The sequence below is a fragment of the Rhizobium sp. 32-5/1 genome, assembly GCF_029537235.1.
Lineage (GTDB): Bacteria > Pseudomonadota > Alphaproteobacteria > Rhizobiales > Rhizobiaceae > Pararhizobium.
In genome coordinates, this window is record NZ_CP120638.1 from 3,937,766 (window position 1) to 3,995,436 (window position 57,671).

The following is a 57,671-nucleotide window of genomic DNA, read 5'->3' on the forward strand; positions in this document are numbered from 1 at the left end:
GCAATACCATCGGCCTTGTCCCGACCATGGGGTATCTGCATGTCGGCCATATGCAGCTGGTGGCGCGGGCGCGGGCGGAAAACGACATCGTCGTCGCGACCATCTTCGTCAATCCGCTGCAGTTCGGCGCCAATGAGGATCTCAGCAAATATCCCCGCGACCTGCCGCGCGATCAGTCGATGCTGGAGGAGGGCGGCGTCGATTTCCTCTTTGCGCCTTCGGTCTCCGAAATGTATCCGCGGCCGATGGAAACCGTTGTCGATGTGCCGACGTTGGGTGCCGAACTCGAAGGTTCGGTGCGCCCCGGCCATTTCGCCGGCGTCGCGACGGTCGTCACCAAGCTGTTCAACATCGCCCAGCCGGATCGCGCCTATTTCGGCGAGAAGGATTTCCAGCAGTTGCAGATCATCAAACGAATGGTCGAGGATCTGGCCCAGCCGGTCGAGGTCATCGGCGTGGCAACCGTGCGCGAGGCGGACGGGCTCGCCTGTTCGTCGCGCAATGTATATCTGACCGCCGAAGAGCGGCGCGCGGCATCGATCGTGCCGAAGGCGCTGGATGAGGCCGAACGGCTGATCGCCGGTGGATTTACGGATGTCGCCGAGCTTGAAAAGGCGGTTACGGATTTTATCGCCTCCGAGCCACTGGCGCGGTCGGAAGTGATCGCGCTGCGCGATCCGGAAACCCTGCATGTTTTGACGGAAATTGGCGAAAAACCGGTTCTTCTGTTGCTTTTTGTTCGCTTCGGGAGCACGAAGCTGCTCGATAACCGGGTTTTCAGCCCGAAAACTGCAAAATTTGCGAAGGTGGCGTGAGCATGAGTGTACAGGCAGTGAAGCGGCGCCTGAGCCCCGGCAATATTGAAGCATTGAAGGGCGAGCGCCCGATCGTCAGCCTGACGGCCTATACGACGCCGATCGCCCGGTTGCTCGATCCGCATGTCGATTTCATGTTGGTCGGCGATCTCGCTCGGCATGGTGCTCTACGGTCTGGATTCGACCGTTGGCGTGACGCTCGACATGATGATCGCCCATGGCCAGGCCGTCATGCGCGGCTCTGAAAAGGCCTGCGTCGTCGTCGATCTGCCGTTCGGCTCCTATCAGGAATCCAAGGAGCAGGCGTTCAACAGCGCCGCCCGTATCCTGAAAGAAACCGGTTGCAGCGCGGTCAAGCTCGAGGGCGGGGCCGAGATGGCCGAGACCGTCGATTTCCTGTCCCAGCGCGGCATTCCGGTGCTTGGCCATGTTGGCCTGATGCCGCAGTTGGTCAATACACTGGGCGGCTATCGTTCGCTCGGCCGCAGCGAAAGGAAGCGGCCAAGATCCGGCGCGACGCCAAGGCGATCGATGATGCCGGCGCCTTTGCCATCGTCATCGAGGGCACGATCGAGCCGCTCGCACGCGAAATTTCCGAAACGCTGCGCGCCCCGACCATCGGCATCGGCGCATCACCGGCCTGCGACGGCCAGATCCTCGTTTCCGACGATATTCTGGGCCTGTTCAGCGATTTCAAGCCGCGCTTCGTCAAGCATTTCGCCGAACTCGCACCGCAAATCTCGGCTGCTTTCGAAGCTTACGCCACCGAGGTCAAGGCCCGGACCTTTCCCGGCATCGAGCACACGTTTCAGGTCAAGCCCAAGGCTTGACGCCAGATTTCGCTGCGATCCGGCGTTCGATCAGAATTTCGGATCGCAGCATCAATCTTATTGAATTGTTCGCGCGCCCGCCGCGCCCTATCTGTCCATTTCATATTTCGCACATCTCGGGATGTGGGTTCGGCGATTGGCCGCCCCTCCGGAAAGTTTTTCATGACTAAAGACGATTTCTGGCAGGGTGTTCGCGGCGGCTTTCCGATCGTGGTCTCGGCGTCACCCTTTGGTGCGCTGTTTGGTGCGCTGGCGGTCGACAATGGCTTTTCAGTGTTCGACGCAGTGTTCATGAGCATGACGGTCTATGCCGGCGCCAGCCAGATGGTCGGCATCGAGCTGTTCGGCAACAAGGTCCAGCCATGGCTGATCGTGCTGTCGATCTTCGCGGTCAACTTCCGCCACATCCTTTATTCGGCGTCGATCACCCGCCATATCGGCCACTTCACGGCAGTGCAGAAAATTTTCACCTTCTTCCTGCTGGTCGATCCCCAATATGCCGAAACCGAGAAGCGGGCCGAGCGCGGCGATCCGGTGACCTTTGCTTGGTATCTCGGTTTTGCGATGATCATCTACATCCCGTGGCAATTCATGACGTTTCTCGGCGCATTCTTCGGCCAGATGATCGGCGATCCGAAGGCGATTGGCCTCGACGTTCTGCTGCCGATCTACTTCATGAGTCTCGTGCTCGGCTTCCGAAAGCGCGATAACTGGCTTCCGGTCGTAGCGGTCAGTTCGCTGGCCTCGGTCGCTGCCATGCACTTTGTCGGCTCGCCCTGGCATGTCAGCATCGGCGCGATGGCCGGCATTCTGCTTGCCGCCTGCCTGCCGCCGCCCAAACAGCAGCCGGAGCCCGTCACGCTTGAGAACGAGGCCTGATCATGGACAGCACGGAACATATGCACCTGATCCTGATCATTCTCGCGGCCGCGCTTGCGACCTTTCTGACGCGCATCGGCGGCTATGTGATGATCATGCAGATGAAGCGGATTCCGCCGCGCATGGAAGCGGCGCTCAACGCCGTGCCTGCCGCCGTGCTTTCGACGCTGGTTGCCCCTGCCTTCGTCTATGGCGGCTGGGATGTCGCGGCCTCGATGCTGGTCGCATTTGTTGTCGGCCTGCGCTTTTCGTCGCTCTGGATGCTTTGGGCCGGATGGCTGGTGGTCATGGCCGTCCGGCATTTTGCCGGGCTCTAGCGAAGGAGCGGCTCCGTTGCCGCAACGAGCCATTCGCGGACCGCATCCCCCTCGATCAGCGGCATTAGTTTCGCCCGCGTCTCGGCGTGATAGGCATTCACCCAGTGCCGTTCCTCGTCCGTCAAAAGCGCGGTCACGATCAGCCGACGGTCGATCGGGCAGAAGGTCAGCGTCGTGAAGCCGAGCATCGGCAGGTCGCCGCCCTCGATATTTGTCGCCTCGAAAATATGGACGAGATTTTCGATGCGGATGCCGAAGGCGCCGGGGCGGTAATAGCCGGGCTCGTTCGACAGGATCATGCCGGGCAGCAATTCCTGCATGGCGGCGCGGGAAATCCGCTGCGGCCCCTCATGTACCGAGAGGTAGGAGCCGACGCCATGGCCGGTGCCATGGGCAAAATCCGCCCCGGCCTTCCAGAGCGCGATGCGCGCAAGCGGATCGAGATCGACGCCGCGCGAGCCTTTCGGGAAACGCGCCGTGCTGATGGCGATCATGCCCTTCAGCACCAGCGTGAAGAAACGCCGCTGTTCGTCCGGCACGGTACCGATGGCGACGGTGCGGGTGATATCCGTGGTACCGTTGACATATTGCCCGCCGGAATCGATCAGGAACATCGTGCCGTCGGCAATCGCCTGGTCGCTGTCTGTCGTGACGCGGTAGTGCATGATGGCGGCATGGGCGCCGGCGCCGGAGATCGTGTCGAAGGAAATATCCTTCAGCGGGTTCTGCATGCGCTCGCCGACGCTGCGGCGGCAGATTTCCAGCTGCTTGACGGCGGCGATCTCGGTGATCGAGCCGGGCGTCGTTGCGTCAAGCCAGGCGAGAAACTCGACCATGGCGGCGCCGTCCTGCAGATGTGCCTTTTCCGATCCTTCGATTTCAGCGCCATTCTTGCGGGCGCGGGGAGGCGGGCAGGGTCGATCGCCTCGACCACCGTGCCGCCGCCGGTGCGGATGATTTCAGCCAGCGCGAAGGGCGCATGATCCGGATCGATCATCATCTTGCCAACACCCTGAGAAATCGCGGCAATGCGCTCCTCGAAGGTCGAAGGCGGCAGCATGTCGCAAAGCTGGGTCAGATAGGCCTCTTCCTCGATGCCGGTCTTGCGCTTGTCGAGGAACAGTTCGGCGCGGCCGTCGGCATGGACGATGGCGCGGGCCAGCGGATGCGGGGTGTGCGGCACGTCGCTGCCGCGAATGTTGAAGGTCCAGGCGATCGAGGAAGGGTCCGTCAGCACCACGGCAGCCGCACCCGTCTCGGCAAGATCGGCGGACATTTTGGCGAGTTTGTCCTTGGCCAGAATGCCGGAATGGTCGATTGGTTGGATTTTGACCCGACCAAGCGGGGCTGCCGGCCGGTCCGCCCAGATCTGGTCGAGCGGGTTGTGGTCGAGAAAGACCAGCGAGCCATCAAGGCTGGAGAGCGCCTTTTCGAGTTTCCGGACCTCGGCGCCGGTATGCAGCCAGGGATCGATGCCGAGACGAAAACCCTTCGGTGCATTCTTCTCCAGCCAGACGGATGGCGGCGCACCGATCAGGTCGCCACCTTCGAAAACGCTGCCATCGACCTGTTCGGCAAGCTGCGTCACGTAGCGGCCGTCGACGAAGACGATGGCTTGCGTGCGGGTGATGAGCGCGATGCCGGCCGAGCCGGTAAAGCCTGTCAGCCACGACAGCCGTTCGGCGCTGGCCGGCACATATTCGCCCTGGAACTCGTCGGCGCGCGGCACCAGGAACCCATCGACGCCAAGGCCTGCAAGAGCAGTGCGGAGTGCGTCCGTGCGCTCCCTGCCGAATTGCGGGGTGGAGGTGACGTCGAAGGACTGGAACATCGGATTTTCCTGAAGAAGGGCTGCGGTCGTTTCCGGGCAGGGATCGGAACGAATCCGACCGGTGAGGTGATCAGTCTAGCGGAAAGGCAGGGGGCGGGGAAAGCCTGTCGTTCGGTCGTCAGCCATTGAGGAAACGGTCGATGGCGGATCGCGTTAGCCGCTGGTTGTTGCGGTACCAGTCGTCGCTGGTAAAGAAGACCGGCTCGTTTTCGTCCCAACCGCTGCAGCTGAAATCGGATTGGCGGGAGAAGAAGGCGACGAACTCCGCCTCGCTGGTCCACCGCGCGATCGGCTCTCCGGTGGAGTGGCCTCCATCATAGATATCGGCGAGCATCACGCCGTTGCCCATGTGGATCAGGCCGTGGCCGCAGAACTCCTTGTGGAACTCGTGGACGAGGCCGTCGCGCGGCTTCTGCGCCATCAGTCTGAGCCAGAGCCTGCGCGCAAGCTCATCACCATAAGGCAAGGTACTGAGCTGGTTGCGGAGCATGATGCTGCGCGGGCTCGGGCCGTCATCGGTCATATCGGGAATTTGCCTCTCTTCTGCAGGCAGTCCCTTTGACGGCGCGCGCATGGAGCGGATAACGGTCGCCAGCGCCCAGACGATCAGAAACAGCGCAATCAGGGGAATAATCGTTGCGAGCATGCGGCCCTCCGCTGCAGGTCGGATTTTTAATTATCATACTTATGCGCCCTGCGCATGGCACCCATGCTGCAAAGGCTCTATCTCATTTTCTGCATCGGTTTATAAGCGCCGCCAACGAACACAGACGACAATCTGTTGTTCACGCGCTGCATGGTCTGGTTATGATTGGTCGCCTTTCTCCTCCTCCCTCCGGGTGGCCAATTTCGGATCATGAAGGGTCCGCTTGAGCACTCCTCCTCCTCAAGCTCGCGGACATGGTCGGCTTGCCGACCAGCGGGCGGTGCCACTGGCATCGCCTTTGTTTCGAAAGGCCGTCTGTCATGATCGACAGGCGGCCTTTTCATTTTCCAAGCTTGCAGATGTACCTGATGTCAGGCGCGGTCGAGATGGATCGTCACCCAGCCATTGCGCCAGATCGTGCGAACATGGCGCAGATGCGCGCCATTATAGGCCGACAGTACCTTCCAGCGCTGCGAAGCGAGGATTCCGGAGAGGATGACGGAGCCGCCGGGCGCAAGATGCGACGCCAGTTGCGGCGCCATCCGGATCAGCGGACGGGCCAGGATATTGGCGATGATCAGGTCGAATGGCCCGTGGGTCGCAAAGGCCGGCGAATGAAAACCAGGCGCAGTGATCATCCGGACACCGGTCGAAATCCCGTTGCGGCGAACGTTTTCTGCGGCAACACGGGTTGCGATCGGGTCGATGTCGGTTGCGAGCACCGGCACGGCCTTCAGCTTGCGGGCGGCAATGGCAAGCACGCCGCTGCCGGTGCCGAGATCGAGAACATTGGTGACCTTGCGCGAGCGCATCACCGTCTCGATCACTTCCAGGCAACCGGCGGTCGTTCCGTGGTGGCCGGTACCGAAGGCCTGACCCGCGTCGATCTCGATGCTGACATCGCCCGGACGGACCTTGTCGCGGTCGTGGGAGCCGTGAACGACGAAACGCCCGGCGTGAACCGGCGACAGGCCCTCGAGCGATTTGGCGATCCAGTCTTCGTCCGGAATGACTTCTCGCTCGATCGTCATTCCCGGAAAATGCGGCTCCAGCACCTCGGCGAAACGGACGCCCATGGCGTCTTCTTCGTGCAGGTCGAGATAGAGCGACGCTTCCCAGATATCCTTCTTCTCGTCCATCTCCATGGTCGCGATGGCATAGCCATCTTCCTCGAAGGCAGCGCTCATCAGGTCGAGAATGATCTCAGACTGGATTTCCGTGGTGGTGACGAACAGGCGGATATCGGCCAAGGTCTCTTATCCTTTGAAAGGGCTTTGCGTCGCGCTATCACGAGCGACAGGCGCAGGTAAAGCGCCAAGCGCGATTTCGCTATTCCACACTACATGCGGAAGCGCTGCTGTTGCGGGTAAAAGGCGTTCAGATCCGCACTAGCCCTTCGACAGGTTTTCGAGCTTTTTCACGGCGACATCAGGGTTTTCGCCATAGGCGATGGTGCCGGTGAAATCGCCTTTCGCGTCCAGCAGAAAGACGGATGCCGTATGGTCCATCGTATAATCGCCATCCGGCTTGGCTTCGTCGAGCGGGATCTTCTTGGAATAGACGCGGTAACCCTTGACCATTTCCATGACCTCATCGACAGGGCCGGAAATGCCGGTGATGCGCTTGGAGACGTTGGCGACGTATTGACCGAGAATTTCGGGCGTGTCGCGCTCCGGATCGACGGTGACGAAATAGGCCTGCAGCTTCGTTCCGTCAGGATCGACCTTCTCCAGCCAGCCGTTCAATTCGAACAGGGTGGTCGGGCAGACTTCCGGGCAATGGGTAAAGCCGAAGAACAGCGCCGTCGGCTTGCCGGCAAATGCCGCCTGCGTAATTGGCTTGCCATCCTGCGCGACAAGGGTGAACGGTACGCCGAACGGGCCGGATGTCGCCGTGTCCCTCGGTCTGGTCATCTCATAGGAGAGCCAGCCGAGCACGGCTGCAACCACGAGCACGACGGCCCAGAGAACGATGCGAACTGTTTTCATGATGGTATCCGGTCCCAAGGCAAATCTTGCCCTCAGATAGCCGTTCGCCGGACAGGGTGCAAATGCTGCATCCATGCAGCGTCAAAATGTGGCAACTGTTTTCCGTGCAACGTGCCTAAAGGCACCAGGCCATTCCATTCTGGGCAAGGGCCAGGAAGATGTCGGCGCCATGGTCGATCCAGCCGCGGAACGCATAGAGCGATACAAGCAGGAAGGCACCGCTGAACAGGGCGATGACAAGCGAGGTCGGCACGCGTCTGGCTTCTTTTTCCATGTTCGCAATCTAGCACATCCCCGCGGATTTGGAAGCTGATGCAACGTGAAGCAAACTTGGTGACGGAAGCACTGTTCTGACAATGGGGTTAATATTTTAGCAAAAGTTTAATCTGTCTTTGTAATCGTGTGCGGGCGTCGGAAGGAGAGTCGTCCTTCTGAATGACATGACGTCAGCCGGTTTTATCGAGTCCGGATATCGCATCCATCGTCAATTCAGCCCGTTTCTTGTTGAGCGGCCTGTCAACCGGATCGATATCTGATGAACTCGACAACAAAACTCGACAAGAAACTGACCGTCAATCAGCGGCTGACTACGCTCGGCATTGCTGGTTTTCTCGGTTTTGGCTCGATGCTGGCCATCGGCTGGTATCAGAATTCCCATGTGGATGCGGCGCTGGAAAAGGCCGTCGAGGCGCAAGCGGCGATCAAGAATGCAAGCGAACTGCGCCTGGCCAATCTGGAACTGGTCCTCGTGGCCATGGATACCATTATCGACCGTGAAGAGCGGGCCGTGCAGCCCGAACGTTTGCTCACGATCGAGCAATCTTTGAAGACCATCAACGACGGAAAGGCCGGATTGGTTTCCTTGGCGACCGAACTTGGCAAGCCCGAGATCATGGCAACGTTCGATGCTGACCTGACGGAACTGACCAGGGCCATCCAGGTCGATTTGAAGAAAATGGTTGAAGACGGTGCCCCGGCTGAAGCCTATGCCGCGCTTGACGATGCCATCGATGGGGGCGGGGAGCGCCTGAATGGGATGATGAGCACGCTGACGGAAGAAGCGGGCGCACTTCTTGCTGCGCGCGTCAAGGACGCAACAAGCCTCTCGGCCAATTCCATCTTCTTCCAGTTTGTCGCTGGCCTTGTTGCGATGTCCTCGCTTCTGGCCATGCTCTATTTTCATGGCAATGTCCTGCGCCGCGGCATCTTTGCCGTTCGCGACAATATGAAAAGCATTCTGTCTGGTGACTACGGCGTCACGATAGGTTCGGTGAACCGCAGCGACGAGATCGGCGAGATGGCCCGCTCCGTCGAGATGTTCCGCAGCGCTGCCGTCGAAAAGCAGGCGCTCGAAACCGAGACAGCCGCCAGCCGTCACCAGAACGAGGCCGAGCGCCAGGCCAATGAAAGCGCCCGCTCCGAGGAGAACCAGCAGGTCAAGGCTGCGGTCGCCGAGCTTGGCCGGGGCCTCAACCGTCTTGCCGAGGGCAATCTGATGGCGTCGATCGAGGTTTCCTTCCGGGCCGACCTCGAACCGCTGCGCCTCGATTTCAACCAGACGGTCGAACGCCTCCAGAACGTGCTTGGCAATGTTCAGGACAACACCGTTTCCATCCAGTCGAACAGCCAGCAGATGCGCGGCGCAGCCGACGACCTGGCCAAGCGCACGGAACAGCAGGCCGCTTCGCTTGAGCAGACGTCCGCAGCGCTCGACGAGATTACAGTGACGGTGCGAACGGCGACCCTGCGGGCCGAGGAAGCCAGCAAGATGGTCGGTGAAACCCGCAGCAATGCCGAGGAATCAGGGCGTATCGTCAGCGAGGCGATTGCCGCCATGGCGCGCATCGAGGATGCATCGACCGAAATCGGAAAGATTATCAACGTTATCGATGAAATCGCCTTCCAGACCAATTTGCTCGCGCTGAACGCCGGCGTCGAGGCCGCAAGGGCTGGTGAGGCAGGCAAAGGTTTTGCCGTCGTCGCCCAGGAAGTTCGCGAACTGGCGCAGCGCGCCGCTGGCGCCGCCAAGGATATCAAGGCGCTGGTCAGCCGCTCGAGCAACGAGGTCGGCACCGGCGTGCGGCTCGTTCAGGCGACTGGCGAGGCGCTCGGCATGATCGAGACAAGCGTGGTGCGTATCAACGAGCACATGACCTCAATCGTCAACGCCGCGCGCGAACAATCGACAGGCCTGCAGGAAATCAACACAGCCGTCGGTCGGCTCGACCAGATGACCCAGCAGAATGCGGCCATGGTCGAGGAAACCAATGCCGTCAGCCACACGCTGGCGCAGGATGCGGAGAGCCTGACATCGCTCGTCGGACAATTCCAGCTACGCGGCGGGCGGCCGCAGCAGGCCCGTCCGCAACCGGTTCGCGCCGTGACATCCTCTGCCACTGTCCGTCCTACACCATCGCCCGCGAAGGCCCTGATGGGCAAGCTCTCGGGTGCATTCAACAGCAGCCATGCGGCGCCGGTGGCAAAAGCCTCCGGTTCCGCCGAAAACTGGGAAGAGTTCTGATCATGAACAACAATGCCATCAAACAATCCGGCGCCTATCTCGAGATCGTTTCCTTTCATCTCGGGGACCAGGAATTCTGCATCGACATCATGGCGATCCGCGAAATCCGCGGCTGGGCCCCGGTGACGCCGATGCCGCATACGCCGCCCTACGTGCTCGGTCTCATCAACCTGCGCGGTGCCGTGATCCCTGTTATCGACATGGCCTGCCGCCTCGGCATGAAGATGACGGAACCGTCGGAACGCTCGGCGATCATCGTCACGGATATCGCCGGCAAGCTGGTCGGCCTTCTAGTCGAGCAAGTCTCCGACATGATGACGATCAAGAGCGAAGCCCTGCAGCCGGCCCCGGAAATCATCCCGGAAGCCCAGCGCGCCTTCTGCCGCGGCATCGTCGCGCTGGAGAAGACCATGGTCTGCTTCCTCAATCTCGATACGGTCATCGCCGACGAGCTTGCCCAGGCTGCCTGATAAAGGGCCTGCCAGTCTTCGGTTCGAACCGCCGGACTTTTCCGGCGGTTTTGCCGTTTTCTGTTCCCGGCCAGCAATTTCATGCCTATGCTTGTCCCTGCGCCAAATCCATACAGGGAGACTGCTGCCTTGAAATGCCTTTTGCTCGTCGATATCCAGGTCGGGTTCTGCACCGGCGGCCATCTTGCCGTTCCGGGTGGTGAAGAGATCGTATCGGTTGCCAACCGGCTGATCGCGTCTGGTGGCTACGACCTCATCGTCGCCTCGCAGGACTGGCATCCGGCGGATCACGGTAGTTTTGCTTCACAGCATCCGGGCGCCCAGCCGTTCGAGATGGGTACGCTTGGCGGCAAGCCCCAGATGCTCTGGCCCGATCACTGCGTTCAGGGAACGCCGGATGCGGAGTTTCATCCCGACCTCAATGTGTCCGCAATCGATCACGTCCAGCGCAAGGGGCTTGACCGCACAGTCGACAGCTATTCTGCCTTCCGTGACAATGATCAGGCAGCGCTGACGGGTCTGTCCGACTATCTTTCCGCAAAAGCTGTGACCACGCTCGATATTTGCGGCCTGGCGACGGACTATTGCGTCAAGGCTTCGGCGATCGATGCGCGTGCGATGCTGGACGGCGTTGCGATCCGCTTCATTTCCGACGCAAGCCGCGGTATCGATCCGGCTGGTGTGGCGCAAGCCCATCGCGAAATGCAGGCCGCAGGTATCGAAATCGTGACGGCTGCGGACTGCATCGACAACTGATTTCCCGTTGATGCCCGTCGGTTTTCGGCGGTTTATTTCGGCTCGCCATTCTTCCAGGTGACAGACTGGTTAAACAGGGGGATCGTCGAGATCGACATTTTCGCCGAACCATCCGTCAGTTCGCGCGAATGGGCGAGATAGATCAGCGTATTGTTCTTGTTGTCGTAGATTCTGTTGACGACCAGCTTTTTCCAGATCAGCGAAAGGCCTTCGCGAAACACTTCCTCACCTTCTTCCGACAGTTCGATGTCGCCGATCTCGATCGGTCCGGTCTGCCGGCAGGCAATCGAATTGTTGGACGGGTCCTCGAACCAGTTGCCGTTCTTCAGGCGGTCGATGACGCTGCGGTCGAAATAGGTGACGTGGCAGGTGACGCCGCTGATTTCCGGATCGCTGACCGCATCGATCGTAATGTCATTGCCGAGCCAATCGACCCCGACCTGCCCGACGGTCTCCGCGCGGGCGGGCAAGGCTACCGCAGCAAGACCGGCCAGGGCACAGGCGGTCAGGAAAAGGCGATGCAGCGACATGGGATATCTCCGGTGAGCGATGCCAGCAGAGATAGGTATAGTCCGGCGTTATACAAGGTCGTAAAGGGCGACGCTCGATAGCGGCGGGCATCAACCAACGGTAATCTGGGCTGGCGCCAACTGCGCTTCTGCATCGGCGATGCGCATCTGAGCTGCGGCGGCATTGAGGGCGCGGGTGCTTGCAGCGATATCGCCATGCGCCCTGTCGGCAAGAACGTGGCAATCCCGGCCGCCTGCCTTGGCCTCATAGAGCGCCGTATCCGCACGGATCATGGTTTCGGCCGCGGTGCCGTTCTGCTCGGCCATGGCAATGCCCGTGCTGACCGTCAGCCATATCGTCGCGCCCTGTTGCGTGACGATTGGCGCCATGCGAACGATGGCACAAAGCGTCTCGGCAAATTGGACTGCCTCGGCATCGCTGACTCCGGGCAGGACGATGCCGAATTCTTCGCCGCCCAGGCGTCCCATATAACCGTGACCGTCGAGATGCTTGCCGACCACGTCGGCGAAGTGCTTCAGCGCCGCATCTCCGCCGGCATGGCCGTATCGGTCGTTGATTTGCTTGAATCGGTCGAGATCGAGCAGCAGGAAGGCCATCGGCCTGTTGAAGCGCATCGTTGCTTCAAACGTCCGCTGGAGCCTTGCCATGAAGGCCGGGCGTGAAAGCACGCCCGTCAGATCGTCGTGAGCCACCGTGTGGCGCAGAACGGCGATCATCCGGCCTTGAACCATCAGGATGATCGACAGGAAGAACAGTGGCAGGAACAGGATGCGCACGGCGGGCAGGGCGATCGTCCACAGCCTCGGATCGGCAAACCCCGGCAGGGTTTCGACACCGGTGACCAGGATGAACACCCGCAGCATATGAAACAGAGCGATGCCACAGGCTGCGCCAAAGCACACGATCATATAGGTCGAGATGTTCTTGTCCTTCGGCCCATGGGCAAGGATCGTCGCGGCGATGAGCACGAAGATGAGCGCAATCGTGGCGCCGCTGATGAGACCACGTCCAGCCGGCATGTCGACCCCGTAGCTGAAAAAGGCAAGCCCGAGGACGGGCAGGACGGCGGCCGCCAGCATGATCCGGATATCAGGGTCGGGGCGGCCGAAGAACTGGCGAAAGCCGGAGAGCGTCATCAAGCTTGCACCGATCATCAGGCCGACGCTGACAATGCCGGACAGCCATCGTGGCGCAAGCCCGTCGAACATGGCGATACAGATGGATGCGGCGGCCAGACCGCAGGCGAGCGAAAAGCGGGAGACACCGGCCACGCCTGATGTGCGCAACGATAAAAGGACCGGAAACATGATCGCTATGGCCATGGCAGAAATGGCGAAGAGAAAGCTCATGGGCGCATTGTCCTGTCGTCTTTGCCTGGCTGAGACATGTGAGTCCGGGTGGCGGGCAGGCGCAAAGTGGTAGTCAGGGCCACTTAATTTTATCGGTCGAAATTCGCAGCAATTTTAATCAATCCAGCCATTACCCGTAGATTTCCACGGGTTTGAAACGTCGCGCGGCAGCTTTGAATCGGCATGCGTGAATACGGAATATTCTCTCGCAATGATTGCATTGACTGGATGCAATTCGACCATCGACAGGCTTCGGCAACAACGCTTTTCAAAGTCCCTGAAAGGTCTCCATATCCCTAGTTCTAGGAGGGGGCGGGCGCTTGTCCTTATTGTTGCCTGAAATTCAGGGTCTGAGGCAGGACATAGGCGCGTTGCGGACGAGGCGGCTCAGGCCGGCGGCGTTGCCCTTACACATGCGCAGTTTCGATTTCCCTATGGTCCTGCTCCTTGAAAATCACGGAGCCAGCGTAAAGGAATTGGTTACCATACTTTGTCATTCTTCTGATCAACCGGCATGTACGGGCAAGGGACGCCTTTCGCACCCTGCTGACATCGGACCGGCTTCGTCGGCGGCGCGTGGTGTTGCCATGAGATCGAGTAATGCGTTTCGGGTAACCAGTATCATGGCGTCAGCGGTTCAAAAGTTCAGCCCCCTTGTCTCCGGAAACGGGGCATCCAGAGACGGGGTCTCCACGAGTGGAGCAATCCGAAGGAAATCGGCGACACGCTTCTTCTCCGGAGCCACCATCATCGGTTTTGCCGCTGCCGCTTCCGTATGGATGATCGCGACGCTGGCGGCCATGCACGCCGCCGGCCCCTCGCTGCCCTCCGACAAGCCGGTGCGGCTCGAGGCCTCGCTTGGCCTCAACCCGCTCATCCGCGCGATTCCGCAGGAAAGGACGGTGCGGCTCACCAAGTTTTCGCGCCTGACCGTCATGCCGCGCATCAACATGGTCGCCAAGGCCGATACCGTGCCGCATAAAGCCGTCGTCGCCGTTGCGATGGCCAAGCCCGGTGCAGTCTTTGCCGAGAAGATGCAGGCGCTGGCGACCATCATTCCGGCCCGCGACAAGGACATCATCACCGGTTCGACGCCGGTGGTTGCCTCCGCTTTGGTCGAACAGGCTTCGCTCAAGGACGAGATGCTGCCCAAGCCGTTCAATCTGGTCATGTCCGACCAAGCCGTCGAGCTTTCCGGCCTGCTGCCGGATATGGGACCGCTGCCGCTGCGGCGTCCTGCCGGTTCGCTCGATGCCGATCTCGGCAAACCAGGGGCCAAGGACACAAAACCGAAGCTTAGGGAACTCGCCTATGCCAAGCCCGGCCTGCCTGACATGGACGACGAGGATGACGAGATCATCCGCCCGGTCTTCCGTGGCAAGAAGGGCGTCGCCTATTACGATATTTCCGCCGGCGTGGTGCACATGCCGAACGGCGAGAGGCTCGAGGCGCATTCCGGCATCGGCAAGATGCGCGACAATCCCGACTTCGTGCATGTGAAGATGAGGGGCCCGACGCCGCCCGGCACCTACAAGGTGACAATGCGCGAGGCACTGTTTCACGGCGTCGAGGCCGTGCGTCTGACGCCCACAGACGGCGTGGCGCCGCTTGGCCGAACCGGCCTGCTTGCCCACAGCTACCTGCTGCGAAACCGTGGCGACAGCCATGGCTGCGTCGCCTTCGCCAACTATCCGAAGTTCCTGAAGGCCTTCAAGCGCGGCGAGATCAGCCACATGGTCATCGTCAAGAGCATGAAGGGCGGCTTCTCGAAACCCAACAAGACGCTGGCATCGCTGTTCGGGTCGTCCAAGGACCGATAAAGATTTCGGACGACATCGCTGAGCGCATTCCAATCCGGGACATGGCCAAGGCCGTTTCCCGGATTTTTTGTGCGTCGCGCATGGCTTCCGTCCCCGCGCGTCAAAACGCCGGGGGTTCAAAGAGCGAGATCGGACGGGGCGCTGAAAGCTGCCGCGTTAGATTGTAGTAAAGTGACACCTTTCAGCGCCCCGTTCGGCGGTTTCTGCCCGCGACTTGGGTCTCTCTGCGACGGCCGTGCCTGATGGAGAACCATCCGACCGGCCACCATGGGTGGCGCACAGCCACACCCGGCGCGCTCTTTCGGGCTTCAAGAGACAAGAGGCAGACCCTTGCCTCTCCCCGTGTCGCCGGAGGGAGACCATTTTCCGCGAACCCCGGACAAGAGGACTTCCGTCCTTCCCCCAAACCCGGCGCCGGCCCCGCCTCGCTGCCACGGCTGGCAGTGTATCCGCGGCGGGATGGGGGGATTATGGCATGCGTGGTGGGGGCGGGGATGAAAGGGGATGATTTTTTGTGGTTGGGCCCTCGGTATTGGGCCTTAACGGGGAGGGTTTTAGACTTGGAGACTCGGCCGTGGATCCTCGGGTCCGGCCCGAGGATGACGGAGGGAGGTGCGGCGAGAGGAAATGTAAAAGCCCTGCTCGCCGCGGCGGCTATGGGGGTAATTCGGCGCTTTCGGCCCGTCACCCCGAAGCCATCATCCCTGGACCTGGCCCGAGGATCGTTTATCCTCAGGCGGCACGGTTGCTGTTGAAGCCGGCGCTGTTGCGGATCGGAGCCTGCGCATTCGGATCGCGCGGCATCTCGCGGCGGTTTAACTGGAAGACGCCGACGAGATCGGTCAGCGTATGGGCGCCCTGGGCGAGGGCGCGGCTGATGTCGGTGGTCCGCTCGCTCATCGCCGCGTTTTCCTGCGTCATTCGGTCAAGTTCGTTGACGGCCTTGTTGATTTCGCGAAGCCCAACCGATTGTTCCTGCGCCGCGGTTGCGATCGCATCGATGTTCTTCGTGATAGACTGGACGAGTTCCTCGATGTCCTGAAGCGCGTCGCCGGTCTTGCCGACGAGACGAACGCCCTCCTGGACCTCCGTGCCGGAATTGGTGATCAGGGCCTTGATCTCCTTGGCCGCTTTGGCCGAGCGCTGGGCGAGTTCGCGGACTTCCTGGGCGACGACGGCAAAACCCTTGCCGGCATCGCCGGCACGGGCCGCTTCCACGCCGGCATTCAAGGCGAGAAGATTGGTCTGGAAGGCGATTTCATCAATGACGCCGATGATCTGGCTGATTTCGCGCGATGCCGCCTCGATCCGCTGCATGGCAGTGACGGTTTCCTTGACCACGGTGGTCGAAGCTGCTGTCGAAAGGCGGGCAGTTTGTACGAGCTTGCGGGTCTCCTGCGTGTTTTCCGTGGACGAGCGAACGGTCGCGGTGATCTGGTCGAGGGCGGCAGAGGTTTCCTCCAGCGCTGCGGCCTGCTGCTGCGAGCGCTCGGCGAGATTTTCGGCTGCCTCGCGCATCTGCTGGCTGCTGTCGCCGAGATCGCGCGTCTGGCCAAGCACATTGACCAGGGTTTTCTGAAACTCGGCGATCGAGGTGTTGAAATCCCGGCGCAATGTTTCGAATTCGCCGACGAAGGGCTCATCCAGCGTCATGCGGATATTGCATTGGGACAGGCGCGCCAGGGCGGCGCCGATTTCCTCGACGGCGTGCATGCGCTCCGTCACGTCGGTGGCGAATTTCACCACCTTGAAGACCTGGCCATTGTCGTCCATGACCGGATTGTAGGAGGCCTGGATGAAGACCCGCTTGCCGCCCTTGCCGATCCGCAGGAACTGGTCGGTTGCGAAGGTGCCGGCGCGCAGATCTTCCCAGAAGGCTTTGTAGGCCGGCGACTGGGCAAAACCGGCTTCGCAGAACATCGAATGGTGTTTGCCCTGGATTTCCGGCAGCGAATAACCGAGGGCGGAGAGGAAGTTTTCGTTTGCCGTCAGAATCTGGCCCTCCGGCGTGAACTCGATCACGGCCTGGGCGCGGGACAGGGCGGCGAGCTTGCCATTGTCCTCGGCACTCTTCAGCTTGGCGGCCGTAATGTCTGTCGCGAACTTGACGACCTTGTACGGTTTTCCACGGCGGAAGACCGGATTGTAGGAGGCCTCGATCCAGATTTCACGTCCACCCTTCGCGATGCGCTTGTACTGACACTGGTCGAACTCGCCTCTTGCCAGCTTTTCCCAGAATGCCTTGTAGGCCGGCGTGCTGACCTCTTCGGGCAGGACGAACATGCTGTGGTGGCGGCCGATGATTTCGGACGCCTGATAACCCAGCGCCTTGCAGAAATTCTCGTTGGCGCTCAGGATTTTGCCGGTGAGATCAAACTCGATGATGGCCTGCGAACGGCTCATGGCATCCAGTATTGCCTTGGTATCGAAGCCGAAATTCAGAATGCCGGTCATCAAGATATACCTCTATAAGTGGTCTCTAATTAGAGATTGCAACTGCACCACTCTGCAATGAATTGGTAAATCGATTGTTGACGGCGGGGTGGTGAAGATTAGGGATGTGGAGGCTTGAGAGGCCATGGCTGTGGATCCTCGGGTTAGGCCCGAGGATGACGACCTTGTGGTGGATTACCCAATCAGGTCACACCCGCTCCACAAACCCGTCCAGCACCTTTTTCTGTCCGGCGCGGTCGAAGTCGATCGTCAGCTTGTTGCCTTCGATCGAGGCGATGTGGCCGTTGCCGAATTTGATGTGGAAGACGCGGTCGCCGATCGAAAATTTCGAGGCTTCGTCGATCTTCGATTTGGCGACGAGTTCGCCGTCGATTGTTTTGGCGCGCGGTCCGGACTCGCCGTAGCCGATGCGCTCGATCGAGACGCCGGAGCGGTTGCCCCAGTTGTCGCGGGTGGCATCGGTCTTGTTGGCCTGGGCGCGTTTCCAGCCGGGGTGGAATAGGTGTTGGCGAAGGGCTCCTGCTTGTCGAAGCGCGACTGGCCGTAGCCGCCTCTGTTATAGCCGCCATAGGACTGTTCCGGCTCGGAAACATCGCAATGGGTGACGGGCAGTTCGTCGAGGAAGCGCGAGGGCAGGGTCGATTGCCAGAGGCCGTGGATGCGGCGGTTGGAGACGAACCAGATGTGGCAGCGGCGCTTGGCGCGGGTGAGCCCGACATAGGCAAGGCGGCGTTCTTCCTCCAGCCCCGAGCGACCGCCCTCGTCCAGCGCGCGCTGGTGCGGGAACAGTCCTTCCTCCCAGCCGGGCAGGAAGACGGTTTCGAATTCCAGGCCCTTGGCCGAATGCAGCGTCATGATCGAGACGGCATCGAGATTTTCGTTGGTCTCGGTGTCCATGACCAGCGCGATATGTTCGAGAAAGCCGCGCATGCTTTCGAACTGCTCCATCGAGCGGATCAGTTCCTTGAGGTTTTCCAGACGGCCCGGCGCCTCGGCCGACTTGTCGTTCTTCCACATGTCCGTATAGCCGGACTCTTCCAGGATGATTTCGGCGAGCTCGGTGTGCGGCGTGTTTTCAAGCAGGCCCTGCCAGCGATGGAAATTGGTGACGACGTCGAACAGGGATTTGCGGGCCTTGGCCTTCAACTCGTCGGTCTCGATCATGTCGGCGGCGGCGGCCAGCATCGGCACATCGCGGGCACGGGCATAATCATGCAGGGCGCGGATGCTCGTGTCGCCAAGGCCGCGTTTCGGCGTGTTGACGATGCGCTCGAAGGCAAGATCGTCGGCATCTTGGCAGACGAGGCGGAAATAGGCCAGCGCATCGCGGATTTCGAGGCGCTCATAAAAGCGCGGGCCGCCGATGACGCGGTAATTGAGGCCGAGCGTGACGAAGCGGTCTTCGAATTCGCGCATCTGGAACGAGGCGCGCACCAGTATCGCCATGTCGTTGAGATTGTGCTTATTCCGCTGCAGTTGCTCGATTTCCTCGCCGACGGCGCGGGCTTCCTCTTCACTGTCCCAGGCGGCATGGACCTGCACCTTCTGGTCATCCGGATCGGAGCGATCGGTGAACAGCGTCTTGCCGAGGCGGCCTTCGTTGTGGGCGATCAGATGGGCGGCGGCACCGAGGATGTGCTCGGTCGAGCGATAGTTGCGCTCGAGCTTGATGACCTTGGCGCCCAAGAAATCCTTCTCAAAACGCAGGATGTTGTCGACTTCGGCGCCGCGCCAGCCATAGATCGACTGGTCGTCGTCGCCGACGCAGCAGACATTCTGCGGCACGCCCTTGGGGCGCTGGGCGAGCAGGCGCAGCCACATATATTGGGCGGTGTTGGTGTCCTGGTACTCGTCGACAAGAATATAGCGGAATTTCTGGTGGTATTCCTTCAGGAGGTCGGGATGCTCGCGGAACATCTTGATCGGATGCAGCAGAAGATCGCCGAAATCGCAGGCGTTGAGCGTCTTCAGCCGGGCCTGATAGGCGGCGTAGAGCTCGCGGCCCTTGCCATTGGCGAAGGCACGGGCGTCGCCCTCAGGGATATCGGCTGGCGAAAGCCCCTTGTTTTTCCAGCCGTCGATCATCTGGGCAAACTGCTTGGCCGGCCAGCGCTTGTCGTCGATGCCTTCGGCCTGGATCAGCTGCTTGATCAGCCGCACCACGTCATCGGTGTCGAGAATGGTGAAGGCCGAGCGCAGGCCGCAGAGTTCGGCATGGCGGCGCAGGAGTTTGACGCCGATCGAGTGGAAGGTGCCCATCCAGGGCATGCCCTCGACCGCACCGCCGACGAGAACGCCGACGCGTTCCTTCATTTCGCGCGCTGCCTTGTTGGTGAAGGTGACGGCGAGGATCTGGCTGGGGAAGGCCTTGGAGGACGCGAGGATATGGGCGATGCGGGTGGTCAGCACTCGGGTTTTGCCGGTGCCGGCGCCTGCCAAAACCAGAACGGGACCATCGATGCTTTCCACCGCCTCGCGCTGCTCGGCATTCAGACCTGCGAGATAATCCGGACGGCGGCCGCCATCGCGGGCGGCCATGGCGCGCGCGGCGATGCCGAGTCCAGATGGCGCAGCCTCTGCCGGGGCCGGGTTGTTTCCGGCCGGCCGGCGCGGCGCGGGCTCCTCATCGAAGAAGGGAATATCGTCAAAACCATTGCTCATGCGGCTCAATGTAGTGATTCGGAGCCGAAAGGCCAGAATTGGCGTTCCTCTTTTATTCCGTCATGCCGTCGCCAAAGGCATTGCTTGTGGAAACACGGTACGGCCATGGACAATCAGCTGCGATCGGCGTCGAATGCCGCATCGACGGGCAGCTGCAGGGCCGTCGCCAACTGGTTGGTCTTGCCGGCCAGCGCGATGATCGCCAAGAGTTCGGCGTGCTGCGCATCGGTCATGCCCTTGGCCCTTGCCGCTGCCGTATGGGAGTGCACGCAATATCCGCAGCCATTGGTGACCGACACCGCGATGTAGAGCATTTCTTTCACCAGCGGATCGAGGCTGGATGGCGTTGCCATGACGGCCTTCACTTCCGCCCAGGTTTTTCCAGCAGCGCCGGGTCGAAAGCGAGGTAGCGCCACATGTTGTTGATGAAGTCGCTCTTGCGCGTTTCGCGTATGTCATCGAACACCGCCTTGACACGGGGATCGGCTTCCGGGTCGGCGAGTGGGGCTCTGGTGCTCACGGCTTTACGTCTCCTGGGTGGACGCCGCACGGTGCACCGGGCACGCGCGCGGCGTCAAGTGGCCACTCAGACCAAGGCGAAGACCCGTGATGGGCCGCCGGTGCCGCCACGCACCTTTGGTGCGCCGACCACGAGGGTTGCGCCGGTGGCCGGCAGGCCGTCGAGATTGGCGATCGCCTCCAGGCCCCAGCGGCCGGCCGGAAGCCAGGTGTTGTGAACCGCGAAATCGGGGGAAATTCCATGGTCGAGCGACAGGGTGTCGACGGCGATGCCCACGGCCGTAGTGTTTTCCAGCAGGAACTGCACCGCTTCGACGTGGAAGCCCGGGAAATGCATCTTGCCTTCCGCGTCTGCGTTGCGGAACTTGTCGGTGCCGAGATGGGCCGACCAGCCGGAGTTGAGCGCCACGGCCGCATTGGTGGGAATGTCGCCATTGGCGGCGATCCAGGCCTTGAGGTCGTCGGGTGTCAGCTGCGCATCGGCATTCTCCGCCGCCTTGGCTCGGATATCGATAATGGCCAGCGGCACGACGAGATTGCCGACAGGTATCTCGGCGACCGACTGCCCGTCGGCGGTGAAATGCAGAGGAGCATCGAGATGCGTGCCCGTATGCTCGCTGAACCGGAGTTCGAACAGGTTGAAGGTGTGCTCAGCGTGATTGAACTTCTGTTCGCGGAAAAATTGCTGGTTGCCGAAGAAGGTCGGAAACTCCTCATAGAGTTCGTGGGTGAGGTCCTTGACGCTTGCCGGCGTTGCGGCAAAGGCGCTGCCGACTGCACCCGTGGTGCTGGCAATCACCGTTGCAGCGGCGCCGGTCGCCGCTGCCCTAAACAGTCCTCTTCGCGATAGCATGTTGTTCTTGACGGATTCGATGACGCAGGCATTGCACATGGAAGCATTCCCTCTGAACATGGGTGGTGACGGTGGTGGAAGGATCGGCACTTTCAACTGCGATGCGAGGCTACCAAGGATGTTTCCATGCGTCGAGCGGCGGCTTTCCATGCCGATGCCGGCGCGCAGAATGGATTGCCTTCAATCGGGTTGGCTGGAAAATTATCCGCACTTGTCTCATGCGTTCCAGCTTCACGAAAAACGGGCGATTGATCAAGGCATCGTGATCGGCTGTTACCCACAATTATGTTGCGCTGCACTTTGGGAAATATGCGTTGCATTACAATTGCGTAATGATGGCATTCTAGGATTGCCCGGCCTCTTGCAAAAGCGGATAGTTGCGCCAGTTGAAGCGGTCACAAGCATCGCCTGGCGGCCGCTGGCCGCGAAGACCTGTTTTTCATTTGGAGACGTGCATGAAGCTCTGGAAGCAGCTGGTGATCAGTCTGGTTATCCTCGTCATCGGCGTGATGGCCTGGGTGCGCTTCGTGCCGGGTGCCGGCGCCATGCTGGCAAAGGTGGGCGTGTCGGCGCCGATCATCGAGGCGATCGCCAAGCCGCAGCCGGCGGAGGAGACCGCCGGGCAGGGGCGCCGCGGCCAGGGGCAGGGCGCCGGCAATCAGACGCCGATCGTCGTCACCCAGGCCGCCGACATGGCCGTGGTCAACGACCGGCTGAATGCGATCGGCAATGGTGATGCCATTCTCTCCGCCACCGTGACTCCGCTTGCGACAGGCAATCTGACCGAGGTTCTCGTCAAATCCGGCGACCGCATCGAACAGGGGCAGGTGATTGCCCGTCTCGACAGCGATGACCAGAAGGTGGCCGCGGCGCAGGCAAAACTCAATCGCGACAATGCCTCCGAAAAGGTCGAGCGTAACCGCAAGCTCGGCAATGCCGTGGCCATCGTCGCAATCCGCGACGCCGAATTCGCGCTTCAGGGCGCGGAGCTTGCGCTGCAGACAGCCGAACTCGATCTGAAGCGTCGCGACATCATCGCCCCGTCCAAGGGCATTGTCGGCATCATCACCGTCAATCCGGGAGACTATGTCACGACGTCGACGCCGATCGCCGTCGTTGATGATCGCTCGCAGATCCTCGTCGATTTCTGGGTGCCGGAGCGTTTTGCCAACAAGATTTCCGTCGGGCAGGCGGTTTCGGCAACGGCGATCGCGCAACCGGGATCGGAACTTGCCGGCGTGGTGCATGCCATAGACAACCGCATCGACCAGGCGAGCCGGACGCTGAGGGTTCGCGCGCGGATCGACAATCCCGACGACACGTTGCGCGCCGGCATGTCCTTTTCGGTCGCGTTGACGTTTGACGGCGATCAGTATCCGACGGTCAATCCGCTGTCGATCCAATGGAGCGCCGATGGCTCCTATGTGTGGCGCGTTGCCGGCGACAAGACGGAAAAGGTGCCGGTCAAGATCGTCCAGCGCAATGCCGACAAGGTTCTAGTCGATGCCAAGCTGACCAAAGGCGACGTGGTCGTGACCGAGGGCGTGCAGCGGCTTCGGGACGGCGGGACCGTGCAAATCGCCGGTGCACCGGCGGCTGGGGCTGCGGATGGCAAGCCGGCCGGGACGTCGCGTGGCGACAAGGAGCAGAAGGTTACGGAAGCGGAGGCGGCCAAATGAGCGCGGACGAGCGGAAAAATGCAGGCGGCAAGGCAGGGTTTACAGCGCTTTTTGTCCGCCGGCCGATTTTTGCCCTCGTCGTCAATACGCTGATCGTGGTTGCCGGCCTCGCTGCCCTCAACGGCATCGAGATTCGCGAATTGCCGCAGGTCGACCAGCCCGTGGTTTCGGTCAATACCCAGTTCGATGGCGCATCGCCGGAGACGGTGGACCGCGAACTGACCTCGGTGATCGAGGGCGCCGTCTCGCGCGTGCAGGGCATCAAGGATATTTCCTCGACCTCGCAATTTGGCCAGAGCCGGGTGACGCTGCAATTTTCCGACACGACCGATATCGGCCAGGCCTCCAATGACATCCGCGACGCGCTCGGCCGGGTGACCAACCAACTGCCTGAAGACGCCGACGAACCGCGCATCGTCAAGGCCGACGCCGACAGCCAGCCGATCATGCGGCTTGCGCTGACCTCCGATACGCTGTCGATGGAAGACCTGACGCTGCTCGCCGAAAACGAGATCACCGACCGGTTGGCCGCCGTCGAAGGCGTTGCCGACGTGCAGATCAATGGCGACCAAGAGAAAATCTTCCGCATTGATGTCGATCAGTCGAAACTGGCCGGGCGCGGCGTTACCGTCGCGAACCTGCGCACGGCGCTCGCCTCTGCTTCGATGGACGTGCCGGCCGGATCGCTGACCAGCGTCGACCAGGATATCTCCGTGCGCGCCACCGCCGACCTGCAGACGCCCGATCAGTTCGAAAACCTGATCATCGGGCCGAATGTGCGGCTGCGCGATGTCGCCACCGTGACGCTCGGCCCGGATGTCGGGACGTCATCGCTGCGCTCCAACGGTCGCCAGGGCATCGGCCTCGGTATCATCCGGCAGGCCCAATCCAATACGTTGGATATCTCCAATGGCGTCAAGGCCGCTGTTGCGACGATTTCCGGCATCTTGCCTGAAGGTACGCAGATCGCCATCACCAGCGATGACGCCGTGTTTATCGATGGCGCGATCCATGAGGTGGAGATCGCGCTCGGCGTTGCCGTCGTCATCGTCACGCTCGTCATCTACATGTTCCTGCTCGACTGGCGCGCGACGCTCATTCCGACGATCACCATGCCGATCGCGCTGATCGGGACTTGTGCTGCCATCTATCTTGCCGGTTTCTCGATCAACATCCTGACGCTGCTCGCCATCGTTCTGGCGACCGGGCTCGTGGTTGATGATGCGATCGTGGTGCTGGAAAACATCGTCCGGCGACGCGGCGAGGGCATGGGGCCGCGCGCGGCTGCCGTGCATGGCACGCTGGAAGTGTTCTTCGCGGTCATCGCCACGACGGCGACGTTGGCGGCGGTGTTCATTCCCTTGTCCTTCCTGCCCGGCCAGACCGGCGGGCTTTTCCGCGAGTTCGGCTTCGTGCTGGCTTTCGCGATCCTCTTGTCCTCCTTCATCTCGCTGACGCTCTGCCCGATGCTGGCATCGCGCATGCTCTCCGCCGAGGGGCACGAGAAGGCCCATACCGGCTTTCTGGCGCGATTTGGCGGGGCTGCCGCCGGCTTTTACAGGGTGTCATTGCGCGCCTGCCTGAATGCGCCGCTGATCGTCTTCTTCATTGCGGCAGCGTTTACCGCCGTGGGTGGGGGTGCTTTCGCGCTGCTGAAATCCGAACTGACGCCGACGGAGGATCGTTCGCGCGTCATGCTGCGTGTGCAGGCGCCGCAGGGCGTTTCGCTCGACTATACGCAGGCGCAGATGCGCAAGGTGGAGGACGGGCTGCAGCCGATGCTGAAATCAGGCGAAATCGCCAATGTCTTCTCGATTTCCGGCCAGGGCGGCTCGGTCAACAGCGGTTTCATGGTGCTGACGCTGGCGCCATGGAGTGACCGGACGCGCACGCAGCAGCAGATCGCTTCCGATATCGCCAGGATGACCGCGAAAATCCCGTCGATCCGCGCCTTCCCGATGCAGCCCAACAGTCTCGGTATTCGCGGCGCCGGAAACGGCCTGCAGGTGGCGCTGATCGGTAATGACTATACGAAGCTTGGCGCTGCGGCGGCAACGCTGGTGCGCCAGATGGAGGACAGCGGTCGCTTCGAGAATGTCCGTCTGAACTACGAGGCCAACCAGGCCCAGCTTTCGGTGACCATCGACCGCGAGCGCGCCTCCGATCTCGGCATCGACATAACAGGGCTGTCCTCGGCGCTGCAGGCCATGCTCGACGGCAACAGCGTGCTCGACGTCTATGTCGAGGGCGAATCCTACCCGGTGAAGCTGCTTTCGACCACCAACCCGATCAACGATCCGACCGATCTGCAGAACATCTTCCTGAAAACCGGGGACGGTCGCATCGTGCCGATGTCGACGATTGCCAATGTCGAGGAAAAGGCCGTGGCGCCGCAATTGTCGCGCGAAGAGCAACTGCGCTCGGTGTCGCTTTCCGCCGGCCTCAAGGACGGGCTGGCGCTTGGCGATGCGTTGAGCATGGTTGAAACCATGGCCGAACCCCTGCTGCCGCCGGGATCGCGCGTTCTGCCGCTTGCGGAAGCCGCATCGCTGAACGAGAACGCCAACGGCCTGTTCATCACCTTCGGCTTTGCCATCGTCATCATCTTCCTGGTGCTGGCGGCGCAGTTCGAGAGTTTCGTCAGCGGGCTGATCATCATGTCGACGGTGCCGCTCGGGCTTGCCTGCGCCGTCTTTGCGATGCTTTTGACCGGCAACACGCTGAACATCTACAGCCAGATCGGCCTTGTTCTCCTCGTCGGAATCATGGCCAAGAACGGCATTCTGATCGTGGAATTCGCCAACCAGCTGCGCGACCGCGGGCAGGACGTGCGCGAGGCGATCGAGAACGCGTCCAACATCCGCCTGCGGCCGGTGATGATGACGATGATCGCCACGATCGTCGGCGCCGTGCCGCTGGTGCTGGCAAGTGGCGCAGGCGCCGAGGCTCGCATCGCGCTGGGCTGGGTGCTGGTCGGCGGGCTTGGCCTCGCCACGGTGGTGACGCTCTACCTGACGCCCGTCGCCTATCTCGTCATCGCCCGCTTCACCAAGCCGCATGCCGACGAGGAACGCCGCCTGCAGCAGGAGCTGGATGCAGTCGAGGGGATGCAGCCGGCGGAGTGAGGCACCGTTCTGTTGTCTGACAAAGCATGTACCCTTCAGCCGTAGGGTTCCGGCTGAAGGGTATGTGCCTGTAGCTTTTAAACTTCCCCGGTCGTCGCGTGGACGTTGACGCTGCCATTGTTCAGAAAGCACATCCTGTCAAAAAGCCGCAGATCCAGAGGATTAGGCAACCGGATATCCTCGCGATCTGGAAACCGCTTTTTCGAGGGATCGTAGGCGCGGTCAACCTGCGAGATGAAGACGATCATCAGTCCGCGATCTCGCGCGAAGGACTTCAATGCGGCGACCTGAACGGCCAATGGAGGATTGGATCGATTTTGGTCGAGCAGTTGCAGGTAGTCTATCACCACGACAGTCCCCCGCGTCGCCGATGCAAGCCTCTGAATGATATAGTCGGCATTGATGGCGTCGGAGCAGTCGAATTCAAAGAGGTTGTCAAATTCCGATGGCTTGACACCGATTGCGCGCAACCGATCGAGAATATCAATCTCGGTGTATTCCAGCGTGAAAAACGCGCCCGGACTACCGGCCTTCATAGCTTCCACAGCCAGTTCGAGTGCCAACAGCGTCTTGCCTTGCCCAGGCCGTGCGCCAATCAGCAAGAGATCGCCTTGCCTCAACTGGCCAAAGAGTTTTTCGCCGGCGTGTCCGCAGTGTGGCGGGCCGCAAGCAGACTCCATCCGCTATAGCCTTGCTCAAGGGCAACGCAGTCGAGCGCCTCGTTGAGGGGAATACGGTTTTCGCGGGACAGGCGTTTGGCCTGGCGTTTCAAAACATAGATCGGCACCGGCAATTGCATCAAAACCTCCTGTATCGAGCAGTATTTGCAATCCCTCCTTATGCGTTTGCTCGGCCAGTTGGCGCGATGATAAGATGGCCCGGTATGCATTCTACTTTCCCACTTGGAGGGGGAGGCGTGGGCAACGCCGGAATCAGAGTATAGCGCATTCTACGTAATTTGCTCCCGGTTTTGATGCTGCAAGCGTCGTTTGCAGCGGCCTGTGTCCGACCGGTCTCACTCACTATCAATCCCACGTCGGGTACCGAAGCTTGTGGATGAGGTTCTGGACAAATCGATTCCGATTTGCACAGTAGCGCTTTGAAATCAAAGAGGTTCCATGGGTCGCATTGCACGGCGGGGCTGGCCTCTGGAGGAGACGTTATGGCACTGATGGCGATCCGGATGGGTGAGCGCAACGAGGCGGGCATTGCTGCCGTTCTGCCGTTGCTTGCCGAACGTTTCGGGCCGAGGCTCCAGACCAGCCAAGCCGTCCGCGCCCAGCACGCCCACACGACGACCTATATTCCGGCGCAACTGCCGGATGGCGTGGTGTTTCCGGAGACTGCGGCGGAGGTTCGGGAGATCGTGGCAATCGCTTGCGCGCACTGCGTGCCGCTGATTGCGTTCGGCACGGGTTCCTCGCTGGAGGGACATATCAACGCGCCGCATGGTGGCATCAGCGTTGATATGAGCCGGATGGACAAGGTCCTGTCCGTCAATCCAGGCGATCTTGACTGCACGGTCGAGCCCGGGGTGACGCGCGAGGCGCTGAACACCTATCTGCGCGATACCGGCCTGTTTTTCCCGATCGATCCAGGCGCCAATGCCTCGATCGGCGGCATGGCTTCGACACGCGCGTCCGGGACCAATGCGGTGCGGTACGGCACGATGAAGGACAATGTGCTGGCACTGACCGCCGTGACGGCCGGGGCTAAGGAAATCCGCACGGCGCACCGGGCGAAAAATCCTCGGCCGGATATGACCTGACGCGGCTGTTCGTCGGTGCCGAGGGCACGCTCGGCATCATCACCTCGATCACGCTCAGGCTGCAGGGCATACCGGAGACGATCGCCGGCGGGGTTTGTCCGTTTCCGAGCATCAGCGATGCCTGCAACGCCGTGATGCTGACGATCCAGTCCGGCATTCCGGTGGCGCGCATCGAACTGCTGGATGCCCTGCAGATGAAGGCGAGCAACGCCTATTCCGGGCTGACCTTTGCCGAGGTGCCGACGCTGTTCCTCGAATTCCATGGCAGCCCGGACAGTGTCGCACTGCAATCGAAGCAGTTTGCCGAGATCGCCGCGGAATTCGGCGGAACCGACTTTCTCTGGACGGCCAATGCCGAGGAGCGGGCCAAACTCTGGAAGGCGCGGCACAATGCCTATTGGGCGCAGAAGAGCCTGGCGCCGGGGCTTGGCATCCTGTCCACCGATGTCTGCGTGCCGATCTCCCGGCTTGCCGATTGCGTCGAGGCGACGCAGGAGGACATCCTTGCCCATGGCCTAATCGCGCCGATCGTCGGCCATGCCGGCGACGGCAATTTCCATGTCGGGCTGTTGTTTGACGACAAGGACGCGGCGGACGTCGGCCGCGCCGAGGCTTTCGTGGCGCGGCTCAATGACCGCGCGCTTGCGATGGACGGAACCTGCACCGGTGAACACGGCATCGGCCAGGGCAAGATGCCGTTTCTGGAAGCGGAGCTGGGGGATGCGCTCGACCTGATGCGGCAGGTCAAACGCGCGCTCGACCCCGACAATATTTTCAATCCCGGCAAGATCTTTTCGCTGTGAGATCGAACAGGCCGCACAAGCAATTGGATTTTAGGCCGGGAAAAAGCGATAGGGGCTGGCATGCGCCATGAATAACGCTAGGTTTCATGTATCAGGTTCGGCTGGACAAGAGAGATAGGACTTCCCACAAGTGCTTGCGCGAATTCTGGTTTTTATCGGCGGTTTGATGGTCGTGGCGCTGTTTGCGGCGCTGATTGCGCCGCTGTTCGTGGACTGGACGGATTTCCGCAAGGATTTCGAGCGTGAAGCCAGCCGGATCATGGGCAAGCCCGTGGTCGTGCATGGCAGTGTCGATGCGCGCCTGATCCCGTTTCCGTCCGTCACCCTTAACGACGTGCGTGTCGGCCAGTCCGAGACCGGCGAGCCGCTGATCCAGATTTCCCGATTTTCGATGGATGCGGAACTGGCCCCATTCCTCTCCGGCGAGGCGCTGATCTTCGACATGCGGCTGGAGGCGCCGAAGGCCAAGATCCGGCTGCTTCCGGATGGAACGCTGGACTGGGCGCGGGGCCGAAAGGCCTCGATCCCGGCCAAGACCGTGGTGCTCGAAAGTGTCTCCATCACCAAGGGGCAGATCGATTTCATCGATGAGCAGACGGGTCGAACCCGCCGCATCACTGATCTCTCGGCCGATCTTTCGGCCCGCTCGCTGGCCGGGCCCTGGAAGGTCGAGGGCAGGGCGGCGCTTGACGGGGAGGCGGGAAGCTTTGCCTTTTCGAGCAACGAGGCTGACGAGGCGGGCACACTTGGCCTGCGCACGCGCCTGACACCGGACAAGCGGCCCTTCGGGGTCGAGCTCGACGGTGATCTGAAAATCATCGATCTGAAGCCCGTCTACAAGGGCAAGTTCACGCTGACCGAAAACCGCGAGAATGCCGAGGTGCAGCAAGCCGATGCGGCGCGCAATGCTTTGCGGGTGACCGGCGGTTTCGAGCTGACCAACGAGCGCATCCGCGTGCCGGAATACCGTCTCGAAGTTGGCCCCAAGGACGATCCCTATCTGGTGACCGGCGAAGCGACACTCGACACCGGCAAGACCCCGGAATTCCTTTTGCTGGCCGATGGCCAACAGATCGACGTCAGCCGCATCGGCAATACCGGCGAGGCCGGCAAGACGGGCCGCGACCCCGCAGTCTCGGTGCGCCAGCGTCTGGCCGCGATGCTGGCGATTGCCGCCGATATCCCGATCCCCCAGGTGGCGGGCAGGGCGAGCCTGAAGCTGCCGGCCATCGTCATCGGCGATACGACCGTGCGCGACGTACGGCTCGATCTGCGCCCGGACGGGGCCGGATGGATGATCGACAATGCCGTGGCGCTGTTACCGGGCCGCACGCAGCTCGAAGCCAAGGGCCGGCTCAACCTGCGCGGCCAGCGCGCCTTCCGCGGTGAACTGCTCGTCGCCTCCAACCAGCCATCGGGGCTTGCCACCTGGCTTGCCGGTTCCGTCGATCCTGCGATCCGCACGCTGAAGACGGCGGGCTTTTCGGCAACGGTCAATCTGACGGAGACGCTGCAGCAATTCGAGCGCCTCGAAGTGGCGGCAGGGCCGGCCATCCTGCGCGGCCGCATCGAGCGGCAGGCCCTGGACGGTGCCGACCCAAGCCTTTCGCTGCAACTGAAGGGCAACAAGATCGACCTGGAGGCGCTGCAGGCGCTGGCCGGGCTCGTCGCCGGCGATGCCTCGAGCGAAACACTGCTGTCGCATGCCATTGCCGCCGATCTTTCGGCGGATGCGTTTTCCGCCTTCGGCGAGACTGCGCGCAACGTTCAGCTGGTGGCGACGCTGAAAAACGGGCAGTTGCAGGCCGAGCGGGTTTCGATCGGCGATCTGGCCGGTGCCCAGGTCGCCTTGTCGGGCCGGATGAGCGGCGAGCTGGAGGCACCGGTCCTTTCGGCCAAGATGAAACTTGCCTCGCCGGACCTGACACCATTCCTGCAGATGCTTGAGCGGCATGCGGCCAGCCATCCGGCGCTGACAAGACTTGCGAAAAGCGGCCCCTATTATACCGATGCGGCGCTGGACCTGACGCTGACGGCCGGCAGCAAGGACGGCAATGCGCTGGTCACCTTCGGCATACTGGGCACCGCCAACGGTACCAACATCGCCGCCAATTACCAGGCGCCGGATATCGCGCAGGCGCTGGCCGGGCAGGGCATCCTTCTCGAGGCGACGCTGGAAAACCCTTCCACACCAATCCTGCTCGGACAGACGGGGTTTGATCCCTTGCCGTTCGACGCCGATGCGAACTCCATCCTGTCGTTGAAGCTGCAGAGTACGGATGCCGACAAGGCCAATGGCGCGCTGACCTTTACGACGCAAAACACCTCCTTCAGCGCCAAGGGCGATGTCAATCTTTCCCGCGACAATTTCCTCGACGGTACGCTGAAGCTGACACTGCAAAGTCAGGATTTCGAACCGTTCCTGCTGCTGCAGGGGATCGGCCTGCCTCAGATGGGCAGCGGCCTGCCGCTGGCCGCAACAGCCGATGTGGTTACCTCCGTCGATGCGGTGGCATTGTCGAACATTGCGGGCAAGGCCGACAACAATGCGTTCAGCGGCGGGCTCGTGATCGATCGCAAGACAGTCGGAAATCCGGTCAAGGGGCAGATTGCCGTCGATACGCTCGATCTCGCCTGGATCGGCGAGAGCATTGTCGGGCCTATAGAGGATGCCGTCTCCGGGGACCTTTCCGATGTACCGGTGGTGCAGTCGGCCTGGACCGGGTTCGATGTGATGCTCGACGTTACCGCCAAGCAATTCTGGCCCGATGTTTTCGCGCCGATGGCGAATTTTTCCGGCAAGCTTGTCTGGAAAGGGGATCAGGTCGAGATCGCGGAGGCTGCGGCCGATTGGTTGGGCGGCAAGGTCGAGGGACGCATGCTGCTCGGTAATGGCGATGGATCCGGCTTCTTCCAGACCCGGCTAAATCTCACGGGCGGCGATCTGGCGGGCGTCTCCTGGGCCATCGGAGGCGGGCCGGTCGCAGAAGGCAAGTTCGATCTTTCGCTGGCGCTGGAAGCCTCCGGCAAGTCGATCAAAGCCATGGCGGAATCGGCCAGCGGATCGGGCACGGCGACGATCGATGGCCTGACTGTGCGTGGTCTGAACACCGGCGCCTTGCCTGCGATCCTGACGGCGGCGGATGGCGTGACGGGCGAGATCACGCCGCAGGCGATCGAGCGGGCTGTCGCGGGAGCCGTGTTCGGCGGCCAGTCTGTTCTTGGTGCCGTCAAGGTGCCGTTCAGCATTGCCGGTGGCACGGTGCGCGCGCAGAACGTCTCGGCCGGGGACGGCACCGCCGCCCTGTCTGCGGATGCAGAGGTGACCTTCCCGGAAAACAGGATCAAGGCGACGCTCAAGCTGAACTACCGTCCGGGCGAGGAGGCGCTGGCGGGTGCCGAAGCGCAGGTGAGCCTTGATTATGCCGGCCTGCTGCGTTCCCCGGGCGTAACGCTCGACGTGACTGATCTGTCCAATTTCCTGTCCTTGCGCGCCTTCGAGCGCGAACGGCGCCGGGTGGAAACACTGCAGGCGAACGTGCTTGAAAAACAGCGCCTGCGCCGCGAAGTCGCACTTTACAAGGCCAATGCCGCGAGCCGCGAGGCCGAGCGTCTTCGGCTCGAGGAAGAAGCGCGCCGCCGCAAGGCTGCCGCAGAAGAGGCTGCCCGCCTGAAGAAGGAGGCGGAAGCCAGGGCGCTCGTCGAGAAAGAGGTTGCCGAAGAGGCGGCAAGGGCAGCGGCGGAGCAGGCCGCTGCGGACAAGGCCGCTGCAGCAAAGGCGGCAGAAGAAAAGGCGGCGCGGGAAGCGGCAGAGGATGTGGCCCGCAAGGCGCGCGCGTTGCAGAATCAGTCGGTGCTTCCCGTCGATCCGTCTGACGGGGTGGCGAGGAGGAATTACCCCCATCACCGGTAACGCGCTGAATTTCGATAGCCTGCCGGGTGTTCAGCCCCAGCCTTAGTCCCGGCAATCGAGTCGATCCTATCATCCTTGATAAAAAGGCACCGATCCGACGCCCTGAACGGGGCACGGACATCATCTGCGTTGCATTTTAGGCAACTGTTTGAAAGGAATTTATACTCTTTGCTGCATGCTCTTTCTCAAGGCGTGGAGAGAAGAGAAGCGCATGCGTTCGTTAGACGGTATCTTTGATACTCGCGACATTGGCTGGATTGCGGTCTGGACGGTTGGCGGTACGGTGGTGTGCACGGGTGTATCCGTGATCATCACCTATATCTTCATCCATCCCTTCGGGCCTGAGGTCATGCGCGTCTCGCTCGGGCTTGCCTTCTGGATTCCCATCCTTCTCGCTATCCCGTTGTTTTCCTATATCGGCATCAAGCTCCAGCAATTGTCGCTGGCCAATCACCTGTTGAAACAGGCAAACCGGATCGACGGCCTCACGCTGTGCCTGAACCGGACGACGTTCACCGCGGACGTCAACCAGATCTTTGCCACCAGAACTGCAGAAAAATCGACGGGAACCTCGGGGCTCTTGATTATCGATGCCGATCATTTCAAGCAGATCAATGATCGTTTCGGCCATCTGGTCGGTGATCAGGTTCTGGTCTCCATCGCAAGCCGGATCCGCTCGATTGTCGGCGACAGCGGTCTTGTCGGACGGCTCGGCGGCGAGGAGTTCGGGGTGTTCCTGACGGATGCGTCTCCCCAGTCGCTGCTTGATGTCGCCGAGCGAATTCGACGGACGGTTGGCGATAGCAGCGGGGGCTCGACGCTGCTGGTGTTGCGGTAACCCTCAGCATCGGCGGTGCATGTTTTGCCTATCCCGGCCAGTACGAGGACGTTTTCCGCGTGGCCGACGAGCAGCTTTATCTGGCGAAAAATTCCGGCCGTAACCGGGTCTGCCTCCCGGACGTCTCCGGGCGCGCCGATCTGATGGTGCGCAACCTGTTGCTTGCGGGGCTCGACCTCCAGCGGGAACGCACAACACTGTTGGCGTCACGTTCCAGAGTGTAGCTGACTTGCTCTCTGCCTTCAGGCTTTCCTGATCCATTCCAGCACATGGACGCGAAGCGCCGACGACAGGTTGCAGCCATCCGTTCGCGCGTCATCAATCTCGGCGATCAGGCGGGCAAGCGAAATTCCCCGGCCCGCAGCGATCCTGTTCAGTTCTTCCCAGAAGGGGTCTTCCAGCGAAAAGCTGGTGCGGTGGCCATGCAGCGTTGCGGAATGTTTGCGGATCACGGCTGTCCTTCAGACAAGGATTCAAAGGCTTTCGGATTTGATTCAACCGCTCTGGCCAAGCCGCTGACAAAACAGCGACAATCGCCCTCAATCCGGCTCGTCGCTGGCCCTGGTGGGCTCACGTTTCGACTGATCGAGAGTCTTCTCGGCCTTGTCGTTGAGGGCGCGCGTCAGCATCTTCTCGGCCTTGGTACGGCCGAAGGAGATGCGATTCTGTTCCGCCTGCCGGTCCTTTTCGCTGCGTGCCTTCTGCTTGCGGAACTGGCGCAGGTTGACGACATCGCCGGTCATGACGGGCCTCGTGAAAGGGATCAGTTCTTTTTGCGGAAGGAATCGAGCGAAATCACCGAGCCGCTGGGCTTCTTGTCGTCATCGCCGGTTTTTTCGGCCGTTTCGGCCGTGCTTTCGGTCTTCTCGATCTGCGCCACCGGATAGGCCGTGATCTCCGCGGTCGTTGCTTCCTCTTCGTCGATCGCCGCAACATCGAACTCAAGCTCGAAATTGACGGATGGATCGTAGAAACCCCTGATGGCGTTGAACGGGATGACCAGCTTTTCAGGCGTGTCGGAGAACGAGAGGCCGATCTCGAACTGGGTGTCGGTGATTTTCAGGTCCCAGAACTGATGCTGGACGACGATGGTCATCTGCTCGGCATATTTGGCCTTGAGGTGCTGAGAGATACGCACGCCCGGTGCGCCGGTCAGGAAGGTAATGAAAAAATGATGGTCGCCGGGGAGGGAACCCGTGGCTGCGACTTCCGTCAGGACTTTTCGGATGACGCTGCGCAGGGCGTCCTGTGCCAGAATGTCGTAGCGGATATGGTCTTGGGCCATCAGATCCCCGTCTTTCTTGAAACTCAACTGTTACACTTCATGCCGAGTTACACTTTATGCCATTGGCGCGAACCCGAGGAAAGACCCTGTTGCCCGAGTCATTGCAACATCTATAGACCATTTCGAAAGATTGGAGAAGGTGAAGGCTTCTGTTGCCAGGTGCCTTCGGACCCCGCCTTACGGTGCGAACCGGAAGGACTTGATTTGAAGTGTCACACTGCGATTAAGCAGCGAGACGAGCTTCCGCATAGTTGTCATTTGCAACTACAAGTTTAGCCCGATAACGGTGGTACAATGCCGAGCAAAAAGTCGATCTTTACGCCCTTGTCGATCCTATTTCGCCCCCATCAAAAGCCGGTCATACTGAATATCGACCGGTTTTTGGTGGAGGCGCCGGGTACCGCCCCCGGGTCCAATAGGTTTATTGCATCGCTTGTTTATCGCCATATCCGCCCGAAGACGGCACGATGGATATAGGTCTTTCCATCCCGCATGAAAAGGGGCCTCATCAAAAATACCTTTGGCTGGGCTTGCTGGAGATATGGGGGACAAGCGGCTTTTCGATTTGGTTCGAGGCCGGCGAACGCGTAATTTATTGTCAAACGAATCGGCGGCCAACATCATGCAGCAATATCTCGATCTCCTTGCCCACGTCCTGGCGCACGGCTCCGACCGGGGCGACCGGACCGGCACCGGCACGCGCTCGGTGTTCGGCCACCAGATGCGCTTCGATCTCGGCCAGGGTTTTCCGGTCCTGACGACGAAGAAGCTGCATCTGCGCTCGATCATCCATGAACTGCTCTGGTTCCTGAAGGGGGACACCAACATCGCCTATCTGAAGGCAAACGGTGTCAGCATCTGGGACGAGTGGGCGGACGACAAGGGTGAACTCGGCCCTGTCTACGGTTATCAATGGCGCTCCTGGCCGACCCATGACGGCCGCCATCTCGACCAGATATCCGGTCTCGTACAGGGCATCCGCAAGAACCCGAATTCGCGCCGGCATATCGTCTCGGCCTGGAACCCGGCACTCGTCGATGAAATGGCGCTGCCGCCGTGCCATTGCCTCTTCCAGTTCTACGTCGCCGACGGCAAGCTGTCCTGCCAGATGTACCAGCGCTCCGCCGATATTTTCTTGGGCGTACCCTTCAACACGGCTTCCTATGCGCTGCTGACGATGATGGTGGCGCAGGTTTGCGATCTGAAGCCGGGTGATTTTGTGCATACGCTGGGTGATGCGCATATCTACCACAACCACTTCGACCAGGCGCGCGAGCAGTTGACGCGGCATCCGAAGATGCTGCCGCAGATGAAGATCAATCCTGATGTGAAGGACCTTTTTCCTTTCAGTTCGAAGACTTTGAGCTGGTCGGTTACGAAGCCGATTCAAACATCCGGGCGCCGATTGCGGTGTGATATCCGGTCGGCAAAGACGCGTGTGCAATTCCCAGAATGAAGAGGCAGGTCGATAGGCATGACCGGAATGACCACCAGCATCGTCGTAGCAATCTCTGCCAACGGCGTGATCGGCCATGATGGCGGGTTGCCCTGGCATCTGCCGTCCGACCTGAAACGCTTCAAGGCGTTGACGCTCGGCAAACCTGTCATCATGGGGCGCAAGACCTGGGAATCGATCGGACGACCGCTGCAGGGGCGGCCCAACATCGTCATCAGTCGCAAGGCCGATTTCGAGGCGGCAGGGGCGATCGTCGTGCAGTCTCTGGATGCAGCGCTGGCGGCCGGCCGTGAACAGGCTCTCGCACTCGGGGTCGATGAGATCTGCGTGATCGGCGGCGGCGAGATCTATCGGCAGGCGCTTGACATCGCCGACACGCTGCACATTACGCAGGTCGCGGCCGTGGTCGAGGGCGATACGACATTCCCGGCGATCGATCCGGCGCTTTTCGAAAAAACCGCCGATGAGGTTCTTCCGAGGGGCGAAAAGGACAGCCACGCCATGCGCAGTGTGACTTTCCGCCGCAAAAGCCCTGTAAATTGAACTATTTTGCCGCATTTACGATGAACTTGGATGTGCCGCGTTGAAAGCGGTTCATCAGATACCTATAACGGGTTCACGTTGCGACCGGCGCCTCTCGCGCGACGGGGCGGCTTGGGAGTTTTTCAACAGAAGAGGTATTGATGCCCTGGAGCAATCAGAATGGCGGCGGCGGCCCTTGGGGCGGCGGCGGCGGTGGCGGCAACGGCAATAACAAAGGCCCATGGGGTCAGGGGCCGAACCGTCCGCGTGGCGGCGGTGGTGGCCGGGGCAACGGCGGACCGCCGGACCTCGAGGAAATTCTACGCCGCGGCCAGGACCAGCTGAAGAATGTCGTTCCAGGTGGCTTCAACGGCGGCATCGTCGCGATCGGCGCGCTTCTCGTGCTCGGCTTCGTGCTGATGAATTCGATCTACACCGTTCAGCCTGACGAACGCGGCGTGGAAATGCGCTTCGGCAAGCCCAAGGAAGAGATCGCCATGCCGGGCCTGCACTACCATTTCTGGCCTTTCGAGACGGTCGAGATGGTCAAGATCACCGAGCAGCAGCAGAATATCGGCAGTAAATCGGGTGTCGGTAACCAAGCCGCATCCGGCCTTATGCTGTCTGGCGACCAGAATATCGTCAACGTCCAGTTTTCCGTGCTGTTTTCCGTGACCGATCCGAAGGCCTATCTCTTCAACGTCGAAGATCCGGCAGACACGCTGCAGCAGGTTTCCGAAAGTGCCATGCGCGAAGTCGTCGGCCGCCGTCCCGCACAGGACATTTTCCGCGACAATCGTCAGGCGATCGCAGCCGACGTGAAGACCACGATCCAGGCGACCATGGACACTTATGGCGCCGGCATCTCAGTCAACACGGTGGCAATCGAGGATGCAGCGCCGCCGCGTGAAGTGGCCGACGCCTTCGACGAAGTGCAGCGTGCCGAGCAGGACGAAGATCGTTTCGTCGAGGAAGCCAACCAGTATTCCAACCAGGTCCTCGGTCGCGCCCGCGGTCAGGCCGCACAGAACCGCGAAGAGGCGGCCGCCTACAAGGACCGCGTCGTCAAGGAAGCCGAAGGTGAGGCACAGCGCTTCATCTCCGTCTACGACCAGTATGTGAAGGCACCGGAAGTCACCCGCAAGCGGCTCTATCTCGAGACCATGCAGGACGTTCTGGGCAAGTCGAAGAAGGTCATCATCGACGAGAAGGATGGCCAGGGCGTCGTGCCCTATCTCCCGCTCAATGAGATCGTCAAACCGGCGACGACAGCGACGACCGGAGGGGTACAGTAATGAACAATCGCATCCCTTTCATCCTGATCATCTGCGCGCTTGCGCTGATCGGCATCTATTCCTCGGTCTTCGTGGTCAATGCCCGCCAGCAGGCCATCGTCGTGCGCTTCGGCCAGATCAAGGAAGTGAAGACCGAACCTGGCCTCTACTTCAAGCTGCCTTTCGCCTTCATGGACGCCGATCGCGTCCAGTATGTCGAGAAACAGGCCCTACGTTTTGACCTCGACAATATCCGCGTCCAGGTTTCGGGCGGCAAGTTCTATGAAGTCGACGCCTTCGTCGTCTACAAGATCGCCGATGCACGACGCTTCCGCGAAACGGTTTCCGGCGATCGGGAATCGGCCGAGATCGCGGCTTCGCACCCGTCTTGATGCTTCGTTGCGCCGGGTCTACGGTCTGCGCGGCTTTGAATCCGCACTGTCGGAAGAGCGGGCCTCGATGATGCGCGAAGTGCGCACCGACCTGAAGACGGACGCCGAATCGCTCGGCCTCAATATCGAGGATGTTCGTATCCGTCGCACCGACCTGACGCAGGAAGTCTCGCAGCAGACCTTCGAGCGCATGAAAGCGGAACGTTTGGCGGAAGCCGAACTGATCCGTGCCCGCGGTAACGAAGCGGGGCAGCGCCGCCGGGCTATCGCCGACCGCCAGGTCGTCGAGTTCGTGGCGGAAGCCCAGCGGGATTCGGAAATCCTGCGAGGCGAGGGTGAAGCCGAACGAACGCGCGTCTTTGCCGATGCCTTTGCCCGTGACCCTGCTTTCTTCGAGTTCTATCGCTCGATGACGGCCTATGGTGCGGCGATCGGCAGCCCGGATACCACGCTGGTGCTGTCGCCGGATTCGGAGTTCTTCCGCTATTTCAACAATTCGGACGGAACGCCAACACCGACGGCAACCGCACCGGCTGCGGCCAACTGAGCGGATTGATGAGCGATTTTCTGACAGGAATCGCATTTTTCCTGATAATCGAGGGGCTGGTGTACGCACTGGCCCCTCTGGTTTTGGTGGAAATGGCAAAAAGGTTGCCGGAAATTCCCGTGCAGCAGTTGCGGATTTTCGGACTGGTCTCGGTCGCTGCGGGCGTAGGGCTCGTCTGGATGTTGCGAGGATAGAGAATGACACACAAACTGCTCATCCGTCTGGTGGACGCCGAATATGCGATCACGCGGCTGACGATCGGTACACCCTTGCCGGATTGGCTGATGGGGCAGGGCTTCTGGGCCGTCTCGAGCTCACGTGAGGAAATGACGCTTGTGTGCCGTGCAGCCCGCATCCCGTCCAGCATCCAGTCCTCCGGCGGCTGGCGCTGTTTCCGTATCGAGCAGCATTTCACCTTCGACGTGCCGGGCATTCTATCTTCGGTTCTTGATCCGCTCTCTGCGGCAGGGGTCGGCATTTTCGCCAATTCGACCTTCAGCACCGACTATGTCTTCATCATCGGATCAGATCTCGACAAGGCGGTTGCCGCGCTGAAGGCGCATGGCCATGAGATCATGACGTGAGACCGGATGTTACCGCCGGCGAACCATCCCGTCGTTGACGAAAAGATGACTGGACGCTCCGCGAAACGGCCTTATCTTCGCATTATGGGATAGGATTGCGGCATCGTGCTGAATAAGGCTTGTCCGGCAAACGTTTCAAGATGAAGACCATTTGCGGACGGCGTTCTGATGGCCGACGCATTCATTTCAATCGAGAGGACCCCCATGGACCTGTCCCACCGCTCGCGCTTCTTCCGTTCCACTGTTCTGGCGACCGGGCTTGCCCTGTCATTGACGACCGTGGCGGCGCCGCTGTCCACCGCCTGGGCGCAGGGCGCCCCGACCCAGCAGGGGCCGGACTCGGTTGCAGACCTTGCGGAAGGCCTGCTCGATGCGGTGGTCAACATCTCCACGTCGCAGAACGTCAAGAACGACGACCAAGCGGTGATGCCGCAGGTGCCCGAGGGGTCCCCCTTCCAGGATTTTTTCGATGAATTCTTCAAGGGCGGCAAGGGCGGTGAGGGGGCCGAGCGCCAGCGCAAGGTCGAATCGCTGGGATCGGGTTTCGTCATCGATCCGTCCGGCTTCATCGTCACCAACAATCACGTGATCGAGGGCGCCGACGATATCGAGGTCAATTTCGCCAACGGCTCGAAGCTGAAGGCTAAGCTGATCGGTACCGACACAAAGACCGACCTTGCCGTGCTCAAGGTCGAGCCGAAAAAGCCGCTGACGGCGGTGCCGTTCGGAGATTCGCGGCAGATGCGGATCGGCGACTGGGTCATGGCGATCGGCAACCCGTTCGGCCTTGGCGGAACGGTAACGGTCGGCATTATTTCGGCACGTGGCCGCAACATCAATGCCGGTCCCTACGACAACTTCATCCAGACGGATGCGGCGATCAACAAGGGCAATTCCGGCGGTCCTCTGTTCAACATGAAGGGCGAGGTCATCGGCATCAACACGGCGATCATCTCGCCGACCGGCGGCTCGATCGGCATCGGTTTCTCCGTGCCGACGGAACTGGCCCAGAACATCATCAGCCAGCTCCGGGAGTTCGGCGAAACCCACCGCGGCTGGCTCGGCGTGCGCATCCAGCCGGTGACCGACGACATTGCCGAAAGCCTGAAGATGGACGTGCCGAGGGGCGCGCTTGTCGCCGGCATCATCAAGGGTGGCCCGGTCGAGAAGGGCGAGATCAAGACGGGTGACGTCATCCTCAAGTTCGATGGCCGCGACGTTCTGGAAATGCGCGACCTGCCGCGTGCGGTGGCCGAAAGCCCTGTCGGCAAGGCGGTCGATGTCGTGATCATGCGCGATGGCAAGGAAATGACCGTCAAGGTCACGCTCGGGCGGCTGGAGGATGGCGAAAACGTCGCTTCCGCTTCGCCGACGGATGAAATCGTTCCGGACGGCGAGATGGAGGAGGGCACGGACCAGGCCGAACCGCCGGTCGAGCCGACGCCTTCGACCGACAACGTGCTGGGCATGACGCTGACAACCCTCGATGATACGAGCCGCACGACCTACGGCATTTCAGCAGACGTCGAAGGCGTCGTGATTTCCGAGGTCGATCCGCAATCGGCCGCCGCAGAGCGCCGCATCGCGTCCGGCGACGTCATCGTCGAGATCGGCCAGGAAGCGATGAAGACGCCGGAGGATGTGTCGGCGCGTATCGAAGAACTGAAATCTGCCGGTCGGCGCAATGCCTTGCTGATGATCGCCAGCAAGACTGGCGAGTTGCGGTTCGTCACGGTCAGGATGGAGTAGCTACCCCTAGGGACATTCGTGGATGGGATCCGAGGCGGGCTGAACAAAGCCCGCCTTTTCAACCTCTACGCCTTGCTCCCAGTGGCTTCGCGACAGGCTGTAGAGCACGTGTCGCTTGAGATGGGGGTGCAGATCGGGAACGCGCGGATGATCGAAATCCCGAGCCGGATCGTGCTGCAGGCCGAGCCGTTTCATCACGGCGGTGGAGCGGTTGTTGTCGGTGACGGCAAAGGACACGATCTCGTCCAGCCTATGCTTGATAAAACCGTGGCGGAGCAGGGCCTTGCCCGCTTCCGTCACATAGCCCTTTCCCCAGAACGGCAAAGCCAGCCGCCAGCCGATCTCGACCGTCCCGCGCGGCAGGAAAGGTTCAAGGTCGGCAACCACCAGCCCGCAGAAGCCAATCGGCGTGTCATCGTGTTTCAGCGCGACGGCAGAGAAACCTATGCCGGTCGCCTCGATGCGCCTGCGTGCCTCGTCCATTAGCGCATCGGCCTCGGCCCGGTTCGCCGGCGCGGAAAGAACTCCATAACCTTCGGATCGGCGTTGATTTCGGCGAACAAGGGCCGGTCGCTGTCGAGCCAGTTTCGGATGCGCAGGCGCTCTGTTTCGATCGGTTTCATCGTGTCTCCTAACCGACGAAATCCGACTTTCGGTAGCCCTGGATATACAGCAGGGCGGTGAGGTCGGCATGGTCGATCCGGATCTTGGCCTGCGCGGCAACGGTCGGCTTGGCGTGCAGGGCAACGCCGGAACCGGCGAGCTGGATCATGCCGAGGTCATTGGCGCCGTCGCCGACGGCCAAGGCGTCATCCGTCGTGATTCCGAGCCGGCCGGCGATCTCGATGAGTGCATCGACCTTGGCCTGTTTGCCAAGAATGGGTTCGGCGACTTCACCGGTGAGATAGCCGTCCTTTTCGATGAGGATATTGGCGCGGTTTTCGTCGAAGCCGAGCGTGGCGGCGATGCGGCTGGTGAAGACGGTGAAGCCGCCGGAAACCAGGGCCGTGTAAAATCCTTTTGCCTTCATCGTGGCGATCAGCTGCGGGCCGCCGTGGGTGAGCGTGATATGCTTGGCGATGACATCGTCGACCACGCCGATCGGCAGTCCCTTGAGCAGGGCGACCCGTTCGATGAGCGCCGGCTCAAAGGCGATCTCGCCGTTCATGGCGCGCGCCGTGATCGTCGCCACCTCGCTTTTCAGGCCGACTTCCGCTGCGAGTTCATCGATACATTCCTGGCCGATCATGGTGGAATCCATATCGGCGATCAGCAGCTTCTTGCGGCGCGTTTCCGCGTCCTGGACGACGATATCGACCTTTTGCGATCCGATTGCCGTGCGCAGGTCCGCTTCCGCCGTCGCGGGATCGGTGCCGTCCCGAAGCACGATGTCGCAGGCGACACCGTCGGCCAGCCAGTAGAGGCCGGAGGATGGCACTGCGGATTCCGCGGTTTCCGCGAGCCGGGCGGTCAGAACAGGATTTGACGGATTGGCAACAAGCGTGGCAACGAAGGCCATGATGAGAAACCTTGAAAACGGACAGGATGCGATCCTGATAACCGGGCCGACCGCCAGCGGCAAGTCCGCTCTTGCCGTGCGGCTGGCCAAAGCGCATGGCGGTGTCGTCATCAATGCCGACAGCATGCAGGTCTATGACACGCTGCGGGTTCTCACCGCCCGGCCGTCGCAAGAGGACATGGGCGGCGTTCCGCATCATCTCTACGGCCATGTACCCGCCGGGCGGCACTATTCCACGGGGGAATGGTTTCGCGATGCCGTCGAAGTGCTGAAATCCGTCCGGGATGCGGGGCTGATACCGGTCTTTGTCGGTGGCACGGGGCTGTATTTCAAGGCGCTGACGGGCGGTCTCTCCGATATGCCAGCAGTGCCCGACGACATCAGGGCGGGCTTGCGCGCACAGCTTGCGACCGAAGGGGCGGAGCATATGCACACGTTTCTCGCGCGACGAGATCCCGAAACGGCGGCCATCCTGCGGCCCGGCGATGGGCAACGCATCCTACGGGCGCTGGAGATCGTCGAGGCGACAGGGCAGTCGATCCGCGTGTTTCAGGCGCGCAGCGGCCCAGTTGCAGTCGATCCTGAGCGGGCGATGAAGATGATCGTGCTTCCGGATCGGGCAATCCTGCGCGAGCGCATCAACCGGCGATTCGCGCAGATGCTCGATGCGGGTGCGGTGGAGGAAGTGCGCGCACTGCTGGCCCTCAGTCTGAAGCCGGAGATGCCGGCGATGAAGGCCATAGGCGTACCGCAGATCGCCGCCATGCTCGATGGCGCGATGATCCGCGAAACCGTCATCGAGACGGCTTCTGCGGCCACACGGCAATATGCCAAGCGCCAGATGACCTGGTTTCGCAACCAGCTGGACGAGAGCTGGGCGATCGTTGCGACGTAGCTAAGATTGCATCGCTGCATCATCCCAGCGCGCACTGAAGCCACGAGATGCCGTGACAGCAGATGCAATCTTCGGCGCTATTTCCGGATGATGCTGCTCAGCGGCTTTTTCAGCAGGCTTTCGCGCAGGGATGGCGGGCGGGCCGGCGGATCGCCCGAGGGGGCTAGCGTTGGCGGATCACGCAGCGGTGTGCGATAGGGGTCTGCCTGCTGCCTTGGCGCGGGTTCTTCGGAAAGGATCTGGTTGCGGATCTGGTTGAAGCGATCGAGCTGCGGGTTTGCCGGGCCGTCGGCCCGTGGCAGCATGCCGGCATTGTAGGGTTCGGGGGCCGGTGCTGACGCGGGTTGCGGCGGCATACGGCGGTCGTATTCCGGCTGCTCCGCCCTGTCGTAGACCTCGCCCATCTCGTCCGCCGTCGCCGGCTTCTGGCTGGCGAGGTAACTCTGCTGGAAACCGGTTATGTCAGGCCCGCCCAGCGCACGCATGCGGTTGACGATATTGCGCAGATCGACCGTTGCCGGGTTGTCTTCGGTGATCTTGGCAGTCGCGCCATTTGCCTTTGGAAGGCGTTCTTCGACCACGCGGGTAAAACGCATTCGCATCGGCACGGCGACGGCTTCGCCGAATGCGATGGCTTCGCCGTTGCCGATCGAGGATATGAAACTTGTTGTGGACGCCGACGAATTGGAGATCGCGGCGCGGATAATGTCCTGGTCGCGGTCGTTGGCAAGGCGCATGGCAAAGACCGTCGAACATTGCGACAGGATCGTCGGGTCGAGTTCGCCGGGGCGCTGGGTGATGATGCCGAGCGAAACGCCGTATTTCCGGCCCTCCTTGGCGATGCGGGCGATGGCCTGGCGGGTCGGCAGAAAGCCGAGGCTCTGATCGGCCGGAACATAGCGGTGCGCCTCTTCGCAGACGACCAGCATGTGCACGCCGCCATTGCTCCAGAGGCCGATTTCAAAGGCCATCCGGCAAAGGACCGAGGCGACCGAATTGACGACTTCGGAGGGGATGCCGGCCAGCTGGAAGGTGGCAATCGGGCGACCATCCCCGGGATGCGGAAAATCTTGGCGATGGTTTCGAGGATCGTGTCGGTGATCGTGTTCGAGGAGAACATGAAAGTATAACGCGGATCATTGATCGCCGCGATGACTTTGACCTTCAGCGAGCGCAGATGCGGCTTTTCGCTGCGGCCTTCCAGCCGTCCGATGCGTTCATCGATCATGGCGAGAAGATCTGCCATGCGATAGGGAACCGGTGTATCGGCGGTGATCGAGCTTTTTCAGTGTTCCGCCGCATCAGGCCTGAGTCCATCGAACCCTTGAAGGCTTTCTTGGCATCGGGAATGACATCGCGCAGCACGTCGAGCTCTTCCGGTACGGGCGGCCGGCCGCGGAAGATGACCTCGGCGAATTCTTCCAGCTTCATCAGCCAGAAGGGCAGGTCCAGCGTATCGGTGTCGATGACAACAGCCAGATCGGGGAAGGCGGCGGCGAATTCGTTGTGCGGATCGAGGATCAGGACGCGGAGTTTCGGATCGGAGGCGATCGCCTTGTTGAGCAGGAGCGAGACGGCGGTGGATTTGCCGACGCCTGTCGTGCCGACGATGGCGAAATGTTTCGACAGCATCGAGGGGACATGGATCGCGGCATCGAGCGTTTCGTCCTGCGTCAGCTTGCCGATTATGCAGGTATCGTTCTTGCCGGTATCGTAGATGCGTGCGAGGTCGGCGGTGCGGATGCGGTGGGCAATGGCGCCGAGATAGGGATACTGGCTGATGCCCGCGGAAAATTCCTCGCGGCCGGACGGCCCGACATGGACCTCGCCCATCAGTTCGACTTCGATGCTGAAGAGGTTGTCGACTTCCTCGCCCCAGTCATTGGTGGAGGTGTGCATGGAATAGACAAGGGCAACGACGCGGTTTTCGCCGACCGAGATCGAGATCAACCGGCCGACGGACCAGAGTTCGGTCAGCGATGTCTCACCGTTTTCCGCCAGCGCTGCGATCGTTGCACGCGAACCGCTGCACGCGACAACACGGCCCAGAAAGCGATTTCCGCGCTTCAAGGCGTCACGCCGTTCCTGTTCGCCGGCGCTTATCGATGTATGAAGCTCATTATTCAGCACGCAAAACCTCTGCACATTCGTCATGGACCGTACTGCAATGGATTTAACAAGTCGTTTCGGGGACTTGCGTCGTTTCGTATCGTTCAGGTTCAAATCGCAGTTTTGGGAAAATTCGTTGACGGGCCGGATGTTTGCGTCTATCAATCCCAGCCATGAAAAAACTCTTTGCAATTCTTGTGGTGGGACGGCGCATGGGCAGGATGGTGTAACCATCCGGCGATAGCCACCCATGCGCGACACGAGGCTCCTGACGGGGCCTTTTTTATGCCCTGAAACCAGCTAATCACCTTTCAAAAAAACGCGAGACATGGACGGAAGCAGGCCAATGAGCGGGACAGACACAAAGACGACGGGACGCCAGGTAGACGGCAGCCAGATGACGGGCGCGGAAATCGTGCTGCAGGCGCTGCGTGACAACGGCGTGAAACATATCTTCGGCTATCCGGGCGGTGCCGTCCTGCCGATCTATGACGAGATTTTCCAGCAGGAAGATGTCCAGCACATCCTCGTCCGCCACGAGCAGGGTGCCGGCCACATGGCTGAAGGTTACGCCCGCTCCACCGGCAAGGTCGGCGTCATGCTGGTCACCTCCGGCCCCGGCGCGACCAATGCCGTCACGCCGCTGCAGGATGCGCTGATGGACAGTATCCCGCTCGTCTGCCTGACCGGCCAGGTTCCGACCTCGCTGATCGGCTCGGACGCGTTCCAGGAATGCGACACCGTCGGTATCACGCGGCCCTGCACCAAGCACAACTGGCTGGTCAAGGACGTCAACGAGCTGGCCGGCATCATCCACGAAGCCTTCCGCATCGCCCAGTCCGGCCGTCCGGGTCCCGTCGTTGTCGATATCCCGAAGGATGTCCAATTCGCGACCGGTACCTACACGCCGAAGTCCGATGTGCCGATCCAGGTCAGCTACCAGCCGAAGACGCAAGGCGACCTGAAGCGCATCGAGGAAGCGGTCGCGCTGATGAAATCGGCAAGGCGCCCCGTCATCTATTCCGGCGGCGGTGTCATCAATTCCGGGCCTGAGGCCTCGCAGCTCCTGCGCGAGCTGGTCGAGCTCACCAATTTCCCGATCACCTCGACCCTGATGGGGCTCGGGGCCTACCCGGCATCCGGCAAGAACTGGCTCGGCATGCTCGGCATGCACGGCACCTATGAAGCCAACATGGCGATGCACGACTGCGACGTCATGGTCTGCATCGGCGCCCGCTTCGACGACCGCATCACCGGCCGGTTGAACGCGTTCTCGCCGAACTCGAAGAAGATCCACATCGACATCGACCCGTCCTCGATCAACAAGAACGTTCGGGTCGATATTCCTGTTCTCGGCGATATCGGCAATGTTCTCGAAGACATGGTTCGCCTGTGGCGGGCGTCTGCCGGAAAGACGGACAAGGCGCAACTGGCCGACTGGTGGGAAGGCATCGTCCGCTGGCGCGGTCGCAATTCGCTCGCCTACAAGATGAGCGACGACGTCATCATGCCGCAATATGCCATCCAGCGCCTCTATGAGCTGACCAAGCATCGCGATACCTACATCACGACAGAAGTCGGCCAGCACCAGATGTGGGCCGCGCAGTTTTATGGCTTCGAGCATCCGAACCGCTGGATGACGTCTGGTGGCCTCGGCACCATGGGCTACGGCTTCCCGGCGGCGATTGGGGTCCAGGTCGCCCATCCGGACGCGCTGGTCATCGACATTGCCGGCGATGCCTCGATCCAGATGTGCATTCAGGAAATGTCCTGTGCCGTGCAGCACAACCTGCCCGTCAAGATCTTCATCCTCAACAACCAGTACATGGGCATGGTGCGCCAGTGGCAGCAATTGCTGCACGGCAACCGCCTGTCCAACTCCTATACCGAGGCCATGCCCGATTTCGTCAAGCTGGCCGAAGCCTATGGCGGCGTCGGCATTCGCTGCGACAAGCCGGCCGATCTCGACGGCGCGATCCAGGAGATGATCGACAGTCCTGCACCTGTGATCTTCGACTGCCGCGTTGCCAATCTCGCCAATTGCTTCCCGATGATCCCGTCCGGCAAGGCGCACAACGAGATGCTTCTGCCTGACGAGGCGACGGACGAGGCGGTCGCCAATGCGATCGACGCCAAGGGCCGCTCGCTGGTTTGATGAATAGGAAAGAGACAAGATCATGAACGCACATCTACAGCCGACAGGCTCTGCCTATTTCATCGCCAAGGAAACCGAGAAGGCGGAAAACCATACGCTTTCGGTTCTGGTCGACAACGAGCCGGGCGTGCTTGCCCGCGTTATCGGCCTGTTTTCCGGCCGGGGCTACAACATCGAAAGCCTGACGGTCTCGGAGACGGAGCACCAGTCGCACCTGTCGCGCATCACGGTGGTGACGCGCGGTACGCCGCATGTTCTCGAGCAGATCAAGGCGCAGCTGGAGCGCATCGTTCCGGTTCATCGGGTGGTCGATCTGACGGTGCGCGCCGCCGAACTCGGCCATGACCGGCCGATCGAGCGGGAAGTGGCGCTGGTCAAGGTCAACGGGCAGGGTGAGACCCGGGCGGAATCGCTGCGGCTCGCCGATGCCTTCCACGCCAAGGTCATCGATGCGACGCTCGAACATTTCATTTTTGAGATCACCGGCAAGTCGTCGAAGATCGACCAGTTCGTGGCGATCATGAAGCCGCTCGGCGTCATCGAGGTCTGCCGCACCGGCGTCGCCGCCATGAACCGCGGCCCGCAGGGGATGTAACGGGATCCGAGGACGCCACTTTTTCAGTGCGCCCTCAAATCATTTCCAGCGGAACCTTTGCTGCCGGCGGGGAAAGGTATTGTCGAGGAGGGCGAGGTCGTCTGCGGTCAGTTTTATCGCCACGCTTCCCCGGTTTTCGCGCACCCGTTCGGGCATGCCGGTTTTCGGGATGACGATGACGCCCGGATTGCGGATGAGGAAGGCAAGGGCGACTTGCGCGACCGTCGCCTGATGCGCCTTGGCGATGTGGATGAGATCCGGATGGCGCAAGAGGCGGCCCTCGTCGAGCGGGGAATAGGCCATGATCGGAATGCCCGCAGCCTGGCTTTGCGGCAACAGGTCGTGCTCGATGCCGCGGCGGGCGAGATTGTAGAGCACCTGATTGGTTGCGGCATTCCCACCGTGGGGCACGCCGGCGAGTTCCTGCATATCGTCGGTGTCGAAATTCGAGACGCCCCAGGCGCCGATCTTGCCGGCTGCTTTCAGCGCTTCGAAGGCCTCGACCGTTTCCGACAGGCGATAACGGCCGCGCCAATGCAGCAGATAAAGATCGATATGATCCGTGCCGAGCCGTTTCAGGCTCGCCTCACAGGCCTTGACGGTGCCTTCGCGGCTGGCATTGGAGGGCAGAACCTTGCTGACGATGAAGGCATCGTCGCGCCGTCCGCGCACGGCCTCGGCAACCACGCGCTCGGCGCCGCCATCGGCATACATCTCCGCCGTATCGATTAGGCTCATGCCGAGGTCGAGGCCATGCCGCAGGCTTTTCGCCTCGTCGGCAAAGGTCTTCTTGCTCTCGCCCATATGCCAGGTGCCCTGGCCAATCACGGGCACGGCAATGCCGGAGGGAAGCTTTGTTGTGGCGATCGTATCCGGCATGAAGAGGCTCCTGACGGCTGGCATGATTGTGGTAGTCTGCAGCGAATGATATACGATGTCTATCATTGAGGTGTTTCCATGACCAAGGTCACAATTTCCAGATGGGGCAATAGTTCCGCTATCCGGCTTCCAAAAGCCGTGATGGACGAACTGGGCCTTGCTGACGGACAGACGGTCGATCTCACCGTCAAGGATGGCCGCGCGATTATCGAGAAGAAGCGGCTGCAACTGGCACCGCCTTTGGAGGAAATGGTCGCGGAGATGAACCGGCTTGGTTGGGAAAACGAGCCTGAGACGGTCGATTGGGGGCCGGATGTCGGCTCCGAACGTTTCTACGACCATGATTGAAGCTGTACCGCTTGCAGGCGACATCTATCTCGCCGATCTCGATCCTATTCGCGGCAGCGAACAGGCGGGTGTCCGGCCCGTTCTGATCATTTCCTCAAATCTGATGCACGAACGATCGCGTCGAGATCATCGTCTGTCCCATCACCGGCAACATGCAGGTCTGGACGACAAAGGTCGCCTTGCCGGAGGGACTGAGAACGAAGGGTATGGTTCTGACCGATCAGGTGCGGGCGATCGACAGGAAGGAGCGATTGCTTCGCCGTGTCGAAACGGTTTCACCGGAGTTCGTGACGGTGGTGCGCAGCTATGTCGGACGCCTGTTGGATCTGGAAGTCCCTGCCAGCGCACGTTGACCGTGTTCTTGTCACCATGACAAGTTTGCCCTGTTCAACCCAGATAGGTCAATTATGCTGACCTAAATTCCGGGGAGGATTCCATGCCTTACGATACGCTTCTGGCGCTGATCCTGTTTGCCTTCACGACGTCAATCACGCCGGGGCCCAACAATATGATGCTGTTCGCGTCGGGCGTGAATTTCGGTTTTATCAAGACCATTCCCCACATGTTCGGTATCGGCATGGGCTTTCTGTCGCTGTTGATCGCCGTCGGGCTCGGGCTGGGCGCGCTGCTGCATTCCGTGCCGTTGCTGTACACAGCTTTGAAATTCGTCGGCTGTGCCTACCTGCTCTACATCGCCTGGAAGATCGGTAGCTCGCGGACGTTGGGCGAGGGCAAGGCAGGGGCCGTTCCGATGACGTTTCTGCAGGCGGCCGCGTTCCAATGGGTAAATCCGAAAGCCTGGGTCATGGCTGTCTCAGCGATGGCCGCCTATACCAGCGAGGGCAACTACCTGATGAGCGTCGCCATCGTCGGCGTCATTTTCGCGGTCGTCAATGTTCCGAGCGTTTCGACCTGGGCGGGCTTCGGATCGGCTCTCCGGCAATGGCTGTCCGATCCGGTGCGCCTGAAATGGTTCAACATCACGATGGCGGTCTTGCTCGTCGCCAGCCTTTGGCCGATGTTGCGCTAAGGGCACAAGAAGAGAGCGGACTGAAAAGCATGCCGGGTTTCATCCTATCGATTTTCATGGGGCTTCTGTTCGTCACCGGCGCGCTGGCCATCGTCTTCAGCTGTTATGCACTTGCGCGTAAAGTGTTGGCGCCGGGTGCCGAGGGGGACAGAACCCATGATGCGGCCAACACGATCGCCGTGCGCATCGCTGCCCTGCATGGGCTTATTCTCGCTCTCGTCTATGCGCAGGAACTCGACGACTACAAAGGCATCCGCAACAACCTGATGGAAGAATCGGTTGCCATCGCCGATGTCTACAATGACGCGAAACGCCATGGCGGCCCGCTGGTGGTGCCGGTTCAGGAGGGGCTTGCACGCTACCTGATATTGGTTGTCGGCGAGGAATGGCAGATGCTCGGCCATCACCAGGGCCTGTCGCCAAAAGTATGGGCGGAATGGAACGGGGTCTACAACCGGCTTCTGGACCTGACGCCGACGACGGATCGGGAACGTTACCTGATCGAGCGCATGCGCAACCGCGTGACCGAGATCGCCCGCTTCCGGCAGATCCGCGAGCAGACCGCCGGCGGTGGGTTCAGCGGCCTGTTCTGGGCGCCGGCGCTGATTGGCCTCGCCCTTCTGGCGGTGCCCTTTTATGTCTATCGGCCGTCGCGAACGCATATGATGCTGCTGTCGATCTTCGGCGCATATTCCGGCATCATCCTGTTCTTCATCTTCGCCTTCTCAAATCCATTCACGCAGCCCGGCAAGCTCGAGCCGCGTCCCTTCCTGCACCTTCTGGAGGGCAACATCGGTAAGAGCCTGCCAGCCGGACAACCGCTAACCGAGCCCGGCTCATGAAGAGCACCGAGGAAACCATGCAACACGACGATCACCATCATCATCACGGCGACCATGACAACCACTTTTCGGAGATGCAGGCGCGGGTGAAGGCGCTGGAAACGGTGCTGACCCAGAAGGGGCTGATCGACCCGGCGGCGATCGACGCGATCGTTGAGACCTACGAGACGAAGATCGGGCCGCGCAATGGCGCCCGCATTGTCGCAAAATCCTGGACGGAGCCGGATTTCGCCGATTGGCTGAAGGCTGACGCGACGGCGGCGATCGCCAGTCTCGGCTATTCCGGACGGCAGGGCGAGCATATGCGGGCGGTGTTCAATACGCCCGATACGCACAATCTGATCGTCTGCACGCTGTGCTCCTGCTACCCATGGGCAGTGCTCGGCCTGCCGCCGGTCTGGTACAAGGCGCCGCCTTACCGGGCGCGTGCCGTGATCGATCCGCGTGGTGTGCTTGCCGAATTCGGCGTGGTGCTGCCGGAAACGACGAAGATCCGCGTCTGGGATTCGACGGCGGAACTGCGCTATCTCGTCATCCCCGAACGGCCAAGCGGCACGGAAGGTTTCGATGCCGAGCGCCTCGCAGATCTGGTGACCCGCGATGCGATGATCGGCACGGGGCTCGTGCGGCTGCCGGAGGCTGTGTGATGAACGGTCCCCACGATCTTGGCGGTCAGCATGGCATGGGGCCGGTTGCTCCGGAAAAAGACGAACCGATCTTTCACGCCGAATGGGAAAAGCGGGCGCTCGGGGTGACGCTGTCCTGCGGCGCCTTCGGGGCCTGGACGATCGACGAAAGCCGGCATGCCCGCGAAAACCTTGCGCCTGCGACCTATCTGTCGGCAAGCTATTACGAGGTCTGGACCCGGGCGCTGGAGACGCTTCTGCAGCGGCATGGTTTCGTTTCGGCAGCCGAGCTTTCTGCTGGGCAGATGCTCAACAAGGGTACGGAGCCAAAGCGAACCCTGACGGCGGAAATGGTACCGGCCGTTCTTGCCAAGGGTGGACCCTGCGACCGGCCACTGGACGCACCGCAGGCTTTTGCGGTGGGCGACCGGGTGCGCACGAAGAACTTCAATCCCGAGACGCACACCCGCCTGCCGCGCTATGCAAGAGCCAAACGGGGGATCGTCGAGGCGGTGCAGGGGACTTACGTCTTTCCTGACGATAATGCCCATGGCAAGGGCGAAAATCCGCAATGGGTCTATACGGTGGTGTTCGATGCCAAGGAAATCTGGGGCGAGGGCGCCGATCCATCGCTGACCGTCTCGATTGACGCCTGGGAGAGCTATCTTGAACACGCATGACGCAAAACCGTCGCTTACGTTGTCGCCAGGCCTGCCGAAATCGCGCGAGGGTGAACCGGCCTTTGCCGAGCCCTGGCAGGCGGAAGCCTTTGCCATGACGGTGCATCTGCATGAAAAGGGCGTGTTTTCCTGGAGCGAATGGGCGGAGGTTCTGTCGCAGGAACTTTACCGGCCGGGGCGCCGCGCTGATGCGAGCGACTATTACGATTGCTGGGTCGCTGCCCTGTCGCGTCTGGTCACGGAACTGTCGATCACATCTGCAGCCCAGCTCGACGGCTTGACCAAGCAATGGCAGCAGGCGGCGGAAGCCACGCCGCACGGTCAGCCGATCCGGCTGGAGAATGCGGCAAAACGCTAGGCTCCTGCCCTTTATGCCGCAAAACTCGCTACAGATGCATGTCCGGCTTTTCATGACCGCCGGCCTTGCGGGCGACGAAGCGGGCAAGCGAGGGGCCGCAGGCCATGATGATCAGCAGGCGGGCGGTTTGCAGCGCCATGACGAAGGAGACATCGACATTGCTGGAGGCGGCGATGATGGCGACGGAATCCATGCCGCCGGGACTGGTCGCGAGATAGGCCGTCAGCGCATCGACGCCGGCAAATTGCGTGAGGAGAAACGCGAGAAAACCGCAAAAGGCCATGAGAAAAAGATCGACAGGACGATCGGCAACAGCGCGCGGCGGGCATGGGCGAGGATCGGCCGCGTAAAACCAAGCCCGATGTTCCAGCCGAGCATGGCGTAACTTAGCGCCAGCAGCCATTCGGGCAGTTCGATCGTCAGATATCCCGTGGTGCTCAAGACCGTGCCGGCCACGAAGGGCACGAGGAAGATGCCGGCCGGGATGCGCAAAAACCGCCCGACGACGGCCCCTATGGTCGCCACGGCGAGTGTCTTTGCGAAAGCTGCCGCGTCGATGGCGCCGAACCAGACGATCGCAGACGCTGCGGTGTCGCCATCGACCCAGAGATGGGCGACGATCGAGGCTGCGGCGGCGACGCAGACCACGCGAAGATATTGCATGAAGGCGACGAGCCTGATATCGGCCCCGAAAGCATCCGCCATGACAAGCATGGAGCTTGCGGCTCCGGCGGACGTGCCCCAGATCGCCGTGGTGCCGGGCAGGATGTTGAGGCGGCTCAGCGTCCAGCCGGAGAGCGTGCTCATCGCGATGACGGACAGGACTAGACTGAGAAACAGCGGCCAATTGCCCAGAAAGGTCGAGAAGATGCCACCGTCAATGGCACCGGCAACCATCATGCCGATCATCGCCTGGGCGCAGAGATAAAGCGGCCGGGGCAGGCGGATGGTACCGCCTTTGATGCCGACGATCGCAGCAGAGACCATCGGGCCTATCAGGAGGGCGGCCGGCAGTCCGAGCTGTTCCAGAAGAATGGAAAGGCCGAGCGACAAGGCGAGCAGGATGGTCCATTGCGCAATGGGAGGCTTGCGGCCGATGCCTGATGCGATGGGGGACGGCGGCACTTCGGGTGGGGCAGGCGTCACGTAGGTTCTTTCGGTCGGATCGGCGCGCGGTAGTTTCGACGGCAGTGCTAACACGTGGGACAGCCGGACGATACGCGCCATCTGTGGCGGATTCTGGCTGTTCCGGGTGGAATTTCAATCACCCGGAACAGGGAAGAGAGTTTCCGGAATCACGGCCGTTATGTGGCTCGGGGCGACAGGCCGGTGCAGAATCGGGCAATAGATCGGAGATGGAATTTGCACCGCAACAGGACGAGGCCCTCAAGGCCGTTTCGCGCTGGCTGAAGGAAGGCCGCTCGCCACTTTTTCGGCTGTTCGGCTATGCCGGCACCGGCAAGACGACGCTGGCCCGGCATTTTGCCGAGCATGTCGAGGGCGAAGTGCTGTTTGCCGCCTTTACCGGCAAGGCGGCTCAGGTGCTGCGCTCCAAGGGGGCGACGAATGCCCGGACGATCCATTCGCTGATTTATCGCCCACGCGGCGAGGAGGAAGTCTCCGACGAGGAAACCGGCAAGACCTCGGTATCGCCGATGTTCTCGATCAACCGGCAGAGCCCCGTTGCCAAGGCAGCCCTGATCGTCGTCGATGAATGCTCGATGGTGGACGAGGCGCTCGGCAAGGACCTGATGAGTTTTGGCACGCCGATCCTCGTGCTCGGCGATCCCGGTCAGTTGCCGCCGGTCTCCGGTGGCGGCTATTTTACCAATGAGGAGCCGGACTATCTGCTGACGGATATCCACCGGCAGGCGCGCGATAATCCGATCATCCAGCTTGCCATGCATGTGCGCGAGGGCAAGGAGATCATGCACGGCGACTGGGGCACCGCGCAGGTGATTTCCAAGAACGAAGTGACGCAAAGCCTCGTGCTGGACGCGGACCAGGTTCTGGTCGGAACGAACAAGACGCGGCGGCGCTACAATATGCGGCTGCGCGAACTGAAAGGTTTTGCGACAGAATACCCGCAATCCGGCGACAAGCTCGTATGCCTGCGCAACGATCCGGCCAAGGGCCTGCTCAACGGCTCGCTCTGGCAGGTGATGACCTCGTCCAAGGAAACGGTGAAGCCCGGCATCAATCTGATGATCCGTCCTGAGGACGACGACATGGATCGTGGTGCTGCCAAGATCAAGCTGCTCAAGAGCGCATTCGAGAATGTCGAGGGTGAAATTCCCTGGGCGACGCGCAAGCGCTATGACGAATTCGACTATGGCTATGCGCTGACCGTTCACAAAGCGCAGGGGTCGCAATGGAACAATGTGGTTCTTTTCGATGAGAGTTGGGCCTTCCGCGACACCCGCGAACGCTGGCTCTATACCGCGATCACGCGGGCGGCCGAGACGCTGACGATCGTGCGCTAACCGGCGTTTGCAGACATGGGAGCGCATTCGATTTGAATGTCGGTGTTTCCGCGTGCACTCTCGCGGGAGAATGCCAATACGATTGAACCCGGATCGTCATTGAACATCAATGGCGGAAAACACAGGCGCTTCCCATGGCAACTCCATTCACCCTTGTCGGCATTGATCACGTCGTGCTTCTGATCGACGATATGGATCGTGCGCTCAAATTCTATTTCGACGTCATGGGCTGCGTGCCGGGTTATTCCTACCCGGCGCTCGGAATGGAACAGGTCTGGTGCGGATCGTCGCTGATCGTCTTGTGGGACACAACCCATCCCGGCGCACAAAAGGCGGTGCCTCCTGTCGCCGGTGGCCGCAATGTCGATCACATCTGTATTGCCACCAGCCCTTTCGATCACGACGCGCTGCGGACGCATCTGGCAAGCCATGGGGTCGAAATCCTGCAGGAGGCTTTCCACGGCGGTGCCCGCGGCATGGGGCATTCGTTCTATATCCATGATCCTTTTGGAACCAAAATCGAGATCAAGGGCCCCGGCGAATATCCCGATGGGCGCGATCTGTCCCGGTAGACCGATCCTGCCGGGCCAGAAGGTCCGGCAGTTCGGGTGGCCACCCCTGCCGTTCAGCTGGCGCGGCGCATTGATGTCTGGTCGCTATGCGCGGCGTTGTTCGAGATCCGGAAGCTGCGGATCAGGTTCAACAGATCTTCCGTGTCGCTCGCCAGAAGTTCGGCGGATGCGGTCGTTTCCTCGGCCATGGCAGCGTTCTGCTGGGTTGCGACGTCGAGCTGGTTGACCGTGCTGGAGATGCTACGCAGCGTTGTGTCCTGTTCTGACGCGCTGTGGGCGATCTTGCTGACGATGTCGTTAGCGCTCTTGATCTGGGCCGATATGCGCTTCAGTGCTTCACCGGCCTCACCGACAAGACGCACGCCCGACGCTACCTGTCCGGATGAGCGGGCGATTTGCACTTTGATTTCCTTGGCGGCAGCAGCAGAGCGCTGGGCGAGTTCACGGACTTCCTGGGCGACCACGGCAAAGCCCTTGCCGGATTCTCCGGCCCGTGCCGCCTCGACCCCTGCGTTCAGGGCCAGAAGGTTGGTCTGGAAGGCGATTTCGTCGATGACGCCGATGATCTTGCCGATTTCGTCAGAAGAGCTTTCGATGCCGCCCATGGCCTGGATTGCCTGTTCCACGATTTCGTCGCTGTGGCTTGCTTCTCCGCTCACTGAGGTCACGCGTTTGGCCGCGTCGTGCGCCCCTTCGGCCGTCTGCCGCACGGCCACGGCGAGTTGGTCGAGGGCTGCCGATGCTTCCTCGAGGTTTGCGGCCTGCATTTCCGTGCGTTTTGCCAATTCGCCGGAAGCGCGGCGGATTTCTTCCTTGCTGCCGCTAATGTCTGCGCCCTTCATATTGACCCGCGACATCGCAGCCTCAAGGCCGGACAGCGCCGTGTTGAAGTTGTCGCGCAGGGTTGCGTAGCTGGGGCCAAGATCGGCGCAACGTACGGTCAGGTCGCCTTGGGCCAAGCCCTCGAGCGTCACGCCGATCGTGGCGACAACGCGGGCTTGCAAGGCGGCTTCCGCCTGCTGTGCCTGGACGTTCTGCTGGCGCTCGGCGTTGATTTCCTCGTCCTGCTCCTTCTGGCGTCTGGCCAGAGCGTGACGATCTCTGATCTTGTCCTGAAGCGAGAGCGTGGCCTTCGCCATCATGCCGACTTCGTTGCTAAGATCGGTGTGTGGGATGGTGCGGTTCACATCCTCGTCCGCCACGGCTTCCAAGGCACTGTGAATGGCTGCGAGCGGCCCGGTGATTCCACGAATGACATAGAAGGCGGCGGCAGTGCCAAGCAGGAGAACGACCAGCCCCGCCGATACGGCCTTCCAGATCGTCGCATTCACCTGGGCGTCCAGATCGTCGATATAGAGGCCCGTGACGACGACGACTTTCCAGGGATCGAAGGCAAGGGCATAGG

43 protein-coding genes, 1 other RNA gene and 12 pseudogenes (2 of these 56 running past the window's edge) are annotated in these 57,671 nt (G+C 61.2%); 34 read left to right on the plus strand and 22 right to left on the minus strand.

The features are described from left to right. From panC to P6U16_RS19740, 4 genes and pseudogenes are all read left to right on the plus strand, one after another. A protein-coding gene (gene panC, locus P6U16_RS19725) for a pantoate--beta-alanine ligase (protein ID WP_277701888.1) crosses the window boundary here: on the plus strand, positions 1-815 show its 3' portion. It extends 61 nt beyond the left edge of the window; 815 of the gene's 876 nt are visible here — the last part of the coding sequence; the start codon falls outside the window, past its left edge; the stop codon is at positions 813-815. 2 nt (positions 816-817) lie between these two features. Continuing rightward, positions 818-1,645: pseudogene (panB, locus tag P6U16_RS19730) on the plus strand (3-methyl-2-oxobutanoate hydroxymethyltransferase). A 162-nt stretch (positions 1,646-1,807) separates the two neighbouring features. Then, a complete protein-coding gene (locus tag P6U16_RS19735) occupies positions 1,808-2,524 on the plus strand; it encodes an AzlC family ABC transporter permease (protein WP_277701889.1) in 717 nt (238 codons plus the stop codon). Between the two features lie 2 nt (positions 2,525-2,526). After that, positions 2,527-2,841 (plus strand): AzlD family protein, encoded by a 315-nt coding sequence (locus P6U16_RS19740; RefSeq protein ID WP_277701890.1) that lies wholly within the window; start codon positions 2,527-2,529, stop codon positions 2,839-2,841. Here the strand turns inward: P6U16_RS19740 and P6U16_RS19745 are convergent. The 5 genes and pseudogenes from P6U16_RS19745 to P6U16_RS19765 all read right to left on the minus strand — a co-directional run bounded on the left by P6U16_RS19745 (position 2,838) and on the right by P6U16_RS19765 (position 7,580). Continuing rightward, a pseudogene (locus P6U16_RS19745) lies at positions 2,838-4,672 on the minus strand (aminopeptidase P family protein). The gene P6U16_RS19740 and the pseudogene P6U16_RS19745 overlap by 4 nt on opposite strands. Before the next feature lie 118 nt (positions 4,673-4,790). Further along, positions 4,791-5,318 carry a hypothetical protein gene (locus tag P6U16_RS19750; protein ID WP_277701891.1) on the minus strand — a complete coding sequence of 176 codons (528 nt, stop codon included), beginning with the start codon at positions 5,316-5,318 and terminating at the stop codon, positions 4,791-4,793. Between the two features lie 371 nt (positions 5,319-5,689). After that, the gene (locus P6U16_RS19755) at positions 5,690-6,568 is read right to left on the minus strand and encodes a 50S ribosomal protein L11 methyltransferase (RefSeq protein WP_277701892.1); all 879 of its coding nucleotides are present in this window, start codon (positions 6,566-6,568) and stop codon (positions 5,690-5,692) included. Positions 6,569-6,706: 138 nt separating this feature from the next. Next, positions 6,707-7,306, minus strand: a complete 600-nt coding sequence (locus P6U16_RS19760) for an SCO family protein (RefSeq protein WP_277701893.1) — start codon at positions 7,304-7,306, stop codon at positions 6,707-6,709. 115 nt (positions 7,307-7,421) lie between these two features. Next, on the minus strand, positions 7,422-7,580 hold the full coding sequence (locus tag P6U16_RS19765; protein WP_277701894.1) for a hypothetical protein: 159 nt from the start codon (positions 7,578-7,580) through the stop codon (positions 7,422-7,424). 261 nt (positions 7,581-7,841) lie between these two features. Between P6U16_RS19765 and P6U16_RS19770 the strand changes: the two genes are divergently transcribed. The 3 genes from P6U16_RS19770 (at position 7,842) to pncA (ending at position 11,053) form a co-directional block, all read left to right on the plus strand. Further along, positions 7,842-9,827, plus strand: a complete 1,986-nt coding sequence (locus tag P6U16_RS19770) for a methyl-accepting chemotaxis protein (protein WP_277701895.1) — start codon at positions 7,842-7,844, stop codon at positions 9,825-9,827. 2 nt (positions 9,828-9,829) lie between these two features. Then, a complete protein-coding gene (locus P6U16_RS19775; RefSeq protein WP_158473783.1) occupies positions 9,830-10,297 on the plus strand; it encodes a chemotaxis protein CheW in 468 nt (155 codons plus the stop codon). 129 nt (positions 10,298-10,426) lie between these two features. Then, positions 10,427-11,053 carry a bifunctional nicotinamidase/pyrazinamidase gene (gene pncA / locus P6U16_RS19780; RefSeq protein WP_277701896.1) on the plus strand — a complete coding sequence of 209 codons (627 nt, stop codon included), beginning with the start codon at positions 10,427-10,429 and terminating at the stop codon, positions 11,051-11,053. Positions 11,054-11,085: 32 nt separating this feature from the next. Here the strand turns inward: pncA and P6U16_RS19785 are convergent, their stop codons facing one another. Together P6U16_RS19785 and P6U16_RS19790 are read right to left on the minus strand one after the other, a co-directional pair. Then, positions 11,086-11,583 (minus strand): CreA family protein, encoded by a 498-nt coding sequence (locus P6U16_RS19785; RefSeq protein ID WP_277701897.1) that lies wholly within the window; start codon positions 11,581-11,583, stop codon positions 11,086-11,088. Positions 11,584-11,673: 90 nt separating this feature from the next. Further along, positions 11,674-12,933: a diguanylate cyclase gene (locus P6U16_RS19790; RefSeq protein WP_277701898.1), complete on the minus strand. Its 1,260-nt coding sequence runs from the start codon at positions 12,931-12,933 to the stop codon at positions 11,674-11,676. Between the two features lie 623 nt (positions 12,934-13,556). Between P6U16_RS19790 and P6U16_RS19795 the strand changes: the two genes are divergently transcribed. Beyond that, positions 13,557-14,753, plus strand: coding sequence for a DUF2778 domain-containing protein (locus tag P6U16_RS19795; RefSeq protein WP_277701899.1), 1,197 nt, complete (start codon positions 13,557-13,559; stop codon positions 14,751-14,753). Between the two features lie 732 nt (positions 14,754-15,485). Here the strand turns inward: P6U16_RS19795 and P6U16_RS19800 are convergent. The 4 genes and pseudogenes from P6U16_RS19800 to P6U16_RS19815 all read right to left on the minus strand — a co-directional run bounded on the left by P6U16_RS19800 (position 15,486) and on the right by P6U16_RS19815 (position 21,279). After that, the gene (locus tag P6U16_RS19800; protein WP_277701900.1) at positions 15,486-17,207 is read right to left on the minus strand and encodes a PAS domain-containing methyl-accepting chemotaxis protein; all 1,722 of its coding nucleotides are present in this window, start codon (positions 17,205-17,207) and stop codon (positions 15,486-15,488) included. Positions 17,208-17,394: 187 nt separating this feature from the next. Next, a pseudogene (locus tag P6U16_RS19805) lies at positions 17,395-19,868 on the minus strand (UvrD-helicase domain-containing protein). Between the two features lie 113 nt (positions 19,869-19,981). Beyond that, positions 19,982-20,388 (minus strand): annotated as a pseudogene (locus tag P6U16_RS19810) (carboxymuconolactone decarboxylase family protein). A 66-nt stretch (positions 20,389-20,454) separates the two neighbouring features. After that, positions 20,455-21,279: a cyclase family protein gene (locus P6U16_RS19815; protein ID WP_277701901.1), complete on the minus strand. Its 825-nt coding sequence runs from the start codon at positions 21,277-21,279 to the stop codon at positions 20,455-20,457. Positions 21,280-21,695: 416 nt separating this feature from the next. On the opposite strand from P6U16_RS19815, the gene P6U16_RS19820 reads away from it, so the two are divergent. After that, positions 21,696-22,919: an efflux RND transporter periplasmic adaptor subunit gene (locus P6U16_RS19820; RefSeq protein WP_277701902.1), complete on the plus strand. Its 1,224-nt coding sequence runs from the start codon at positions 21,696-21,698 to the stop codon at positions 22,917-22,919. Continuing rightward, positions 22,916-26,044: an efflux RND transporter permease subunit gene (locus P6U16_RS19825; protein WP_277701903.1), complete on the plus strand. Its 3,129-nt coding sequence runs from the start codon at positions 22,916-22,918 to the stop codon at positions 26,042-26,044. Before P6U16_RS19820 ends, P6U16_RS19825 begins: the two co-directional genes overlap by 4 nt. A gap of 77 nt (positions 26,045-26,121) precedes the next feature. On the opposite strand, the pseudogene P6U16_RS19830 reads toward P6U16_RS19825, so the two are convergent. Continuing rightward, a pseudogene (locus P6U16_RS19830) lies at positions 26,122-26,843 on the minus strand (DNA helicase). 363 nt (positions 26,844-27,206) lie between these two features. On the opposite strand from P6U16_RS19830, the pseudogene P6U16_RS19835 reads away from it, so the two are divergent. The 4 genes and pseudogenes from P6U16_RS19835 to P6U16_RS19850 all read left to right on the plus strand — a co-directional run bounded on the left by P6U16_RS19835 (position 27,207) and on the right by P6U16_RS19850 (position 33,590). Then, positions 27,207-28,615 (plus strand): annotated as a pseudogene (locus tag P6U16_RS19835) (FAD-linked oxidase C-terminal domain-containing protein). A 166-nt stretch (positions 28,616-28,781) separates the two neighbouring features. After that, positions 28,782-32,528: an AsmA-like C-terminal region-containing protein gene (locus P6U16_RS19840; protein WP_277703917.1), complete on the plus strand. Its 3,747-nt coding sequence runs from the start codon at positions 28,782-28,784 to the stop codon at positions 32,526-32,528. A 211-nt stretch (positions 32,529-32,739) separates the two neighbouring features. Beyond that, a complete protein-coding gene (locus P6U16_RS19845; protein ID WP_277701904.1) occupies positions 32,740-33,366 on the plus strand; it encodes a GGDEF domain-containing protein in 627 nt (208 codons plus the stop codon). A gap of 59 nt (positions 33,367-33,425) precedes the next feature. Next, complete coding sequence (locus tag P6U16_RS19850; RefSeq protein ID WP_277701905.1) at positions 33,426-33,590, plus strand: hypothetical protein; 165 nt, start codon at positions 33,426-33,428, stop codon at positions 33,588-33,590. Positions 33,591-33,608: 18 nt separating this feature from the next. Here P6U16_RS19850 and P6U16_RS19855 read toward each other — a convergent pair whose 3' ends face one another. The 4 genes from P6U16_RS19855 to ssrA all read right to left on the minus strand — a co-directional run bounded on the left by P6U16_RS19855 (position 33,609) and on the right by ssrA (position 35,154). Then, on the minus strand, positions 33,609-33,818 hold the full coding sequence (locus P6U16_RS19855; RefSeq protein ID WP_277701906.1) for a ribbon-helix-helix domain-containing protein: 210 nt from the start codon (positions 33,816-33,818) through the stop codon (positions 33,609-33,611). 87 nt (positions 33,819-33,905) lie between these two features. Continuing rightward, a complete protein-coding gene (locus tag P6U16_RS19860; protein WP_277701907.1) occupies positions 33,906-34,109 on the minus strand; it encodes a DUF4169 family protein in 204 nt (67 codons plus the stop codon). 20 nt (positions 34,110-34,129) lie between these two features. Continuing rightward, positions 34,130-34,651 (minus strand): SspB family protein, encoded by a 522-nt coding sequence (locus P6U16_RS19865; protein WP_277701908.1) that lies wholly within the window; start codon positions 34,649-34,651, stop codon positions 34,130-34,132. 138 nt (positions 34,652-34,789) lie between these two features. Further along, positions 34,790-35,154: a transfer-messenger RNA gene (ssrA, locus tag P6U16_RS19870) on the minus strand. Between the two features lie 119 nt (positions 35,155-35,273). Between ssrA and P6U16_RS19875 the strand changes: the two are divergent. The 7 genes and pseudogenes from P6U16_RS19875 to P6U16_RS19905 all read left to right on the plus strand — a co-directional run bounded on the left by P6U16_RS19875 (position 35,274) and on the right by P6U16_RS19905 (position 41,175). Further along, positions 35,274-36,067, plus strand: a pseudogene (locus P6U16_RS19875) (thymidylate synthase). A gap of 58 nt (positions 36,068-36,125) precedes the next feature. Next, a complete protein-coding gene (locus P6U16_RS19880) occupies positions 36,126-36,650 on the plus strand; it encodes a dihydrofolate reductase (RefSeq protein ID WP_277701909.1) in 525 nt (174 codons plus the stop codon). 140 nt (positions 36,651-36,790) lie between these two features. Then, positions 36,791-37,924, plus strand: a complete 1,134-nt coding sequence (hflK, locus tag P6U16_RS19885; protein WP_277701910.1) for an FtsH protease activity modulator HflK — start codon at positions 36,791-36,793, stop codon at positions 37,922-37,924. Continuing rightward, positions 37,924-38,842: pseudogene (locus P6U16_RS19890) on the plus strand (protease modulator HflC). The gene hflK and the pseudogene P6U16_RS19890 overlap by 1 nt, the downstream one beginning before the upstream one ends. Before the next feature lie 8 nt (positions 38,843-38,850). Beyond that, positions 38,851-39,036 carry a DUF2065 domain-containing protein gene (locus P6U16_RS19895; protein WP_277701911.1) on the plus strand — a complete coding sequence of 62 codons (186 nt, stop codon included), beginning with the start codon at positions 38,851-38,853 and terminating at the stop codon, positions 39,034-39,036. A gap of 3 nt (positions 39,037-39,039) precedes the next feature. Next, the gene (locus tag P6U16_RS19900; RefSeq protein WP_277701912.1) at positions 39,040-39,426 is read left to right on the plus strand and encodes an ACT domain-containing protein; all 387 of its coding nucleotides are present in this window, start codon (positions 39,040-39,042) and stop codon (positions 39,424-39,426) included. 210 nt (positions 39,427-39,636) lie between these two features. After that, complete coding sequence (locus P6U16_RS19905; RefSeq protein WP_277703918.1) at positions 39,637-41,175, plus strand: DegQ family serine endoprotease; 1,539 nt, start codon at positions 39,637-39,639, stop codon at positions 41,173-41,175. Between the two features lie 6 nt (positions 41,176-41,181). On the opposite strand, the pseudogene P6U16_RS19910 reads toward P6U16_RS19905, so the two are convergent. Beyond that, positions 41,182-41,798 (minus strand): annotated as a pseudogene (locus tag P6U16_RS19910) (GNAT family N-acetyltransferase). Between the two features lie 8 nt (positions 41,799-41,806). Further along, on the minus strand, positions 41,807-42,694 hold the full coding sequence (gene serB / locus P6U16_RS19915; RefSeq protein ID WP_277701914.1) for a phosphoserine phosphatase SerB: 888 nt from the start codon (positions 42,692-42,694) through the stop codon (positions 41,807-41,809). Between serB and miaA the strand changes: the two genes are divergently transcribed. After that, a complete protein-coding gene (gene miaA, locus P6U16_RS19920) occupies positions 42,693-43,589 on the plus strand; it encodes a tRNA (adenosine(37)-N6)-dimethylallyltransferase MiaA (protein ID WP_277701915.1) in 897 nt (298 codons plus the stop codon). The genes serB and miaA overlap by 2 nt on opposite strands. A gap of 77 nt (positions 43,590-43,666) precedes the next feature. On the opposite strand, the pseudogene P6U16_RS19925 reads toward miaA, so the two are convergent. Then, positions 43,667-45,743 (minus strand): annotated as a pseudogene (locus P6U16_RS19925) (DUF87 domain-containing protein). 301 nt (positions 45,744-46,044) lie between these two features. Here P6U16_RS19925 and P6U16_RS19930 point away from each other — a divergent pair. Next, a complete protein-coding gene (locus P6U16_RS19930) occupies positions 46,045-47,853 on the plus strand; it encodes an acetolactate synthase 3 large subunit (protein WP_349017665.1) in 1,809 nt (602 codons plus the stop codon). Positions 47,854-47,875: 22 nt separating this feature from the next. Continuing rightward, positions 47,876-48,448 carry an acetolactate synthase small subunit gene (gene ilvN / locus P6U16_RS19935; protein WP_277701916.1) on the plus strand — a complete coding sequence of 191 codons (573 nt, stop codon included), beginning with the start codon at positions 47,876-47,878 and terminating at the stop codon, positions 48,446-48,448. 39 nt (positions 48,449-48,487) lie between these two features. Here the strand turns inward: ilvN and P6U16_RS19940 are convergent, their stop codons facing one another. Beyond that, positions 48,488-49,327, minus strand: a complete 840-nt coding sequence (locus P6U16_RS19940; protein WP_277701917.1) for an aldo/keto reductase — start codon at positions 49,325-49,327, stop codon at positions 48,488-48,490. 78 nt (positions 49,328-49,405) lie between these two features. On the opposite strand from P6U16_RS19940, the gene P6U16_RS19945 reads away from it, so the two are divergent. The 8 genes and pseudogenes from P6U16_RS19945 (at position 49,406) to P6U16_RS19980 (ending at position 53,211) form a co-directional block, all read left to right on the plus strand. Continuing rightward, positions 49,406-49,675: an AbrB/MazE/SpoVT family DNA-binding domain-containing protein gene (locus P6U16_RS19945; RefSeq protein ID WP_277701918.1), complete on the plus strand. Its 270-nt coding sequence runs from the start codon at positions 49,406-49,408 to the stop codon at positions 49,673-49,675. Further along, a pseudogene (locus P6U16_RS19950) lies at positions 49,668-49,744 on the plus strand (type II toxin-antitoxin system PemK/MazF family toxin); the annotation flags it as partial. The gene P6U16_RS19945 and the pseudogene P6U16_RS19950, both read left to right, overlap by 8 nt. An 83-nt stretch (positions 49,745-49,827) precedes the next feature. After that, the gene (locus P6U16_RS19955; protein ID WP_277701919.1) at positions 49,828-50,028 is read left to right on the plus strand and encodes a type II toxin-antitoxin system PemK/MazF family toxin; all 201 of its coding nucleotides are present in this window, start codon (positions 49,828-49,830) and stop codon (positions 50,026-50,028) included. A gap of 83 nt (positions 50,029-50,111) precedes the next feature. Next, the gene (locus tag P6U16_RS19960) at positions 50,112-50,705 is read left to right on the plus strand and encodes a LysE family translocator (RefSeq protein WP_277701920.1); all 594 of its coding nucleotides are present in this window, start codon (positions 50,112-50,114) and stop codon (positions 50,703-50,705) included. Positions 50,706-50,734: 29 nt separating this feature from the next. Further along, positions 50,735-51,547, plus strand: coding sequence for a hypothetical protein (locus P6U16_RS19965; protein WP_277701921.1), 813 nt, complete (start codon positions 50,735-50,737; stop codon positions 51,545-51,547). Beyond that, the gene (nthA, locus tag P6U16_RS19970) at positions 51,544-52,194 is read left to right on the plus strand and encodes a nitrile hydratase subunit alpha (protein WP_277701922.1); all 651 of its coding nucleotides are present in this window, start codon (positions 51,544-51,546) and stop codon (positions 52,192-52,194) included. The genes P6U16_RS19965 and nthA overlap by 4 nt, the downstream gene beginning before the upstream one ends. Further along, on the plus strand, positions 52,194-52,853 hold the full coding sequence (nthB, locus tag P6U16_RS19975; protein WP_277701923.1) for a nitrile hydratase subunit beta: 660 nt from the start codon (positions 52,194-52,196) through the stop codon (positions 52,851-52,853). The genes nthA and nthB overlap by 1 nt, the downstream gene beginning before the upstream one ends. Beyond that, positions 52,840-53,211 carry a nitrile hydratase accessory protein gene (locus P6U16_RS19980; protein WP_277701924.1) on the plus strand — a complete coding sequence of 124 codons (372 nt, stop codon included), beginning with the start codon at positions 52,840-52,842 and terminating at the stop codon, positions 53,209-53,211. Before nthB ends, P6U16_RS19980 begins: the two co-directional genes overlap by 14 nt. 28 nt (positions 53,212-53,239) lie before the next feature. Here the strand turns inward: P6U16_RS19980 and P6U16_RS19985 are convergent. Next, positions 53,240-54,336, minus strand: a pseudogene (locus P6U16_RS19985) (AbrB family transcriptional regulator). 230 nt (positions 54,337-54,566) lie between these two features. Between P6U16_RS19985 and P6U16_RS19990 the strand changes: the two are divergent. Next, entirely contained in the window at positions 54,567-55,694 is a 1,128-nt protein-coding gene (locus P6U16_RS19990) for an ATP-dependent RecD-like DNA helicase (RefSeq protein WP_277701925.1), read from the plus strand. 134 nt (positions 55,695-55,828) lie between these two features. Further along, the gene (locus P6U16_RS19995; RefSeq protein WP_277701926.1) at positions 55,829-56,266 is read left to right on the plus strand and encodes a VOC family protein; all 438 of its coding nucleotides are present in this window, start codon (positions 55,829-55,831) and stop codon (positions 56,264-56,266) included. A 53-nt stretch (positions 56,267-56,319) separates the two neighbouring features. Here P6U16_RS19995 and P6U16_RS20000 read toward each other — a convergent pair whose 3' ends face one another. Further along, positions 56,320-57,671, minus strand: partial view of a methyl-accepting chemotaxis protein gene (locus P6U16_RS20000; RefSeq protein WP_277701927.1) — the 3' portion only. It continues 472 nt past the right edge of the window; the window shows 1,352 of its 1,824 coding nt (coding positions 473-1,824); the start codon falls outside the window, past its right edge; its stop codon occupies positions 56,320-56,322.

Excerpts from the sequence above, each read along its gene's own strand:
- P6U16_RS19785 (WP_277701897.1), bottom strand. The coding sequence starts at position 11,583 with ATGTCGCTGCATCGCCTTTTCCTGACCGCCTGTGCCCTGGCCGGTCTT.
- nthA (WP_277701922.1), top strand. The coding sequence starts at position 51,544 with ATGAAGAGCACCGAGGAAACCATGCAACACGACGATCACCATCATCAT.
- P6U16_RS19760 (WP_277701893.1), bottom strand. The coding sequence starts at position 7,306 with ATGAAAACAGTTCGCATCGTTCTCTGGGCCGTCGTGCTCGTGGTTGCA.
- P6U16_RS19990 (WP_277701925.1), top strand. The coding sequence starts at position 54,567 with ATGGAATTTGCACCGCAACAGGACGAGGCCCTCAAGGCCGTTTCGCGC.
- P6U16_RS19960 (WP_277701920.1), top strand. The coding sequence starts at position 50,112 with ATGCCTTACGATACGCTTCTGGCGCTGATCCTGTTTGCCTTCACGACG.
- P6U16_RS19945 (WP_277701918.1), top strand. The coding sequence starts at position 49,406 with ATGACCAAGGTCACAATTTCCAGATGGGGCAATAGTTCCGCTATCCGG.
- P6U16_RS19840 (WP_277703917.1), top strand. The coding sequence starts at position 28,782 with ATGGTCGTGGCGCTGTTTGCGGCGCTGATTGCGCCGCTGTTCGTGGAC.
- hflK (WP_277701910.1), top strand. The coding sequence starts at position 36,791 with ATGCCCTGGAGCAATCAGAATGGCGGCGGCGGCCCTTGGGGCGGCGGC.
- P6U16_RS19820 (WP_277701902.1), top strand. The coding sequence starts at position 21,696 with ATGAAGCTCTGGAAGCAGCTGGTGATCAGTCTGGTTATCCTCGTCATC.
- P6U16_RS19995 (WP_277701926.1), top strand. The coding sequence starts at position 55,829 with ATGGCAACTCCATTCACCCTTGTCGGCATTGATCACGTCGTGCTTCTG.
- ilvN (WP_277701916.1), top strand. The coding sequence starts at position 47,876 with ATGAACGCACATCTACAGCCGACAGGCTCTGCCTATTTCATCGCCAAG.
- P6U16_RS19775 (WP_158473783.1), top strand. The coding sequence starts at position 9,830 with ATGAACAACAATGCCATCAAACAATCCGGCGCCTATCTCGAGATCGTT.
- P6U16_RS19955 (WP_277701919.1), top strand. The coding sequence starts at position 49,828 with ATGCAGGTCTGGACGACAAAGGTCGCCTTGCCGGAGGGACTGAGAACG.
- P6U16_RS19900 (WP_277701912.1), top strand. The coding sequence starts at position 39,040 with ATGACACACAAACTGCTCATCCGTCTGGTGGACGCCGAATATGCGATC.
- miaA (WP_277701915.1), top strand. The coding sequence starts at position 42,693 with ATGATGAGAAACCTTGAAAACGGACAGGATGCGATCCTGATAACCGGG.
- P6U16_RS19750 (WP_277701891.1), bottom strand. The coding sequence starts at position 5,318 with ATGCTCGCAACGATTATTCCCCTGATTGCGCTGTTTCTGATCGTCTGG.
- P6U16_RS19770 (WP_277701895.1), top strand. The coding sequence starts at position 7,842 with ATGAACTCGACAACAAAACTCGACAAGAAACTGACCGTCAATCAGCGG.
- P6U16_RS19795 (WP_277701899.1), top strand. The coding sequence starts at position 13,557 with ATGGCGTCAGCGGTTCAAAAGTTCAGCCCCCTTGTCTCCGGAAACGGG.
- P6U16_RS19895 (WP_277701911.1), top strand. The coding sequence starts at position 38,851 with ATGAGCGATTTTCTGACAGGAATCGCATTTTTCCTGATAATCGAGGGG.
- P6U16_RS19845 (WP_277701904.1), top strand. The coding sequence starts at position 32,740 with ATGCGTTCGTTAGACGGTATCTTTGATACTCGCGACATTGGCTGGATT.
- P6U16_RS19825 (WP_277701903.1), top strand. The coding sequence starts at position 22,916 with ATGAGCGCGGACGAGCGGAAAAATGCAGGCGGCAAGGCAGGGTTTACA.
- serB (WP_277701914.1), bottom strand. The coding sequence starts at position 42,694 with ATGGCCTTCGTTGCCACGCTTGTTGCCAATCCGTCAAATCCTGTTCTG.
- P6U16_RS19965 (WP_277701921.1), top strand. The coding sequence starts at position 50,735 with ATGCCGGGTTTCATCCTATCGATTTTCATGGGGCTTCTGTTCGTCACC.
- P6U16_RS19790 (WP_277701898.1), bottom strand. The coding sequence starts at position 12,933 with ATGAGCTTTCTCTTCGCCATTTCTGCCATGGCCATAGCGATCATGTTT.
- P6U16_RS19740 (WP_277701890.1), top strand. The coding sequence starts at position 2,527 with ATGGACAGCACGGAACATATGCACCTGATCCTGATCATTCTCGCGGCC.
- P6U16_RS19735 (WP_277701889.1), top strand. The coding sequence starts at position 1,808 with ATGACTAAAGACGATTTCTGGCAGGGTGTTCGCGGCGGCTTTCCGATC.
- P6U16_RS19800 (WP_277701900.1), bottom strand. The coding sequence starts at position 17,207 with ATGACCGGCATTCTGAATTTCGGCTTCGATACCAAGGCAATACTGGAT.
- P6U16_RS19765 (WP_277701894.1), bottom strand. The coding sequence starts at position 7,580 with ATGGAAAAAGAAGCCAGACGCGTGCCGACCTCGCTTGTCATCGCCCTG.
- P6U16_RS19860 (WP_277701907.1), bottom strand. The coding sequence starts at position 34,109 with ATGACCGGCGATGTCGTCAACCTGCGCCAGTTCCGCAAGCAGAAGGCA.
- P6U16_RS19940 (WP_277701917.1), bottom strand. The coding sequence starts at position 49,327 with ATGCCGGATACGATCGCCACAACAAAGCTTCCCTCCGGCATTGCCGTG.
- nthB (WP_277701923.1), top strand. The coding sequence starts at position 52,194 with ATGAACGGTCCCCACGATCTTGGCGGTCAGCATGGCATGGGGCCGGTT.
- P6U16_RS19930 (WP_349017665.1), top strand. The coding sequence starts at position 46,045 with ATGAGCGGGACAGACACAAAGACGACGGGACGCCAGGTAGACGGCAGC.
- P6U16_RS19815 (WP_277701901.1), bottom strand. The coding sequence starts at position 21,279 with ATGTGCAATGCCTGCGTCATCGAATCCGTCAAGAACAACATGCTATCG.
- P6U16_RS19865 (WP_277701908.1), bottom strand. The coding sequence starts at position 34,651 with ATGGCCCAAGACCATATCCGCTACGACATTCTGGCACAGGACGCCCTG.
- P6U16_RS19880 (WP_277701909.1), top strand. The coding sequence starts at position 36,126 with ATGACCGGAATGACCACCAGCATCGTCGTAGCAATCTCTGCCAACGGC.